General features: G+C 33.0%; 51 protein-coding genes, 1 riboswitch and 2 other annotated features (1 of these 54 cut by a window edge). Of the genes, 41 read left to right on the top strand and 10 right to left on the bottom strand.

The window, feature by feature from the left end; genetic code table 11:
• The 15 genes from BUA82_RS05610 to BUA82_RS05545 all read left to right on the top strand — a co-directional run.
• Nucleotides 1-244: the 3' portion of a hypothetical protein gene (locus tag BUA82_RS05610; protein WP_073005516.1), read on the top strand. It extends 239 nt beyond the left edge of the window; 244 of the gene's 483 nt are visible here — the last part of the coding sequence; the start codon falls outside the window, past its left edge; its stop codon occupies nt 242-244.
• Nucleotides 245-255: 11 nt separating this feature from the next.
• Nucleotides 256-600 (top strand): DUF6673 family protein, encoded by a 345-nt coding sequence (locus BUA82_RS05605; RefSeq protein WP_073005514.1) that lies wholly within the window; start codon nt 256-258, stop codon nt 598-600.
• Nucleotides 600-1,199: a bacteriophage Gp15 family protein gene (locus tag BUA82_RS05600; protein ID WP_073005512.1), complete on the top strand. Its 600-nt coding sequence runs from the start codon at nt 600-602 to the stop codon at nt 1,197-1,199. The genes BUA82_RS05605 and BUA82_RS05600 overlap by 1 nt, the downstream gene beginning before the upstream one ends.
• A gap of 73 nt (nt 1,200-1,272) precedes the next feature.
• Nucleotides 1,273-1,425 carry a Com family DNA-binding transcriptional regulator gene (locus tag BUA82_RS20420; protein WP_143148578.1) on the top strand — a complete coding sequence of 51 codons (153 nt, stop codon included), beginning with the start codon at nt 1,273-1,275 and terminating at the stop codon, nt 1,423-1,425.
• A gap of 49 nt (nt 1,426-1,474) precedes the next feature.
• The gene (locus BUA82_RS05595) at nt 1,475-3,262 is read left to right on the top strand and encodes a phage tail protein (RefSeq protein WP_073005510.1); all 1,788 of its coding nucleotides are present in this window, start codon (nt 1,475-1,477) and stop codon (nt 3,260-3,262) included.
• Nucleotides 3,262-3,945 carry a distal tail protein Dit gene (locus tag BUA82_RS05590; protein WP_073005508.1) on the top strand — a complete coding sequence of 228 codons (684 nt, stop codon included), beginning with the start codon at nt 3,262-3,264 and terminating at the stop codon, nt 3,943-3,945. Before BUA82_RS05595 ends, BUA82_RS05590 begins: the two co-directional genes overlap by 1 nt.
• A gap of 12 nt (nt 3,946-3,957) precedes the next feature.
• The gene (locus tag BUA82_RS05585) at nt 3,958-8,820 is read left to right on the top strand and encodes a phage tail spike protein (protein ID WP_073005505.1); all 4,863 of its coding nucleotides are present in this window, start codon (nt 3,958-3,960) and stop codon (nt 8,818-8,820) included.
• A gap of 16 nt (nt 8,821-8,836) precedes the next feature.
• On the top strand, nt 8,837-9,073 hold the full coding sequence (locus tag BUA82_RS05580) for a hypothetical protein (RefSeq protein ID WP_073005502.1): 237 nt from the start codon (nt 8,837-8,839) through the stop codon (nt 9,071-9,073).
• A gap of 45 nt (nt 9,074-9,118) precedes the next feature.
• The gene (locus BUA82_RS05575) at nt 9,119-9,574 is read left to right on the top strand and encodes a phage holin family protein (RefSeq protein WP_423230443.1); all 456 of its coding nucleotides are present in this window, start codon (nt 9,119-9,121) and stop codon (nt 9,572-9,574) included.
• Between the two features lie 2 nt (nt 9,575-9,576).
• The gene (locus tag BUA82_RS05570; protein ID WP_073005500.1) at nt 9,577-10,458 is read left to right on the top strand and encodes an N-acetylmuramoyl-L-alanine amidase; all 882 of its coding nucleotides are present in this window, start codon (nt 9,577-9,579) and stop codon (nt 10,456-10,458) included.
• 261 nt (nt 10,459-10,719) lie between these two features.
• On the top strand, nt 10,720-11,085 hold the full coding sequence (locus BUA82_RS05565; protein ID WP_073005497.1) for a hypothetical protein: 366 nt from the start codon (nt 10,720-10,722) through the stop codon (nt 11,083-11,085).
• Between the two features lie 556 nt (nt 11,086-11,641).
• Nucleotides 11,642-12,643, top strand: coding sequence for a polysaccharide deacetylase family protein (locus BUA82_RS05560; RefSeq protein WP_073005495.1), 1,002 nt, complete (start codon nt 11,642-11,644; stop codon nt 12,641-12,643).
• Nucleotides 12,644-12,739: 96 nt separating this feature from the next.
• Nucleotides 12,740-13,564, top strand: coding sequence for a MerR family transcriptional regulator (locus tag BUA82_RS05555; protein ID WP_073005494.1), 825 nt, complete (start codon nt 12,740-12,742; stop codon nt 13,562-13,564).
• A 66-nt stretch (nt 13,565-13,630) separates the two neighbouring features.
• Nucleotides 13,631-14,980, top strand: coding sequence for an MATE family efflux transporter (locus BUA82_RS05550; RefSeq protein WP_073005491.1), 1,350 nt, complete (start codon nt 13,631-13,633; stop codon nt 14,978-14,980).
• A 156-nt stretch (nt 14,981-15,136) separates the two neighbouring features.
• Nucleotides 15,137-16,588, top strand: coding sequence for a glycosyltransferase family protein (locus BUA82_RS05545; RefSeq protein ID WP_073005489.1), 1,452 nt, complete (start codon nt 15,137-15,139; stop codon nt 16,586-16,588).
• A gap of 131 nt (nt 16,589-16,719) precedes the next feature.
• Here BUA82_RS05545 and BUA82_RS05540 read toward each other — a convergent pair whose 3' ends face one another.
• A complete protein-coding gene (locus tag BUA82_RS05540) occupies nt 16,720-17,571 on the bottom strand; it encodes an aldo/keto reductase (RefSeq protein WP_073005487.1) in 852 nt (283 codons plus the stop codon).
• A gap of 225 nt (nt 17,572-17,796) precedes the next feature.
• On the opposite strand from BUA82_RS05540, the gene BUA82_RS05535 reads away from it, so the two are divergent.
• Nucleotides 17,797-19,992: a DNA topoisomerase III gene (locus BUA82_RS05535; RefSeq protein WP_073005485.1), complete on the top strand. Its 2,196-nt coding sequence runs from the start codon at nt 17,797-17,799 to the stop codon at nt 19,990-19,992.
• A 69-nt stretch (nt 19,993-20,061) separates the two neighbouring features.
• Here BUA82_RS05535 and BUA82_RS05530 read toward each other — a convergent pair whose 3' ends face one another.
• The 4 genes from BUA82_RS05530 to BUA82_RS05515 form a co-directional block, all read right to left on the bottom strand.
• Nucleotides 20,062-21,492, bottom strand: coding sequence for a spore germination protein (locus BUA82_RS05530; protein WP_073005483.1), 1,431 nt, complete (start codon nt 21,490-21,492; stop codon nt 20,062-20,064).
• 101 nt (nt 21,493-21,593) lie between these two features.
• Nucleotides 21,594-22,724, bottom strand: a complete 1,131-nt coding sequence (locus BUA82_RS05525; RefSeq protein WP_083599802.1) for a Ger(x)C family spore germination protein — start codon at nt 22,722-22,724, stop codon at nt 21,594-21,596.
• Nucleotides 22,708-23,799, bottom strand: a complete 1,092-nt coding sequence (locus BUA82_RS05520; RefSeq protein ID WP_073005479.1) for a GerAB/ArcD/ProY family transporter — start codon at nt 23,797-23,799, stop codon at nt 22,708-22,710. Before BUA82_RS05520 ends, BUA82_RS05525 begins: the two co-directional genes overlap by 17 nt.
• Nucleotides 23,800-23,953: 154 nt before the next feature.
• Nucleotides 23,954-25,447 carry a diguanylate cyclase domain-containing protein gene (locus BUA82_RS05515; RefSeq protein ID WP_073005477.1) on the bottom strand — a complete coding sequence of 498 codons (1,494 nt, stop codon included), beginning with the start codon at nt 25,445-25,447 and terminating at the stop codon, nt 23,954-23,956.
• Between the two features lie 193 nt (nt 25,448-25,640).
• On the opposite strand from BUA82_RS05515, the gene BUA82_RS05510 reads away from it, so the two are divergent.
• The 4 genes from BUA82_RS05510 (at nt 25,641) to ric (ending at nt 29,066) form a co-directional block, all read left to right on the top strand.
• On the top strand, nt 25,641-25,958 hold the full coding sequence (locus BUA82_RS05510; protein ID WP_073005475.1) for a hypothetical protein: 318 nt from the start codon (nt 25,641-25,643) through the stop codon (nt 25,956-25,958).
• A 106-nt stretch (nt 25,959-26,064) separates the two neighbouring features.
• Entirely contained in the window at nt 26,065-26,775 is a 711-nt protein-coding gene (locus tag BUA82_RS05505; protein WP_073005473.1) for a Crp/Fnr family transcriptional regulator, read from the top strand.
• A gap of 247 nt (nt 26,776-27,022) precedes the next feature.
• Nucleotides 27,023-28,255: an FprA family A-type flavoprotein gene (locus tag BUA82_RS05500; protein WP_073005472.1), complete on the top strand. Its 1,233-nt coding sequence runs from the start codon at nt 27,023-27,025 to the stop codon at nt 28,253-28,255.
• 112 nt (nt 28,256-28,367) lie between these two features.
• Nucleotides 28,368-29,066 carry an iron-sulfur cluster repair di-iron protein gene (ric, locus tag BUA82_RS05495; RefSeq protein WP_073005471.1) on the top strand — a complete coding sequence of 233 codons (699 nt, stop codon included), beginning with the start codon at nt 28,368-28,370 and terminating at the stop codon, nt 29,064-29,066.
• A gap of 153 nt (nt 29,067-29,219) precedes the next feature.
• Here the strand turns inward: ric and BUA82_RS05490 are convergent, their stop codons facing one another.
• Nucleotides 29,220-30,215 (bottom strand): YhdH/YhfP family quinone oxidoreductase, encoded by a 996-nt coding sequence (locus BUA82_RS05490; RefSeq protein WP_073005470.1) that lies wholly within the window; start codon nt 30,213-30,215, stop codon nt 29,220-29,222.
• A gap of 437 nt (nt 30,216-30,652) precedes the next feature.
• On the opposite strand from BUA82_RS05490, the gene BUA82_RS05485 reads away from it, so the two are divergent.
• Nucleotides 30,653-33,316, top strand: coding sequence for a cation-translocating P-type ATPase (locus tag BUA82_RS05485; RefSeq protein ID WP_073005467.1), 2,664 nt, complete (start codon nt 30,653-30,655; stop codon nt 33,314-33,316).
• Nucleotides 33,317-33,386: 70 nt separating this feature from the next.
• On the opposite strand, the gene BUA82_RS05480 is transcribed toward BUA82_RS05485, so the two are convergent.
• The 3 genes from BUA82_RS05480 to BUA82_RS05470 form a co-directional block, all read right to left on the bottom strand.
• A complete protein-coding gene (locus tag BUA82_RS05480) occupies nt 33,387-34,259 on the bottom strand; it encodes an MSCRAMM family protein (protein ID WP_073005465.1) in 873 nt (290 codons plus the stop codon).
• Nucleotides 34,259-34,909: a carboxypeptidase-like regulatory domain-containing protein gene (locus BUA82_RS05475; protein ID WP_073005460.1), complete on the bottom strand. Its 651-nt coding sequence runs from the start codon at nt 34,907-34,909 to the stop codon at nt 34,259-34,261. The genes BUA82_RS05480 and BUA82_RS05475 overlap by 1 nt, the downstream gene beginning before the upstream one ends.
• Before the next feature lie 108 nt (nt 34,910-35,017).
• Nucleotides 35,018-35,641: a DsbA family oxidoreductase gene (locus BUA82_RS05470; RefSeq protein ID WP_073005458.1), complete on the bottom strand. Its 624-nt coding sequence runs from the start codon at nt 35,639-35,641 to the stop codon at nt 35,018-35,020.
• 257 nt (nt 35,642-35,898) lie between these two features.
• Here BUA82_RS05470 and BUA82_RS05465 point away from each other — a divergent pair, with 257 nt between their 5' ends.
• The 20 genes from BUA82_RS05465 to BUA82_RS05370 all read left to right on the top strand — a co-directional run bounded on the left by BUA82_RS05465 (nt 35,899) and on the right by BUA82_RS05370 (nt 57,036).
• A complete protein-coding gene (locus BUA82_RS05465; RefSeq protein WP_073005456.1) occupies nt 35,899-36,165 on the top strand; it encodes a hypothetical protein in 267 nt (88 codons plus the stop codon).
• Between the two features lie 190 nt (nt 36,166-36,355).
• Nucleotides 36,356-37,816, top strand: a complete 1,461-nt coding sequence (locus BUA82_RS05460) for an alpha-amylase (protein ID WP_073005454.1) — start codon at nt 36,356-36,358, stop codon at nt 37,814-37,816.
• Nucleotides 37,817-37,845: 29 nt separating this feature from the next.
• On the top strand, nt 37,846-38,424 hold the full coding sequence (gene cobC / locus BUA82_RS05455; RefSeq protein ID WP_073005451.1) for an alpha-ribazole phosphatase: 579 nt from the start codon (nt 37,846-37,848) through the stop codon (nt 38,422-38,424).
• Between the two features lie 16 nt (nt 38,425-38,440).
• Nucleotides 38,441-38,989 carry a bifunctional adenosylcobinamide kinase/adenosylcobinamide-phosphate guanylyltransferase gene (gene cobU / locus BUA82_RS05450; RefSeq protein WP_073005449.1) on the top strand — a complete coding sequence of 183 codons (549 nt, stop codon included), beginning with the start codon at nt 38,441-38,443 and terminating at the stop codon, nt 38,987-38,989.
• An 8-nt stretch (nt 38,990-38,997) separates the two neighbouring features.
• A complete protein-coding gene (gene cobS, locus BUA82_RS05445) occupies nt 38,998-39,747 on the top strand; it encodes an adenosylcobinamide-GDP ribazoletransferase (protein WP_073005445.1) in 750 nt (249 codons plus the stop codon).
• A gap of 79 nt (nt 39,748-39,826) precedes the next feature.
• Nucleotides 39,827-40,007, top strand: a riboswitch (cobalamin riboswitch).
• A gap of 211 nt (nt 40,008-40,218) precedes the next feature.
• The gene (locus tag BUA82_RS05440) at nt 40,219-41,703 is read left to right on the top strand and encodes a cobyric acid synthase (RefSeq protein ID WP_073005443.1); all 1,485 of its coding nucleotides are present in this window, start codon (nt 40,219-40,221) and stop codon (nt 41,701-41,703) included.
• Entirely contained in the window at nt 41,703-42,668 is a 966-nt protein-coding gene (cbiB, locus tag BUA82_RS05435) for an adenosylcobinamide-phosphate synthase CbiB (protein WP_073005441.1), read from the top strand. Before BUA82_RS05440 ends, cbiB begins: the two co-directional genes overlap by 1 nt.
• Before the next feature lie 65 nt (nt 42,669-42,733).
• Nucleotides 42,734-43,810, top strand: coding sequence for a pyridoxal phosphate-dependent aminotransferase (locus tag BUA82_RS05430; protein WP_073005439.1), 1,077 nt, complete (start codon nt 42,734-42,736; stop codon nt 43,808-43,810).
• Nucleotides 43,811-43,830: 20 nt separating this feature from the next.
• Complete coding sequence (gene cobT / locus BUA82_RS05425) at nt 43,831-44,922, top strand: nicotinate-nucleotide--dimethylbenzimidazole phosphoribosyltransferase (protein WP_073005437.1); 1,092 nt, start codon at nt 43,831-43,833, stop codon at nt 44,920-44,922.
• Nucleotides 44,923-45,165: 243 nt separating this feature from the next.
• The gene (locus BUA82_RS05420; RefSeq protein WP_073005435.1) at nt 45,166-46,095 is read left to right on the top strand and encodes an ABC transporter substrate-binding protein; all 930 of its coding nucleotides are present in this window, start codon (nt 45,166-45,168) and stop codon (nt 46,093-46,095) included.
• A gap of 94 nt (nt 46,096-46,189) precedes the next feature.
• The gene (locus BUA82_RS05415; RefSeq protein WP_073005433.1) at nt 46,190-47,236 is read left to right on the top strand and encodes a FecCD family ABC transporter permease; all 1,047 of its coding nucleotides are present in this window, start codon (nt 46,190-46,192) and stop codon (nt 47,234-47,236) included.
• A gap of 2 nt (nt 47,237-47,238) precedes the next feature.
• Nucleotides 47,239-48,012 carry an ABC transporter ATP-binding protein gene (locus BUA82_RS05410; protein WP_073005432.1) on the top strand — a complete coding sequence of 258 codons (774 nt, stop codon included), beginning with the start codon at nt 47,239-47,241 and terminating at the stop codon, nt 48,010-48,012.
• Between the two features lie 74 nt (nt 48,013-48,086).
• Nucleotides 48,087-48,339 (top strand) — a binding site (T-box leader).
• Nucleotides 48,340-48,398: 59 nt separating this feature from the next.
• Nucleotides 48,399-49,415 (top strand): aspartate--ammonia ligase, encoded by a 1,017-nt coding sequence (gene asnA / locus BUA82_RS05405; RefSeq protein ID WP_073005431.1) that lies wholly within the window; start codon nt 48,399-48,401, stop codon nt 49,413-49,415.
• A gap of 80 nt (nt 49,416-49,495) precedes the next feature.
• Nucleotides 49,496-51,190, top strand: coding sequence for a M3 family oligoendopeptidase (locus BUA82_RS05400; protein ID WP_073005430.1), 1,695 nt, complete (start codon nt 49,496-49,498; stop codon nt 51,188-51,190).
• A gap of 13 nt (nt 51,191-51,203) precedes the next feature.
• Nucleotides 51,204-51,974 carry an alpha/beta fold hydrolase gene (locus tag BUA82_RS05395; protein ID WP_073005429.1) on the top strand — a complete coding sequence of 257 codons (771 nt, stop codon included), beginning with the start codon at nt 51,204-51,206 and terminating at the stop codon, nt 51,972-51,974.
• An 85-nt stretch (nt 51,975-52,059) separates the two neighbouring features.
• Nucleotides 52,060-52,458, top strand: coding sequence for a hypothetical protein (locus BUA82_RS05390; RefSeq protein WP_073005428.1), 399 nt, complete (start codon nt 52,060-52,062; stop codon nt 52,456-52,458).
• A 235-nt stretch (nt 52,459-52,693) separates the two neighbouring features.
• Nucleotides 52,694-52,924, top strand: coding sequence for a hypothetical protein (locus BUA82_RS05385; protein WP_073005427.1), 231 nt, complete (start codon nt 52,694-52,696; stop codon nt 52,922-52,924).
• Between the two features lie 320 nt (nt 52,925-53,244).
• On the top strand, nt 53,245-54,648 hold the full coding sequence (locus BUA82_RS05380; protein WP_083599801.1) for an alkaline phosphatase family protein: 1,404 nt from the start codon (nt 53,245-53,247) through the stop codon (nt 54,646-54,648).
• 58 nt (nt 54,649-54,706) lie between these two features.
• Nucleotides 54,707-54,966 (top strand) — a binding site (T-box leader).
• Between the two features lie 93 nt (nt 54,967-55,059).
• Nucleotides 55,060-56,247: a tyrosine--tRNA ligase gene (gene tyrS, locus BUA82_RS05375; RefSeq protein WP_073005426.1), complete on the top strand. Its 1,188-nt coding sequence runs from the start codon at nt 55,060-55,062 to the stop codon at nt 56,245-56,247.
• Nucleotides 56,248-56,346: 99 nt separating this feature from the next.
• The gene (locus BUA82_RS05370) at nt 56,347-57,036 is read left to right on the top strand and encodes a hypothetical protein (protein WP_073005425.1); all 690 of its coding nucleotides are present in this window, start codon (nt 56,347-56,349) and stop codon (nt 57,034-57,036) included.
• 65 nt (nt 57,037-57,101) lie between these two features.
• Here the strand turns inward: BUA82_RS05370 and BUA82_RS05365 are convergent, their stop codons facing one another.
• A complete protein-coding gene (locus BUA82_RS05365; RefSeq protein ID WP_073005424.1) occupies nt 57,102-57,536 on the bottom strand; it encodes an FMN-binding protein in 435 nt (144 codons plus the stop codon).
• Nucleotides 57,537-57,671 lie beyond the last annotated feature (135 nt).

Genomic DNA, 57,671 nt, shown 5'->3' with positions numbered 1-57,671 from the left:
AATGCAAAAAATAGGATATGATACAGAAACAGATTATATAATAGTTGATTTAGATAAGCCAGCAACTACAGCAGGGTTTAGAGCTCGTAAATTTAAAGTTGCAATAGCAGTTGATTCCTTTGAGGCTAATGAGGGAGAACTAGGTATGGCAGGAAGTTTCATAGGAGTTTCAGATCCAATAGAAGGTACTTTTGATACTACTTCAAAAGCATTTACAGAAGGTTTTACAGCAAAATCAGTATAGGAGTGTTATAAATGAAAATTAATGGAGTGGAATTGCCAGATTTAGATTTGCTAGATTTAGAGGTAGCTGAAAAATATGAGAAATCACTGAAAAGTATAGAAAACATAGGCGAAAAAGTAAAAGATATGACTATAGTTGAAAGCATCAAAACTCAATGCAATGCTATATTCAACGTGTTTAACGATCTATTTGGTAAAGGTACCGATAAGAAGATTTTTGGCAATAAGGTTAATCTTTTGACTTGCTTGAAAGCCTTTGAGGAACTTATAACCTGTGTAAATGAACCCAATGAAGAAATTGAAAGATTTACTAAAAAATATTCTCCCAATAGGGCACAAAGACGTGCTAAAAAATAATGAACTTACTTATTGATTTAGTTCCAATAAGTGTAGATATAGAAGGAGAGAAGTACGAAATTAACAGTGATTTTCGTACTTCTATTCTTTTTGAGCTTTTAATGCAGGACAGTGAAGTAAGCGAAGAAGATAAGATTATACATGCTTTAGATCTTTACTATTCTACATTGCCAAATGATTTAAATGAGGCAGTGGAAAAGCTCCTATGGTTCTATAGATGCGGAAAAAATGAAGTTGAAGGTAAAGGATATGGAAAAGGCAAGAGTGAACAAATATATTCTTATGATTATGATGATGACTACATTTATTCCGCTTTTTTAGACCAATACGGAGTAGATTTACAGGATATAGAATATCTACACTGGTGGAAGTTTAAAGCCATGTTTAAGGCCTTAAAGGAGGATAATGAAATAGTAAAGATAATGGGTTATCGTGCTATGGACTTAAGTAAGATAAAAGATAAAGAGGAAAAATCTTATTATAAAAAAATGAAAGAATTATATAAAATTCCTTCAAATATCAGCAAAGATGAAAAAGAAAAACTTAATCAAATAGAAGGAATACTTCTTAATGGTGGAGATGTTAGTAAAGTATTATAATATATTCCTAAACTGATATATAATATAAAAGCACTTACATTGGTAGGTGCTTTTATTTTACCTTTAAAAGTAGGTGGTTGATATTAAAGAAATAAGATGTCCTAATTGTAATCAGTTGTTGTTAAAAGCTGATTATGTAAAAGGAGAAATAAAATGTATTAGGTGTAAGAAGATAACTAAAATATTAATTAAGCAGAGAACAGAGCCAAACCACACCATGGAGTAGTGAGTGGGCCTGTCTTTTTTATTTTATATTAAAGGCAGGTGAGAGATAAATGGCAGGTGTACAAATTATAAATAATAATCAGATAGATAATAATCAGATAGATAGCGAGGGTACTGAAAAAAAAATAGATACACTAAATAAAATAATGAAAAATGGATTGAAGTTTTTCAAAAGTGTCGTAGGCGATATGGGTAATGCATTAGTTAATTTAGGCAGTATTGGAGTAAAATGCAACGCAGAAATAGAACAATCTATGTCTACCTTAAAAGATAGTGCTAAATCATTGGTAGGAGAAGTATTTGCACCTATATCTGATGTTCTAAAAAACACTGTATTGCCAATGGCATTAGGATATATTGAAACTCTTTCTACAGCATTTAGAGAGAAAGGTATTACAGGGCTTATAAGTGCAATGGAAGATATAGCAAATACCATAAATACTTCTACTGCTAGTAATTTGCCTATAATTGATGCCAGTGCTATCGCTATGTTTACTACATTTATAAATGGGATACTTACAATGTTACCTTCGTTACTAGAAGTTGGATTAAGCTTAATTATTAACTTAGCACTTGGTATAACTGAAGCTTTACCACAGTTAATTCCAACTGCTATTAATACAATACAAACTTTAGTTAATATATTAATAGAAAATTTACCTTTAATTATTAATGTTGGAATACAATTAATTACAGAATTAATAAATGGGATACTTCTTATGTTACCTTCGTTGCTAGAACTTGGAGTAAGTTTAATTGTTAACTTAGCACTTGGCATAACTGAAGCTTTGCCACAGTTAGTTCCAACTGTTATTGATACAATACTAACTTTGGTTAATACCTTAATAGAAAATTTACCTTTAATTATTGATGCTGGTGTACAATTAGTTGTTGGATTAATACAGGGAATAATAAATTCTATTCCAGTGTTAGTTGAAAAAGCTCCAATAATAATTGAAAATCTAGTGAATGGATTAATTGAAAGTATTCCAATATTAGTGGGGGCAGCTTTACAAATTATCAATGGATTAATAAATTTTTTAACAAATGAGGATAATTTAAACAAGTTAATAGCTAGTATGTCAAGGTGTATTGACTCTATAGTCGATGGACTTATAATAGCTATCCCAATGTTAGTTGAAGGGGCAATGAAAATAATAACAAAATTGGTAGAATTTATTACTACACCAGGTAATATGGAGAAATTAGTAAGTTGCGCTGTGCAAATAATTCTAAAACTTGCAGAAGGCCTAATAAGAGCATTACCAACTTTAATTTCTAGTGCTGGAGAGCTTGTAACCGCTATAAATGATACATTAACATCTATAAACTGGTTTGAAGTAGGTGCAGATATCTTAGCGGGAATTGGTAAGGGTTTACTAAAGGGATCTTGGGGTCTAGCTAAAACTTTGGGAAAAGAATTGCTTGGCAGAGTACAGTGGGTATTTGGAATAGAGTCACCTAGTAAGTTATTTGCTAAAGAAGTTGGACCATATCTAATTCAAGGTATTGGAGTCGGAGCTGATAAGGAAATTCCAAAATTCCAAAAGGATATGCAGAGAAATATATCTGGCATGGTGTCTAGCTTTAATGTTGATGAAGTTACTGCAAGAATGACTGCTGCTGTATATCAGGAGCAAGCTGCGACATCAAGAGCTATGACTTCTAGTTATGATAGAATCACAGCTAATAACAGCACAATAACTAATAACAACGATAATGGATTGAATTTTAATATAGAAAACTTTAATAATAATAGAAATCAAGATATTAGAGCATTAACAGAAGAGATAGAATTTTATAGAAAGCAAATTGAAATAGGGGGAGGAAAAGCATAATGGAAACAGGATTTGTATGGAAGAATATTCACTCAAGTGAAAAAGGTTTTAAGATTATATCACTTCCTCCAATAACTACCTATGAGAAAAGAGTAGAAAAAATAGTTGTTCCAGGGAGAAATGGATATCTAACTAATACAGATAATAGCTATGAGGGAGAAGTGAAATCAGTAGAGTTTGACTACTTTGGTGATAATTTTAGAGATATAAAAACATGGTTAACTGGTGGTGGAGATGTAATATTTTCTAATGAGCCGGACAGATTTTATAAGGCTAATATAATTAATAAGATAAATCTTCAACAAGTATTACAAAAGTTTCATAGTGGTATAGTTCAATTTGATTGTCAGCCTTTTGGTTACTCACTTACTGAGAAAAAAGTTACTGTAACTACTACCAATTATAAATTAATCTATAATGGAACAATGGAGATAAAGCCAGTAATAAAGGTTTATGGTGTGGGGGACATAACTTTAACAGTAAATAATTCTAATGTAATTTTAAAGGGAATAGATGCTTATATAACCCTTAATGGTGAGTTAGAAGATGCATATAAGGATACAATGTTGCAAAATAGCAAGATGCAGGGAGAATTTCCTATATTGAAGCCAGGGGAAAACATTATAGATTATATTGGGAATGTAAGCAAAATAGAAATAATTTATAGGGAAGCCTATCTATAGGAGGTGTTATAAATGATATCTATATATGATGCAGGTACAGTGGATTTTAATAATAATGGGATAACATCTTTAAACCCTTCTCTATGTGAAGTTGAAGAGCAGAGAAATGGTTTATATGAATTAGTATTAGAACATCCTTTTGATAATAGAAACAAATGGAAAAACCTAGTTGAAGGAAATATAATTAAGGCACCAACTCCAATGGGAAATCAGTTTTTTAGAATATATAAAAAGAATAAAAATATGTCTGGTATAAAAGTTAATGCCAGACATATTTTTTATGATTTGATTGACAACTTTATAGAAGATAGCAGAGCTGCTAATACAGATGGTAAGGGTGTTTTAAATATAGTATTAACTTCTACACAGTATCCTCATAGATTTACAAGTCTGAGTGATTTGCCAGGTTCTAAAACAGCTCATTTTATTGAAAAAAACCCTGTAGAAGCAATATTTAGTGAAGATGGAATAATAGATACATGGGGCGGAGAACTTGAAAGAGATAACTTTTTAATTAAGCTGCTCCAAAACAGAGGAAAGGACAGAGGGGTAACTATAAGGTATGGTAAAAATCTTTTAGGAATAGATGAGGATTTAAGCTTAGATAGTGTAGTTACAAGAATAAAACCACAAGGATATGGTGGATTATCTCTTCCTGAAAAGTATGTAGACAGTGATTTAATAAATAATTACCCACATCCTAAGATAAGAAATATAGAATACTCTGATATTAAGGTAGATGAAAAAAGTGGAATTACAGAAGCCATGGCTATAGCTAAGCTTAGAGAGAGAGCACAGCAGGAGTTTACTATTAATAAGATAGATATTCCACCTGCCAACTATAAGGTGGATTTTTTAGAACTTAGTAAGACTGAAGAATATAAAAATTATGCTGTGCTAGAAAGAGTTTACTTATGTGATACAGTAACTGTAAAACATCTAAAATATGGCTTTGATTTAAAGGCTAAAGTAATCAAATATAAGTATGATTGCTTGTCAAATAGATACAAAGAAATAGAGCTGGGATCTTTTAAAGATAATATATCAAATACTTTAAATTCTATAAGAAACACTGTAAATCAGATATTACAGGATGCTGTTACTGGCACCAAAATGCAAGAAGCAATAGACCATGCCACAAAACTTTTAACTGGAGCTCTAGGTGGCAATGTAGTCTTTAGGCCAAAAGATAAACCACAGGAAATTTTAATAATGGATACTGAAGATATAATGACAGCCAAGAGTGTTTGGAGATGGAATTTAAACGGACTTGGACACTCAAAAAGTGGTATAAATGGTCCATACGAAACAGCCATTACAATGGGTAATTCTACGAATGGCTATGAGGGTCATATTGTAGGAAAGTTTATATCAGCACACTCTATAATGGCTAATCAATTACATGCAGATGTAGGGGAGAAATTAGATTTAAGTTCTAATATAAGCATTAGTGCAAAAGTAAGTGGAGTTAAAAATGATTTATCAAAAAGTATATCTGATGCCGAAAATACTGCAAAAGCTTACTCAGATAATACATTGAGCACTTTTATCAGTGGAACATATTCATCTGCTATAAATGATATACAAAATCGCATAGATGGAAGTATAACAACTTGGTTTTATGAAAACGAACCAACGCTAACAAATGCTCCAACTATAGATTGGTCTACCATAGAGCTAAAAAATCAACATCTTGGAGACTTATATTATGATACGGTAACTGGCTATGCATACAGATTTGCTGTTGATGAAAGTGTTTATAAATGGATTAAAATAACAGATACCGATGTATCCAAGGCATTAGAAGATGCAGCTAGAGCACAAGATACTGCTGATAAAAAGCGTAGAGTTTTTATAGAGGAACCTATTCCCCCATACGATAAAGGAGACCTATGGACTCAAGGTTCTAATGGAGAATTATTCAGGTGTATTATTAGCAAAATAGTAGGTCAAAGTTATTCCTCTACAGATTGGGAGAAGGCAAGTAAATATACAGATGATACCGTAGCTAATGGAGCTGTGAATAGATTAGATGATATGGTTAGTGATAATAAACTAACTGGTGTGGAGAAGCAAACTCTTAAGAAAGATTTAGATGGTATAACGGCAGAAAAAGTAGTGCTTAATAGTCAAGCTGATGTTGCAAAAGTAACTGCAGAAAAAACAGCTTATGACACTAGTTATACTACTTTATACAATTATTTAAATCCTTTATTAGCTGATTTAACTACTACTAGTGATGTAAATGGTAATACTTTAAGAAGTTGCTTTAGTGATTATTATAGTAAAAAAGCAACACTGCTTAGGAAAATTGCTGATAATAGCATAGATAATATAAATATTGGTGGAAGGAATTTATTCTTAAATAGTAATTTTGAGAAAAGAACATCACCACGTGAATATATGTTATTTTCAGATGTACACTACATTCTAAAAGAATATGTTGGGAAAAAGTTAACCTTTAGTTTTGATATAAAGGCGGATATACCAGGTAATGTGCTTTTTTATTCAACTAATAAAGCTAGGTATAGAATACCTTCAACTAACATTGAAGTTACAACGGAGTATCAAAGAAAAAGCTTTAATCTTCTTATTTCAGATACTAATAATGGGTTAACAGAAAGTTGGTTAGAATTTTATGGTACTTATGACACAGAAAGATTTATAACTGTTAAAAATATGAAAATAGAAACTGGTAATAAAGCTTCTGATTGGTCACCAGCACCTGAGGATGTAGATAAAGCGATTAAGGATGCAAAGGATTTAGCAGATGCAGCACAAGGTACTGCAGACGCGGCAAAACAAAATGCAGAAACTGCAAATACGGCATTAACAAATATGTCAAGCGATAACAAAATAACTCCAGTTGAAAAAATAAGTATTAAGAAAGAATTTGACATTATAGTTAGTGAAAAAGTTAAAATAGATAGCTCTGCAACCACCTACGGCATAGATAAAACAACTTATGGAACAGCTTATACTGCTTTATATAATTATGTTGATCTTTTGTTAACAGATATGTCTACAACTCAAGATTTAACCAAAGAAGGAGCAGACTCTACTGGTGGAGTTACATTTAGAAGGAAATTTAAAACTTACTATGATGCTAGACAAGATTTATTAAATGCTATATCAGCAAAAGCTAAATCTATAGCTGATAATGCACAAAGTACAGCTAATAGTAAATCAAGGACATTCATTTCACAACCTATTCCACCATACTCGGTAGGAGACATGTGGATAGATAAGAGCCTAGCACCTAATGGTTTTATTAAAGTATGCATATTAAGCAGAGCTACAGGTTCATATGTAGCTTCGGATTGGGTGGAAGATGGATTAACCCAAAGAGTTAAGAGTGCTGAACAACAAATAACAGCAGATGCTATAACTAGTAAATTTGTAGAGAGCATAAATGGTGGTAAGGTAATAGAAACTGGGATTATAAAGCATAGCAAAGATGGAATAGAAGTAATTCACTCAACTGCCAATACAAAGACAATTATGAATGCACATGGTTTTTCTATAATAAATACAAATACAGAAGAAACAATAGGGCAGTTTACACAATCTGATGGCCAAGCAGGGTTCACTACTGTTCTTTGTAATGAAGTTATAGCAAATAACATAATGACCTATCAAAAGCAGGATGCTACCTATTATGTAAATGGAAGCACAGGTAATGATATTACTGGTGATGGGAGTAATAGTAAACCATTTAAAACATTATTCACAGCATTATCTAAAATCAATAAGATTTTTGATGAATATTACAGAACAGTAAAAATATATGTTTATGGTAATTGTACTGAAGATGTTACCATAGAGAATTTTACAGGAACTCCAGGACTTGTTACAACAAGCTGGTCAGGGAATCCTGGCATATATATTAGCATGGATAGAAATGTTATATTTAATGGAACAATACGTATAAATAACTGTTCAATTCCTATTTTAATTAGTGGGAACAGGACTCATTACACTGATTCTGGTGGAGCGCTCATAAAACAGAATAGGAACGGAACAAATATAATTCAAATATTAAATAGTAAATCTGTAGTAGTAGTAAATATACGAATTCAAGGGCTTAGGAAAGGAGATAACAATTGCGGTTTTTACGTAGGTAACTCTAATGCAATAATTAGAACTATAGATGCGTGTGATTTAGGCTTTGGGATTTTGGCTGCTAACTTCTCACAAGTTATGGTTTATGATTTAGTCGGCTCGCGTATTGCATATGGAATATATTCAATGGATCATGCAAATATTAGAATTATGAATAGTGCAAGTTTGTTTAGAGCTGATACGGGAACATACATATCTGATGGTGCTATAATAGTTCCTGCAAGCTATAATTTTTTAGAAAGCTATTTTAATCCTTCAGCAGCTCCACCACCACCAACTACTCAAAACCATACTACTAGATGGGATACTAACCAAACGAAGTCATGGAGAGACAACTGGGGATGGCGATCAGATAACAGGTATATTTACCAAGGACAGTATGGCAGTAATGGTGTTCATAGAGGTTTCATGTACTTTGATAGTGCAAGTATAAGAGGTGCTTTAAGTGGTGCTACTATAAATAACGTATATTTATATTTAGCAAGAAGGTCTAGTGGTGGTTCCAGTGCTGCAACTAGAATAAGATTATATGGACATCAATATGATTCCCCGAGTGGAGGAACTGGCCTGTATGTAGATTATGGCTATATCGGATCCTGGGCTTGGGGTGAAAGTAAATGGATATCACTGCCTAGTAATGTAGGAGAAGGACTTAAAAATGGTTCTATAAAAGGGTTAGCCCTATATGATGGTTCTTCTAACTATGCAATATTTGAAGCTTACGCAAAACTAGAAATAAACTATACTAAGTAAGAAGGGAGAATTATATATGGAAGAAATAATTGACTTAAAAGATCAGGTTATATTAAAGGATTTAGGTGGCCAAGAATATGTAGTTGTAAGAATGTACTGCACTATAAACATAGGAAAAAGCTATAACATGATAATAGACATACAAGATAAAGAGAAGTTTGAAAATAACAAAGCTGTATGTCTGGAAAAAATAAGGTCATTTAAAGCTACAGCTGAACAAAGAGCATATGATAATGGAATAGAGATAATATAAATAACTATAGAAGGCAAAGTATAGCACCTATATGGTGCTTTTATTTTGCCTTATTATTATAAGAAAGAAGGTACTAGAGTGGAAAAAGAAAACATTATAAAAACAATTATTGCAGCAATAGGGACAGTTATTACATGGTTATTTGGAACATGGGATACAGCCTTAATAGTGTTAATAGCTCTCATGGTTCTGGACTATTCTGTAGGTTTAACAAAAGCTTATGTAAATAAAGTAGTATCTTCTGATGTGGGACTTAAGGGCATAACTAGAAAAAGCTTAATACTTATAGTACTAATAGTAGCTGTAATGTTAGATAGGCTTTTAAATACTGGCACTTGGTTATTTAGGACACTAGTATGCTATTTTTACATTGCAAATGAAGGCATAAGTCTTTTGGAAAATTGTGCTCAATTAGGTTTGCCCATACCAGACAAACTTAAAGAGGCTCTAATACAACTTAAAGAGGGAAATAAAAAAGAAATTATTAAGAAGGAAAGATAGTTATGGTCAAAATATGTGTAGATGCAGGACATGGCGGTAAAGATCCAGGAGCTTGTGGAAATGGTAGACAGGAAAAAGACTATACTCTTAAGTTAGCTTTAGGACTAGGAAGTCAATTACAGCAACACGGAATAAATGTTATATATACTAGAACTGATGATAGATTCCTAGAATTATACGAAAGAGCGGATATAAGCAATAATAATAGTTGTGATTATTTTATATCACAGCATGTTAATAGTGGTGGAGGGTATGGATTAGAAACTTTTGCTTACCTTACTTCTAATAAAGGTAAAGAATTCGCAAAGGCAATTCAAAATTCTATGGTAGCCAATAGAGTAGCTACTAGAGACAGGGGAGTAAAAACTGCTAATTTTGCAGTACTAAGAAAAACTAAATGCCCAGCAATATTGATAGAAAATCACTTTATAGATAATGCTGCAGATATGGAATTCTTAGATGCTAACTTAAAGAAAATTATAGAGTTACAAGCAAAGGCTATATTAGACTTTATAGGTATTTCTAGTTCAATAAGAGTGCATGAATCTCAATCTACTCCAGTTCCACAACCTAAACTATATTGTGATTTCGCTTCTCTACAAAGGGAATTTGTAAACCAGGACTTTGGCAATATTTCAGTAGACAATATACCAGGACCTAGAACCGTAGCTGCAGCTCCTACGGTAAGACAAGGCGCCAGAGGAAATATAACAAAATGGATTCAGGAAAGGTTAATATATTTAGGTTATAATGTAGCTTATGGAGCAGATGGAATATTTGGAGAGGGCACTAGACAGGCTGTAATGGAATTTCAGAGAAATAATGGATTAGTGACAGATGGAATAGTGGGAAAGAACACTTGGAGAAAGCTTTTAGGTTTATAATATTATTGGGTAGTCTGAATGGACTACCCTTTATTTTTTTGCTCTAAAATGGATCAAACTCCTATATCAAGGAACTAATTCAAACCGATGCCAAGAAGGTTAATATTAATATAATTACAAGATGAATCAATATCGATTCTAGCAAAACTCTTTTTTATTTTATTCATGTAACATTACACATAGTTTTGTCGAAACTATTGAATTAATTAACAAATGATTTACAATTATAACTGTAAATATACACACAGGGGAGGTAAAAATATGAAAAAAGTAATAGGTATCATCAGTATTGTATTATTCGCAATAATTACATTTCAATCATGCGCTGCAGGAGTTGCAAATGCGCTTGAAAATTCAAATTCTGTAAGCGGTACTGCTGGTTTTATGCTTGCACTATGTATGCTTATCGGGGGAATAATTGCTCTAGTTTCAAAATTAAACAAAGGAATTACAATAACATCCTTGGTATTTTATGCCTTGGGTGGAGTAGTAGGTATTGCAAATATAGGAAAGTTTGCTGATCTAAAAATATGGTCAATATTAAGTTTTATATTTGCAGCATTGTTATTACTTGACCTAATTAAAAATAAAGCAAAGTATAATAATAAAGAAGTTAAAGCAAAATAATTTAAAACAAATAAAAAGCAGCCTTGGATTAATCCAGGGCTTTCTTATAATCAATATATTTATATTCCCATATTTTTAACATAAGTTTTATATAGATATAATTTGTGGTAGAATTTTATAGGGATTAAATGGTTTAATGTAAACAGTTATAGAAGGTTTTGGCTTTTTATAGTTAGCGTTGATTCGAAAAAGGAGTTCTATTCTCCTAGGTGTCACCAAATATATTGATTTTATTATTTTAAGTTAAAAAAAAGATTCAATAATTTATATAATTATTACTAAATAATAAAGAGTTTGTGCTATAATTATATAAGAAATATCACAAAAAGCTTCGACAACCGAGGCTTTTTTATAATGATGTTAAAAAATATAATCTTATGATTATTTATAGTTACTTTTGTAGAAATAAAACGTAGTAAATATTATAGTAGTAAAATAAACATAAAATGCTGTAGAAAATAAATAGGTTATGCTAAGACATAAATAATCTACTTAAAACAATGGACAAGCATCTATGCATAGAATATATAAGTATTAATAACAAAGGATTGATGATATGGCAAATAAATTAAATTTATCTAGGAGAAGAAAAAAATTAAGAAGAAGAAGGATAACAGTAATCACTTTATCCATAATACTATTATTAGGTATAGGAGTAGGAGCTGCCTATTTGACTGATCATTTCTTGAACAAGCCTTCCGGAGATTCAAAAAATATATTTGGAAACATTCAAGAAAAAATTGCTTCAGGGAAAAATAGGAGTGAAGGAAAAGAAGATAACAAAGTTACTGCTAAGCCTGAGAAACCTGTGGTTAAAGAGCCTTTGCCAACAGATGTTAATAAAGGTTCTAATACCTCTATAGAAGGGGACAAATATACATTTAGTGCCTTTGATTCTCAAAAGGCAAATGAGCATAAGCTTCCAGCAGACGGAAAGAAGATAGTGTTTTTAACCTTTGATGATGGTCCTTCAGTAAACAATACCCCTGTTATATTGGATACTTTAAAGAAGCATGATGTAAAGGCTACCTTCTTTGTGTGGACTAAAAATTTAGATGGAACTCAAGAAGTTAGAGAAATTTTAAAAAGAGAATTAGAAGAAGGACATGCCATTGGTAACCATAGCTACTCTCATGATTATAAAAAGCTTTATCCAGGAAGAACTGCAAATTTAAATAGCATTATGTCAGATTTTGACCTTTCCAATAATAAGCTTAAAGAAACTTTAGGGCCGGACTTTGAAACTAAAGTAATTAGGTTCCCAGGTGGGGCTATGTCATGGAAAAACATGCAGCCTGCCAAGGATGCTTTTGCGGCTAAGGGCATTGCTTTTGCAGATTGGAATATAGATTCTACAGATGCTAAGTCTAACAACAGAACTAAGGAACAGTTAATAAATGAAATTAAGAAGGAACTAGATGGTTTGGAAGGGGCTAAAGTGGAAAAAATAACTCTATTAATGCACGATGCACCTTCAAAAAAATCTACTGTAGAAGCATTACCTGAAATAATTACTCATTTTAAAACCAAAGGCTATGAATTTAGAACATTAAAGTAAACCCATACTACAGGAATTATATCCTGTAGTATTTTCTTTTTGTGCATTTTACAATAATATTATTATAAGTTCTATATTTAAGTAGGTGAATAAGCATTGAAGACTAAAGTTACTGTAGGAGAAATGGCAAAAATACATAATATATCTGCTCAAACCTTAAGGTATTATGATAAGATAGGGCTTTTTAAACCTTTATATGTGGATAAGGATAATGGATATAGATATTACGGTATAGATCAATTTGCATTATTAGATGCAATTTTGTTCTTAAGAGGGCTGGGGTTATCTATTGAGGACATAAAAGCTTATTTGAAGGATAGAAAGCTTAATAAATTTTTAAACGTGTTAGAACTTCAAAAGGAAAGTATAAGTAAAGAAATTAAGAAATTACAGCTTTTAGAAAAAAATATAAATATTAAATTAAAAAATATAAAAAATAAAGCAATTAAAGCGAAGGAACCTAAGGTTTATAAAGAATATTATAAAGAAAGGTATATGCTATATGTTAACCTTGGTAAGCCTTTAAGCAAAGTTGAATTTGAATACAGTTTAATAGAATTAAGCGGGCTTATTAAAGATGATGAAATTATGCTTCAAGGTGTTATTACATTGGTTATGGAAAGGGAAAAAATAAAACAGGAGAAGTATAATAATTGGAGTTTTATGGCTCTTCTATTTGAGAGCAATCCTAAGGTTAGTGGAAAGGGAGCTTTGCTTCCAGAGGGAGAATATGCATGCATAACTTACTATGGAAGTTATGAGATGGGAGAAGAGTACTTTAATAATATAATGTGTTGGATAGAAGAAAATAATTATGAAATATCAGGGGATGCGTTAGTGTTAAACATTGCAGAAGCCGCATTTTCTGAAAAGGAGCTAGAGTTTATTACAGAGATTCAGGTTCCAATAAAAAAGAAATAAAATAGTATTGACCTTATAGTTACTATAACCTTTAAAATAGGAAAGGTGTTATAAGGAGTGATGAACATGCAGAAGAAATTAAATTTATTAGAAGATGATATTAAGAAGTTATTTGTTAAATATGTATCCACTAGTGTGCTAGGAATGATAACAGTATCTTTATATATACTATTCGATACTATTTTCATAGGAAGAGGTATAGGAAAAGAAGGACTAACGGCACTGAATATATCCTTGCCAATTTATAATGTAATATATGGTACAGGCATGCTTATAGGGGTAGGAGGGGCTACAGCTATGTCTATAAGTCGTGGTGCAGGAGAGGAAAAGAAGGCACAGAAGTTTTTCAAAAGTGCTCTTACCTTGGGCGTTATAATGGGTATATCCTATAGCTTGCTTGGAATAATATTTTTAGAAAGAATATCCTTAGCCTTAGGAGCCAGCAGGGAGAGCCTTCCTTTAGTGAAAGAATATTTAGGAGTAATAATACTCTTTACTCCTTTTTTTCTTATGGTACAAAATCTTTCTGCTTTAGTAAGAAATGATAAAGGTTATAAGAGAGCAATGTTTGCAGCCATTGCAGGTGGACTTACCAACCTTGTTTTTGATTATTTATTTATATATCCTCTTAATATGGGCATGAGAGGTGCTGCCATAGCAACAGCTATGTCTGCTATGGTTTCAGTAACCGTACTTTTAGCTCATTTTAAGAAAGATAATTTGCTTAAGCTTGGCTTTATAACCTTAGATTTGTCCACTGTGAAAAGGATACTATCCATAGGGCTTTCAGGGTTTATAATTGAAATTAGCGCAGGACTAGCAATATATCTATTTAATAAAGAGTTATTAAGTACCATTGGTGAGTTAGGGGTAGCTTCCTATAGCATAATCGCTAACTGCTCAATAATGTGTGTAGCTATCATTAGTGGTATAGCTCAAGGGGTACAACCTATTATAAGTATTAATTATGGTGCTGAAAAAAAACACAGGGTCAGTGTTTCAAAAAACCTAGGAATGGTATCAGGAATTTTAGTAGGAGGGCTTTTTTTAGTGCTAGGACTTTTAATTCCAGAGACTATAGCATCAGCCTTTACTAAAGAAAAAGGCGAAATGCTTAGCATGACAGTTCAAGGAATAAAGCTGTATTTTACAGCATTCCCTTTTATGGGTATAAGCATAATGGTAGGAGCCTATTTTCAAGCTATAGAAAAAAGCAAGTATTCTACATTTCTTTCTTTATTTAGAGGAATAATTTTTATAGCAATATTATTAAAGGTTCTTCCTTTATTGTTTGGAGCTAATGGAATATGGCTTACAGTACCTTTTTCAGAGGTCTTAGCTTTAGGGTTAATAGCTTTGATATTAATCATAGAAAAGAAAAACTCTCATAACAAGGCTTTAAGCACGGCTCTTTAAAAATAGATTAATTATATAAATAAACACAACAAATAAACACAACATACAAATAACTTTTTATGTATGTTGTGTTTATTTACTGTTAAAGCATATTGATATTATTGTATTGTAGTATAATAAGGTAAATAATAAATTTGCAAAGGAAAATATAATTATATGATATTTAGTAGCGTATCTAATAAGTTATTTCTTTCAATTAAATATATTTGCGCAATCATAGTTTTAGTTATGATAGTTTCGTTCTTAAAGTTGAATAGATATGAATTAAAGTTAATAAATCTATTATTTATAATATTTATAACATTATTATTATCTTTTATAGCAGTGAAAATTAACAGACATAGTACTAAGTTCTTCTTAATCACATTAGCATTAATGTCTATGTTAACATATTTAATATGGAACATATATGCAAGGACATATCCCATTAGTGATTATAAGGTTCTTTTAGAGGGAGCGAATAATATAGTTGAAGGAACATTTCATAAAGAAAGCTTTGACAAAACAAGTTATTTTTACTTTTATAATTATCAAATTGGATATACAGTATATCTTTCATATATAATGAGAATTTTTGGTAATAACCTGATATGGTTTAAGCTTTTAGAAGGTATATACCTAACGCTAACCTCTATGACAATTTACAAAATTACTGAAAAAATATCTACAAAAGATGCAGCTGCCATTGCTTCGGTGATTTATGTTTTCTATATTCCTAATATCGTGGGGGTTTCCATTATAAATAATCAACATATTAGCTCTTTATTATTGTGTTTAGCCCTATACTTTATACTTAAATCCACAAAGGCATCTTTGGTTATTGCAGGTGTGTTATTGGGTTTTACTCAAATATTAAGACCAATTACTTCTATAGCTATTATTGCATTATTTATTAACTATTTCTATAAAGCCATAGATGAAAGAAAATATAAAGAATATGTGAGGTCATTTGTTATTATTATCATCTCTTTTATGTTTGTAATAAAAGCTTTTGATATAGCAGTGGTAAAAACAGATATTTCCCCTAGTCCTATTAGCAAGAGTAATGCTAAGTATTTTAAATTTGTTTTAGGGTTAAAAGATAGAGGGGTTTATAATATTCCCACGGAAAATGCTAGAAAAACTCAAGTGTACTTTGATTTAAAGACTTTAGATTTTGATTATGATAAGTATAATGATAAATGTTTAGAAGTAATAAAAGACTCAATAAAGAACTATAAAGATACAATTCCCCTTATTAAAAAGAAAATGCATGATTTTATGGGGGAGAAGGACAATCGGTATTATTTTGCTCTTTCAGAAGATAAAATGAATAACGGTATTGAATATTTTTTAAAGTTAGGAAATATTCAATATTTATTTATGTTGTTAGGAACCTTTATCTTACTTATGAACAAAAGTAATGGGGATAATTCTAATAATTTTATATTTTATGTTTTAATTGTTGGTTTTGTTTCAGCGCATATATTTATAGAAGCTCAAACTAGATATAGGTACGAAATATATATATTTACAGCAATCCTTTCCGGTGAATGTGTAGAAATATTTAAGCTAAGGTACAACTTGTTTAAAAATAAATTAAGTTTACATAAGTTCTTAAAAAATTAATTAGCTTAAAAACTGTTTTTAAAGATAGCTATTAAACTGTACATAAAGGGCCTTGAAGGGAAATAATAAATATGAAAAACCACAGCATATAAAATATATCTTTATGCTGTGGTTTTATATTACTATAGCAATTAGAAATCTATATTATCAGGGTCAGTTCCTGAGCCCTCACAAGTAGTTATGTTGTCTATTAGCTGCATATCTTTTGGAGAGATTTCAAAGTCAAATATATCAGCGTTTTCTTTTATTCTGCCGGCAGTTATAGACTTAGGAAGAGGAAGTATCCCTTTTTGCAATATCCAGCGAAGACAAACTTGAGATATAGTTTTTCCGTGTTTATCAGCCATTTCTTTCATTTCAACAACTTGGAAAATTTTTCCCGAAGCAAGAGGACTCCAAGCTTCCACTAAAATGTTATGTTTTTTGCAGAAAGCAACGGTTTCTTCTTGGTTTAGGCTTGGGTGGAGTTCTATTTGGTTCACCATAGGTTGAATTTCTGCCTTTGCCATAAGGGGCTCTAAGTGATGTGGAAGGAAGTTACTTACTCCTATGGCTCTGATTTTACCTTCCTTATAAAGTTTTTCAAAGGCTCTCCAAGTGGCAAGATTAGCTTCCTGCCAATCTTCCTTATGTCCTTTTACTACAGGCCAGTGGATAAGATATAAGTCTAGATATTCTAAGCCTAGGTCTTCCAATGTTTTTTCAAAGGCTTTAAGGGTGCTTTCATAACCTTGCTCTGAGTTCCAGAGTTTGCTGGTAATAAACAGCTTTTCACGAGGTACTCCAGAAGCTTTAATAGCTTTGCCCACGCTTTTTTCATTGCCGTATATGGCTGCGGTGTCAATGTGGCGGTAACCTTGTTTAATAGCCTCTACTACAGCAGAAACTGCCACCTCTCCATCAGGAGTTCTCCAAGTTCCAAAGCCTACACAGGGAATTTTTACACCGTTATTTAAGGTATAGCTATCTTGTAAACTTTTCATTTCATCCATCCCTTTCCTTTTAGATTTATTAAAATAATAATACCATTGAAAGGTATTATATTCCATAATCTTTAAAGAAAATTATTAAGATAATCGTTTATTGGTTAAATGACATTAACATGGTTATATACTATAATGACTATAGATATAATTGTTATTTTGCAATGGTAAGATATTCAAAAAAATTAGAATATGAATCTAAAATCGAAGGAGACTTACTTGATTATGAGTAAAACACTAGTTTTAGCAGAGAAACCTTCCGTAGGCAGAGAAATTGCCAGGGTTTTAAAATGCGGTAAGAAAGGTAATGGATATATAGAAGGAGATAAATATATTGTAACTTGGGCTTTAGGACATTTAGTGACCTTAGCAGATCCTGAGGCTTATGACAATAAGTATAAGGAATGGAAGCTTGGGGACCTACCCATGCTGCCTAAACCTCTGAAGCTTGTGGTTATAAAGCAAAGTGGAAAGCAGTTTAATGCGGTGAAAGAACAGCTCATTAGGAAGGATGTAAGCGACATCGTTATAGCTACAGATGCAGGGCGAGAGGGAGAATTGGTGGCTAGGTGGATTATTGAAAAAGCTAGGGTAAATAAGCCTTTGAAAAGACTTTGGATTTCTTCACAGACGGATAAGGCCATAAATGAAGGCTTTAGAAATTTAAAACCTGCAGCTCAATATGATAACTTGTATAAAGCAGCTCAATGTAGATCAGAAGCAGATTGGGTGGTGGGATTAAACATCACAAGAGCTCTTACCTGTAAGCATAATGCTCAGTTAACCGCAGGAAGGGTGCAATCAGCCACCTTAGCTATGATAGTTAACCGTGAAGAGGAAATAAGAAACTTTAAGCCTAAGGCTTATTATGTGATTAATGCTAAGGCTAAAGGCTTTAATCTTCAGTGGAGAGATAAAAATAATAATAGCAATATTTTTGAAGAGGATAGGGCAAATAAAATTTTATCCCACCTTAAGGGAAAAGAAGGAACAGTAGTGGAGGTTACAGAAAGTGCTAAAAAGCAGTTTGCGCCTGCTCTTTATGACTTAACAGAGCTTCAAAGAGATGCTAACAGAATATTTGGATATTCAGCAAAGCAAACCTTGTCCATAATGCAAAGACTGTATGAAAACTATAAGGTATTAACTTACCCCAGAACAGATTCTAGATATATTTCTACTGACATTGTGGCTACACTTCCAGAACGTTTAAAAGCTATTTCAGTAGGATCCTATAGAAATATTGCTGCAGAAATATTAAAGGGTAAAATAAATGCTCATAAGGGGTTTGTGGATAACAGTAAGGTAAGTGATCACCACGCTATTATTCCTACAGAGGAAAGAGGGAATATAGCCCTTTTAAGCAGTGAAGAAAGGCATATTTATGATTTAGTGGTTAAGAGATTCTTATCTGTAATGTTACCTCCTTATGAGTATCTACAAACTACTATAACTGCAGATATTAATGGAGAAAGCTTTATAGCCAAGGGTAATGTTATAAAGTCAAAGGGCTGGAAAAAGGTTTATGATAGACAAGAGGACTTAGCAGAAGACGAGGATGAAAAAGACAGCCAGGAATTACCCGTGGTTAAAAAAGGTGACAAATTAAGTATCTCAACAGTGGAAAGTAAAAAGTTAATGACAAAGCCACCGGCCAGGTTTAATGAAGGGACCTTGCTATCAGCTATGGAAAAGCCACATAAGTACGTCAACGTAGATAAGCTTGCGGCTAAAACCTTGGGGGAAACCGGGGGCATAGGAACTGTTGCCACCAGAGCGGATATAATAGAAAAGCTGTATAATATGTTCTATATAGAGAAAAATGGCAAAGAAATAGTTCCCACAGGTAAAGGAAAACAGTTAATAGAGCTAGTTCCTGAAGAATTAAAGTCACCTTTAATGACAGCTAAATGGGAATTGGAGTTAGAGCTTATAAGTAAGGGAAAGAAAGACCCAAGAGCCTTCACTGAAGAAATGAGAAAATATGCAGAGGAGCTAGTTCAAGAAGTTAAGGGAAGCAGCGATAAGTTTAAGCATGATAACCTTACAGGCAAGAAATGCCCTGAGTGTGGAAAATACATGCTAGAAGTAAAAGGTAAACATGGAGTAATGAATGTATGCCAAGACAGAGCTTGTGGTCATAGAGAAAATGTAAGCAAATTCACCAATGCCAGATGTCCTCAGTGTCACAAGAGATTAGAGCTTAGGGGAGAAGGGGAAGGTCAGATTTATGTTTGTGCAAATAGTAATTGTACCTTCCGTGAAAAGGCTTCTTCCTTTAACAAAAGGTTTGATAATAAGGGAGACAAGGTAAATAAGAGAGAAGTAGCAAATATAATGAAAAAGATGAAACAGGAAAGTAAAGAGCCTTTAAATAATCCTTTTGCAGATCTTATGTCCATGTTCAAGGATAAAGAATAATTATTTATGTTAAGAAGGGGCTGTTGCACAATGAACTAAGTAATTCATGTGTTACAGCTCCTTATACTTTTATTTTTGCCTTTTCTTATCTTTGGTATGTAAATGCTCTGGTCTTTCTTTATCAAGGACTACATTGTTTAGTACGAAGTTTTTTATTTCTTTGAAGTTAAAAGGGGAAATTGGTGCGGTATAAGGCACTCCAAAGCTTGTAATGGAGCATATCTTTACTAAAACTATGGTAAGGCCCATAATGAAGCCAAATAAGCCAAAGATTCCAGCTAAGGTAAGCATAAGAAATTTAAGCAGTCTTATAGGATACATTAAAGTGATATCCGAAGTTATAAAGGAGGAAATAGAGGACAAGGATACTATTATAACCATAAGAGGACTTACAAGCCCTGCAGCTACGGCTGCCTGACCAATTATAATGGTACCTACTATACTTACTGATGGACCTATCTGCCTAGGTAGCCTTATACTAGCTTCTCTTATTAATTCCACTGCAATTTCCATGAGGATGGCTTCTATAACCGCATTAACTGGTGCTGCTATTCTAGAAGCTGCCAAAGCGAAAATATACTGGGAGGGAAGTACATCTGGATCAAAAGCAACAATGGTAACATACATGGAAGAAAGAGTTAAGCTTATAACAATGGACATTATTCGAATGTCCTTTATAAAAATTCCCCAGTACATGCTTTCATAGTGATCGTCACCAGCATCTAAGAAATCTATAAAGTTTTGAGGAAGAGTAAGGGCTATGTTACTACCCTCTACCAGTATGCAAAGTTTTCCTTCCAAGATATGTGCACAACTAGAATCAGACCTTTCACTAATGCCTATTTGAGAAAAAAGTGTAGCATTTTTGTTGGAAAGATATTTTTGAACATATCCTGATTCTAAAATTCCATCTACATCAATTTCAGACAATATCTTTTTTACTTCTTCAACAAATTTATTATTAGTTACGTCCTTTAAATATAATACAGCTACTGAAGTCTTTGTTCTTCTTCCAACTTTGCACATATCTATTTTTAAAGTGGAATCCTTTATTCTATATCTTATAAGGGATAAATTTGTGTCTAAACTTTCATTAAAGGCATCTCTAGGAGCTCTTAAGGAAGATTCTACCTCAGGGGATTGAATGTTTCTTCTATCTACCTTGAAGGTGTTTATAATCAGATACTCTGGGAAATTAGGAACCATTATGATAGAGTTACCTTCTAATAGGTAATCTGTTAATTTATTTAATTGGTTTTCATATTTAACTTCCTCTGCATAGATTACAGATTCCATTATAATCTTAGGGGAAATAGGATCGTTTTTTGAGTATTGAAGGATAGGTGTAATTAAGGCATCTCTAATTTTAACTCCATCACAAATGTGAGGTATGTATAATATATAAACCTCTGAATTTTCTACCTTTAGTACCCTTGTGTTTAAACCTGAAATATTTTCTTGAAGTTGTTTTATGCCATTTAATAAGGCTGAATTATCCATAGTCATTCTCCTCTCGTAGGTGCCAGGCACGTGACATGTGATAAAGTGCAATTAATTTATTTCTCTATGTTATTATTAACCAATAACTTATATGATTGATATTATTTTTTACCAACCACATCTAAGAGTTTTGTATTGATAAGAGTAGTTTTTACGTTAACATTGAAAACTGCTTGATCATAGGCCTCTTCCCAGGTAAGCTCTTTATATATATTAGGATATTTACCTTTAAAATATCTTGCAAAACCAAAAACATCACACTTAAATTCCTTTTGAGATTTCTCTAAGGCATACATCACATCTTTCTTTATTTTATTGGAAACTTCTTTCTCTATATTTGCTAGATCTTCTTTATTTAAATTTTCAAGGAAGTATTCGTATTGTAATTGAGTGCTAAATTTTAAATCTATATCTATGTTAACCTTACCATCCTTATAATAAGTGCGGATTTTTCTTTTCTTTAAGATATTGGTTAGTGAGAAAATATTGTTACTTTCCCCAGGAATTTGTATAACCATATTCATAGTAGGCTTTTTTGCAAGAATATATAAGAAACCCTTACTATTTTCACTTTTTATAACCCCTACGAGTTTTGAGTTTTTCATAGCGGCAAGGCCTAGGTATTTTATAGTTCCGTCTTCTCTAGTGATGTAGGGAACAAGATATCCAATAGATTTAAATTGAATGTCTGATTGAATCTCTTGAACTGTTTTATAGATAGCAGCTCCGCTTTCATTTAATTTTTTTATAGTGTCTTCTATGGCATATCCTACTGATATATCATTTATAATTTCAGTATTGAATAAATTTTCGGTATTTCCATCAAACACTGTAATTAAAATAGAGCTTCTATATTGTGATAAGAAATAAATTCTATTTAGATATTGTTCAATACCATTTTCAGCAAAACTTTTTGAAAATGTAATGGTTCTTACGGCACCAGAAAAATCTGTTAAAGGGGTTTTATTTTCAAAGTCTTGTCTGGCACCTTCAAAATATCTTCCGGAAGATTTAAAGGTATATACATCCGTTACATGGGTAGAGGTTTGTTGTTCTTTGGTAGGAGAAAAGAGCTTTGCTACTTCTCCGGTAAATTGAATTTCACCTTTTATCTCATCTACTCCAACTGACAAAAGTATGCCTCTTCGGTTTATATCTTTATAATCCCAGCATCCATTGAATAGTATGGACATGGATAAAATGCATATTATAAGATTAAGCTTTTTTATCATTATTTTTCACCTTCATTGCTATTAGAAGTATTAGAGGTATTACTAAAAAAGTTATGTAACCAAGCTTACCATTATATTCTAAAATGTCTTGTACTCTATCCTTAGTTTTAGGAAGTTGAGATACTATAAAGGATATTAGTATTGTTATTACTAATAAGGGAGTATGTTTTATTCTAGGAATAATTTTTTTGGTAAACACTATTGTTCCAGTCCCCCAGATACAAATAGAACAAAATGCATTCATGGTCCAAAAAATTATATATATGCCATCTAGTCTTCTTAAAAATTCTAAATAATATAAATCCAGTCCTCTTATCACATTAAATACAGTAGCCTTATAGTATACTAGTGATTCTATGCCTACTACTGAGATACATACTTCTGTAAGAAATATGTATAATGTTCCTATAAAAATCATAGTTAGTAAGGTATATTTATATATTTTTTTGTTTTTATCTTTACTTAATGGAATAAACAGAAGTACCTCTATTCCAGCAAAAGAAATTATGGCTTTTTTTGAAGTATTAATATATATAAGCACATCATTAAAGTTAAATAACGGCATTATGTTTACTAATTTCCCTTTAGAAAGAAGTGAAAAATTTATTAGAATAAATCCAATTATATTAATAGATCCATATATGGTGCATAGTCTCACTAAGGTCCCTAGGTCTTTTTTTAGAGTATAAAATACCACTAAATAAAGCAAAAAGCATATTGCGATGGTAGGTGTTTTTAAAAGGAATATTAACTTTAATATCTCTGCATAAATTCTCGCTATCATAGTAAAATTTATAAAAAAGTATACAATGTATATTATTGTAATAATGTAAGTGATAGGTTTTCCCAATAAATCACTGCTATATTCGAAGAGGGTTTGTTCACTATGATTGTATTGAAGATAAGTTATTATATAGGCTATAAATAAAAAAATAACAGTAGTTAAAATTAAGGAAATCCATCCTCCAGTACCAGCGTTTTCTGCTATAATCCTTGGAAGATTTATTGTTCCATAACTTACGGTAACACAATATATAACAAAGATTAATTGGTTATTTTTAAAAAACTTATCCATATATTTTCCTCCAGCAGAAGATTATTGTATTAGTGTTTCCATAATACTTCATGCTAATGCATTTTAATCGTTATTTTATGGTAATGCCATCTGGAGGATAAACTAGCAAAATAAAAAAGCCAGTTTCCTGACTTTATTTAATAATATTTAAATTCTAATATTTATTAATTTCTTCTTCAAAAACCATTACCTTATTTCTACCGCTGCTTTTTGATTTATAGAGGGCTAAATCAGACTCATGAATGAGTTTATCAGGGGCAGTACTATTTATTGGTAAGGCAGAGGATATTCCTATGCTAATGGTAAGGAAAGGTTTTATTAAGGAATCCTTATGGGGTATTCCTAGGGACTCTACCTTTTGGCGGAGTCTCTCACCAATAGCTAAGGCTTCTTTTTGTGAAACTTTAGGTAAAACTAAAGCAAATTCCTCTCCGCCATATCTAGCTGCAAGGTAATTAGTGTTAATTGTAACTTCTTTTAATGTTTTCGCAACTTTCTTTAGGCATTCATCACCTTGAAGGTGTCCATAGGCATCGTTATACTTTTTAAAATAATCAATATCTAATATAAGAAGTGATATGGTATAAGTATTGTTAATGGCTTCATTCCAGTGAGTAGTTAAGAATTCATCAAAATATCTTCTATTAGCTATTTCTGTAAGTCCGTCAATATAAGAAAGCTTGCTTAATTTATCGTTTGCCTCTAAAAGCATTTGTTCTGTAGTTTTTCTTTCGCTTATATCCCTAGAAACGCAAACAAGCTCCTTTATGGAACCATCTTTGTTTAGAACATTTCTTGTAGTAGTTTCAAACCATACATAATTGTTATCTCTCTTTTGAATTCTGTAGGTTATTAATACAGGTATTCTAGAAGTAATAACTGTATTATGAAACTTTTCTATTTCAGGCAAATCTGATGGATGAAATAACCTATAAGGAGTAGTGCCTACTAGCTCTTTAGGATCATAACCTAAAAGATTTTCACAAGAGGAAGATAAATATAAAAATGTACCGTCAGGCAAATGCGTAGAAACTAAATCAGAAAGATTATCAGCCATAAATTTAAAATAGGACATTTCTCTATAGGTTCTATTTGTATAGTTTGTATAAGTGGTTACTAAATAAACTGCAACTATTGCTAAAAAGCATATTACAAAATAATTTCCCATAACTATATTTAAATTTCTTTCCTTCTTTAATAATGTATAAATGCTGAAAGAAGAACTAGCAACATTAAAAATATTCATTAAAATATATTTTTTATATCTTGATAATTTTGTGAAGGAAATAATTCCACAAAAAGTTGCCATTAAAAAGGACATAAATACAGCTATAGCAGAAGTTGTATTTATACCTGTTAATACAACTCTAAATATAGATATACATGTAGCACATATAAAAGAGGAAACAATTCCACCATATAATGCGGATATCATAATTGATATATGCCTTAAATCAATAAAGATGTTATCAGCAGGTTCTATGGAGTAATTTATAAGCAACATACCTAAGATTCCAGCACCCATACCAATTAACATTCTTAAAGATAATGGTGACTTATATGTTATAGGCTTATCTCTCAAAACTTGCCCTGAAAAAGAAATAACAGCTACAGTGATAAATAGATTAATTATTAATTCAGAAAACATAGTAATACTCCTTAAAAGTCAATATTGTGCCAATACTTATATAAAAACCTTAGCATATTTTGTAGAAAAGAGATTGTAAATAATAAAAAAATATTTTATTATTATAATTTTAAACTAAATTCATATTAAAAACAATTTTTGTATTATTTAAGAATATAAACAATATATTTATACTAGAAGGGAGATGTTCAGTATGGAGCTATTTAAAATATTTGTACTGGCTTTACTTTGTGAAGCTATATGGGAAACTATAAAGATGGCTTGGGATAATGGCAAACTATCCTTGGACAGGATTGGTGCATTGTTACTAGGGATTTTATTATCCGTAGCCACTAAAATGGATGTTTTATCCTTAGCAGGTCTTAATTCTATTCACCCTATTATTGGCATAGTATGTACTGGTGTTATAGTATCTAGGGGAGCAAACTTTACCCATGATTTATTAAATTTAATGAGCAATACTCAAGTAAATCAAAGACTTAAAAAAGAGGAATTCCTTAATAGACAGTAAAAAAACGTTATAAAAGCATAGTAGTATAATTAGATAATTTCTTGATGGATAGTAGAGTTAATAGTACTATAGGTATATAATACAAATTTTAAAGCAGGTGATACCTTTGATAGAAATAGGTTGTGATAGATGTAGGCATAATCTTTGTGCTGCTAAAGTCCCTATATTTTCTTTCCTATCTGACTCAGAACTTAGAAAGATTATTGCTATGACGGGGCATAAAGCTTATAAAAAAGGTGAGATAATATGTAGTGAGGGGCATAGCTCAGATACTTTATTTATTTTAAATGAAGGGCAAGTTAAGCTGTCCAAAATTACTAAGGAAGGAAAGGAACAAATTGTTCATATACTCACTAGCGGAGATTTTTTTGGAGAGATGAATCTCTTTGGTGGCAGCAAAAGTTATAATTTCAGCGCTTATGCCATATCTGATGTTAAAATATGTACTTTAACTAAAAAAGACATGGATAAGATACTTTTAGATAATCCTGAAATATCTCTTAAGCTTCTTAGAGAGGTAACAAGAAGGCTGGCAGAAACAGAAAATTTAGCCCAAAATCTAGCTACCAACGATGCTGAGGTGAGAGTGGCCTATATATTACTGGAGTTTAGTGAAAAGTATGGTATAAAAAACTCTCAAGGTATTGAGATAAAGCTTCCTGTAAATAGGGAAGAAATGGCTAATTATTCTGGAGTCACTAGGGAAACCATAAGCAGAAAGCTAGCTGGCTTTGAACAAGAAGGCTTTATTGAACTAATAGGTAATAAGGTTATTATTATTAAAGATGAAGAGGCTTTAAGAACCTTTGTAGAATAAAATATTTATCTGATGATGTAAAAAAGCTCCTTAGAAGGTTTGGTTTATACCATCCTTCTAAGGAGCTTTTTGTATTATTGAATATATAAAATAGCTTTCAACCTTATATTTTTTTACTCTTAATATTTGTATAAAACTTTTATAAAGTGTGATTTGAATCATATTTAAAAAAGCATAGTGATTATACAATAAGGGTGTAGCAAAGAGAAGTAATGTGATTAAATATAAATTTCAAGGAGGAATAACCATGAGAGATAAAATAATGTTAGCAGAGAATATTTACTGGGTAGGAAAGATAGATGATAGGGATGTGCCTTTTCATAGACTCACATTAACTAAAGGTACAACCTATAATAGTTACCTTTTAAAAACCGAAAAACCTACAATTATTGATACCGTAGATATAAGCTTTGGAAGAGAATTTGTGGATAATTTAAAAGAATTAATAGACCTACAAGAAATAAAGTATATAGTTATAAACCATACAGAGCCTGATCACTCAGGTGGCTTAGGAAGTCTGGCTGCCAAAGCAAAGAATGCAGTAATTGTGTGTACAGAACCCGCAGTAGAAGAACTTAAGGAAATGTATAAGCTTCATAATAGAGAGTTCCACATTGTTAAAGATGGAGATGCTCTAGACATTGGTGGAAAGACTTTAAGGTTTTTAGAAACTCCTTATCTTCATACAGAAGAAACTATGGTTACCTATTGTGAAGAAGATAAAATACTATTCCCATGCGATATTTTCAGCACTCATGTAGCAAATTATGAATATTTCAATGATATGGCGAAAGAGGATATAACTGAAGATTTTAAAGTTTATTACACTTTAATAATGCATCCTCATAGAAAATATGTTCAAGATATGATAGAAAAAATTAAGGAATTGCAAATTGAAATTATTGCGCCTTCCCATGGATTTATATTAAGAAAAGATGTTAAAAAATTTATTGATATATATGACAATATGAGTAAGAATACTGTAAATGATAAGAAAGCTACCATAATATACTCTTCCATGACAGGTAATACTAAAAAAATTGGAAATTTAATAAAAGAAAATTTAGAAATGAGCAATATTTCTGTAGAAGTGGTGGACGTGAATAAGCGTGCAAAAGAAGAGGTTATAAGCACCATAATAAACTCTGATGCGATATTCTTTGGAACTTCCACAAAATATGCGGATATCATTGGAAATTTAGAAGATATACTTAAAGAATTAAAAGATATTAAGCTTGAAGGTAAGATAGCAGGAACATTTGGATCTTATGGATGGAGCGGTGAAGCTATAGAAGTGGTACAAGATTATTTAAAGAATACAGATATGAAGGTATTAAATACAGCAGATATTATTAAATCCACAGGTATGACAGATGTTTTATTCCCTATAAGAGTAAGGTTCTCTCCAAAGGAAGAAAATTTGAAACAAATTGAAAGAGCCTCTATATATGTGGCAGAATTGCTTTTAAACGCTTTATAAAACTTCATGTTAATAAGTTGATACACTATATAGACAATTCTAGAGAGTAATAAATAGATTGGAGCTTATAGCTCATAAAAATATAGTTTTTATTAAAAGGAGAAGAAGATATATGACAAATTTAATAGAAAGTAAACAGAAGCTAGGAGAGATAGTTTCTATATTCCCAGCATCTAGTGAGATATTTAATAAATATAAAATTGATTATTGCTGTGGTGGACATGATACCCTAGGAGAAGCCTTAACAGAGAAGAATTTATCTGAGGATGATATAATTTTAGAGTTAAATGAAGCTTATGGTAAATTTATAGATTCAAACAGTGAATATAAGGACTGGAGAAAAGAAAATCCTTTAGATATTATGGATCACATTATATTTACCCATCATGATTATACAAAAAAAGAGCTGAAGGAAATTGATAGCTTGCTTTTTAAAATATTAAAAGTACACTTTAGCCATCATGGAGAAGAACTTCTTAAATTACACAGATTATTTGGAACTCTAAAAATGGAACTAGAAGAGCATTTGATTAAGGAAGAAGAAAACTTATTTCCTCTTATGGAGAAATACTTTACTTCAAAGGATGCTGCTGCTTTAGAAGAAATAAATCAATTTATACTAGATACTGAAGATGAACATGATGTAGCTGGGGATATATTAAAAGAAATTGAAAAAGTAACTAATGATTTTAAAGCACCTGAAGATGCTTGCAATACCTATAGACTTGTATATTCTAAGCTTAATGCATTAGAAAAAGATCTATTCACTCATATATATTTAGAAAACACAGTATTATTTGAGATGATATAAATTTACATTGGTAAATTCATAACATTGAACAACAGAATCAAAAGGAATCATATTCACCATATGGTTTATATTGTTAATCTTATAGGATTCTAAAAAAACCCCTTAAAACGCAAAACACATGGACAACATGTAGAAGGTTTTAAGGGGTTTTTATTAACTTAGATTTACAATAACTCTTCCTGCTAGTTTACCTTGAAGGATAACATCAATTTTTTCGTTTAATCCTTCTAAAGATACCTCTTCAGTGGAAGAGGATAAATCTATTTTCCAGTCTGAAGAAAGAAGTTTCCATATCTTAAGTCTTAAATCCATAGGGCACTGAACGGAGTCTACTCCTAAAAGGGAAACCCCTCTTAGTATAAAAGGAAATACGCTGGTAGGAAGCTCAGGAGAAGCTGCATTACCGCAGCAAGTGACTACTCCGCCATATTCAGTGGATTTAATAGCTGTAGCTAGTATATTTCCACCAACGGTATCTATCACTCCCGACCACTTACCTTTTAAAAGAGCTCTTCCAGAGTTATCATCAGCTTCTTCTCTTAAGATAATATCCTTAGCTCCTAACTTTAAAAGCATATCCTTTTTATCTGGTTTTCCTGTAACCCCTACCACTTCATATCCGAGCTTAGAGAGGATAGCTACGGCTATACTGCCCACACCGCCAGTAGAACCAGTAACCAGTACTTTTCCTTGTTCAGGTTTAATACCTGCAGACACTAGCTTGTATACGGATAAGGCTGCGGTAAAACCAGCTGTACCATACATCATAGCTTCTTTAAGGTCTAGGTTTTCAGGAAGCTTAACGACCCAATGGGCAGGAACTCTAATATACTGCTGAAAACCTCCAGAAGTATTCATGCCTAAATCATAGCCTGTTACTAAAACCTTTTCACCTACGGCAAAATTTCCATCACTGCTTTCTCTTACTATTCCAGCTGCATCAATACCAGGAGTATGAGGATAGTTTCTTGTAACCCCTTTATTTCCAGAAGCAGAAAGAGCATCTTTATAATTCAAAGAAGAATATTTAACTTCAATAAGTACCTCGCCTTCAGGAAGTTCTGATATGTTTTTTTCAACTATTTCCCTTTGAAATTTTTTATCCTCCACCTCTTTTACCACTAATGCCTTATATTTTTCCATAATCATTTAAGATCTCCTTTCAAATATAAATTTTGCTTACTTATTTAAGTGAATCAACTAAATAATATTCCTTATCATTTAATATAGATTATAATAAATCTTCATATAAATCAATACCAAATAATGTTACTACCCCAGGGGTGGCTCCATAAAATGGAACTGCCCCTGGGGTCATGGTAGAAATAGACAATAGTGCTTAAAAATTTTCTATTTGTTAATGAAGTACTATTGACTTAGTCTACAAATACTGTAAAATAAACCTATAAGGGGAGTAGCATACGCTCACTGCGTTAATCGTTCGTCAATACGGATTAATCCCGGATGATTACTAAGATGCAAGACCTTTGCGCTGGGGGAAATTCTGGTGCAAAGGTTTTTTTTATTGCCATTATTGATTTTTATTTAAGGTATGCTGAAAATAAGACTTAAAAGGAGATGAGCTCATGTATTATAATCAAGAAACAGAAAAAGTCCTTAAAGATTTTGATGTGGATCCAGTGAGAGGACTTTCTTCTGAAGAAGTTTCTGCAAGATTAGAGAAGTATGGTGAAAACCAACTAACTACTCAAAAGAAAAAGACATTGCTTCAATTATTCTTTGCCCAATTAAATGACCCTTTAATTTACATACTTATTGTTGCCGCTTTGATTTCAGGCTTTACTGGAGAAATTAACGAAGCGGTTATTATTACAATAGTAATTGTATTAAATGCAGTTATAGGGGTAGCTCAGGAATCAAAGGCTGAAAAAGCAATGGAAGCATTGCAAAAAATGTCTACACCTAAAGCTTATGTAAGAAGAAATGGTGAGATAGTGGAAGTGAATTCAAAAAATATAGTTCCTGGGGATATTATAGTATTAGATGCAGGAAGGTTTATACCCTGTGATTTAAGGCTTATTAACTCAGCCAACCTTAAAGTTGAGGAATCAGCTTTAACAGGTGAATCTGTACCGGTAGATAAAGATTCTACTTTAGTATTAAATGAGACAGATATAGCTCTAGGTGATCAAAAGAATATGGCTTTCATGTCTACTTTAGTAACTTATGGACGTGGAGAAGGAGTAGCCATAGGTACAGGTATGGAAACTCAAATTGGTAAGATAGCAAAAATGCTGGAACAAAACGTAGACGAACAAACTCCTCTTCAAAAGAAATTAGGGGAAATAGGAAAGTTACTTGGTATTGCTGCTTTAGTAATATGTGTATTAATGTTTGGTATCGCTGTAATTCAAAAAAGAGATCTTTTTGAAATGTTCCTTACAGCTATATCCCTTGCTGTTGCTGCCATTCCGGAAGGACTTCCTGCTATAGTGGCTATAGTACTCGCTATTGGCGTGCAAAAGATGGTTAAGCATAATGCTATAGTTAGAAAGCTGCCTGCTGTTGAAACTTTAGGATCAGTGAATGTAGTTTGTTCAGATAAAACAGGAACATTAACACAAAACAAAATGACAGTTACAAAGTTTTATGCTAATAATAGTGTTAAAAATAGTAACGAGGTTAACATAGAGGATCCTGTAGAAAGATTACTCTTAGAGAATATGATCCTTTGTAATGATGCAACTTCAAATAAGGAATCTAAAACCGGTGATCCTACAGAAATAGCACTTTTAGATTTAGCATTAAATTATGGAATCACTAAAGAAGGATTAAACAAAGAACATATAAGAAATAATGAACTTCCTTTCGACTCAGATAGAAAGCTTATGAGTACCATAAATCAATATGGTGATAAGCATCTTATAATGACTAAAGGAGCTATAGATAATATAATACAGATCTCAAATAATATATATATAAACGGCGAAATAAAACCTCTTACAGAAGATATGAAAATGAATATCATGAATGCTTCTAATGCTATGTCAGAGGATGCATTAAGAGTTTTGGGCTTTGCTTATAGAGAAGTTTCCACCCATGAAATAGAGCCAGAAGATATTGAAAAAGACCTTATAGTAATCGGACTTGTAGGAATGATAGATCCACCTAGAGAAGAGGTTAAAGATTCTATTGAAACCTGTAAAAAGGCAGGTATAACTACCATAATGATTACTGGAGACCACAAGAAGACAGCCTTGGCCATAGCTAAAGAATTAGGTATTGCTAAAGACGAAAGTCAGAGTGTTTCTGGAGTAGAGCTTGACGCTATCTCTGATGAAGCCTTAGTTGAGAAAGTTAAAGATTTAAGAGTATTTGCTAGGGTATCTCCAGAGCATAAGGTAAGAATAGTTAAAGCCTTTAAGGCTAATGGTAATATAGTTTCCATGACCGGTGACGGAGTTAATGATGCTCCTTCACTTAAGGCAGCAGATATTGGAGTTGCCATGGGTATTACAGGTACTGACGTGGCAAAAGGTGCTGCAGACATGGTGCTTACAGATGATAACTTCTCTACTATAATAAAAGCAGTAGAAGAAGGAAGAAATATATTTGCAAACATTAAAAAGTCAATTTTATTCCTTTTATCTTGTAATATAGGAGAAATTGTAGCATTATTCTTTGCCATATTACTTGGTTGGGCTGCACCTTTAGAGCCAATTCATATCCTATGGGTAAATCTTATTACAGATACACTCCCTGCCCTATCTTTAGGCATGGACCCAGGCGACCCTGACGTTATGAAGAATAAGCCAAGAGATGCAAAAGAGAGCTTATTTAAAGGCTCCTTATCCTTTATGATCTTTAATGGTGTACTTATTGGATTACTTACTTTAGCTGCTTTCTATATAGGAGCTGTGGAAGAAACTGGAATACATGGAATAGGAGCATTAGCGCCAGGTGTGTTAAAGGGAGATGGACTAAGACACGCTCAGACCATGGCATTTATAGTATTAAGTGTTTCACAGCTTGTACATTCACTTAACCTTAGAAGTGAAACCAAGAGTATATTCACAGTAGGATTATTTACTAACAAGTATCTTCTAGGAGCTATAGCTGCTGGAATATTCCTACAAGATATAGTAATTACAGTTCCTTTCTTAGCTAAAGTGTTTAATGTAAATGACCTTATAATGAATGACTGGCTTATAGTATCTGCTCTTGCTATAGTACCATTAATAGCTAATGAGATAATAAAGATATTTAAAAGAGCTAAAGCAAAAGCATAATAAAATAAAAAGTATAGAGAAGTAAAAAAAGCATAATAAAGTGAAGCGGCTTAAATAAGCCTCTTCACTTTTATATTACGGTAGAAAGTTTTTCATATTCTCCTTTATCTAATAGATTTGCCTTAACTCTATAAACGCCGGGAGTAAGATTTGAAAATGCATAGAATCCATCACTATTAGTGGTTTGAACTTCTTTTAATATTTCATTATCTTTTTTTAGTTCGTATAAAAACACGGGGATACTGCTTTGAGTAAGAGAACCTATCTTAATTACATCGCTTATACTTCCCAGTACGGGAGGATTGGTATTTAAGGCTATATCCACTGGAATTCTACTATTTTCTTCTATTTTTATATTTATGGGAAAAGACGGGTTATAATTTTGTGCTTCTGCTTGTAGCACATATTCTCCTGGAAGAATATTGTGAATTATATATTCTCCCTTTGAATTAGATATACTATCAGAAACTTTTATATTCCTGTTTTTATAATTAAGATAAATCCTACTGTTTTCAATGGGGTTATTTTCTAAAGAATCCTTAATTACTCCATATATAATGCCTCTGGCAAAAGCAGGGTCTTCAGTTAAATTAAAATAAATCTTTACAGGAACACTTTCTGAAACCGTGATATTTTGTGCTTCTGTAGTTTTGAAACCGCAACAAGAAGCAGCTATTTTGTATTCCCCTGAGGGAACTGTTTCTTTAAAGATAAATATTCCGTTTATGTCGGTAAAGGTTGTGTGCAATATATTGTATTGAAAATTTGTAATAGCTACAAAAGCATTCTCTATGGGATTTACCCCCTTTAAAACTCTGCCTGCAATTATAGTATTACATTTTCCATTGCAGGGTTTCAGCTTTACATCCATGCTAATATTTTGCCCGGCTTTTAAAGAAAAGTTCTGGCTGCTTTCAACATAATATGCTCTATTTGTAGCCATTAAGCATCCTCCTTTCTAAAGGAGGATGCTTTTATTTTATACTCCCCTGGTGGAAGCATGTAAAAAGCATATCTTCCTTCATTATTTGTTACTGTAGATTTTATTAATACTTCTATATCATTTACCCTAGAGTATAATCCAACTATGATATCCTCCAGAAGCTTTCCTGTAATATCATCTGTGATTATACCTTGTACAGATGACATGTTAACCATAGGATCCACACTTAAAACTAAACTTTGTCCCAAATACTGGTGATTTTGTAATGCGATATTAGAGGTGTTTTTAGTAATATATCCTTCCTTGCTTACACTAATAGAGTATATACCACTATCTAATGATGAAAATAAGTATTCTCCTTGTAGATTAGTTAAGGTAGATGCTATGAACTTTGAGTCATCCTTTAAACTTTTTAATTCTACCAAGGCATCCTCTATTGCTTTGCCATTTTCTTCTGTGATGAAACCATAAATAAAGTTTGAAGGTTCGCTTTTATTTATAGGAGTTTTTATGTCAATTTTTAAAGTTTCTTCACTAGTAGCTTCTACCATAGTGCTTGGAGAGACAGCTTTATCTGGCAAAGCTTCTTGCTTTGGCGCTTTTTGCTTTAAATTATTAATTTCCAATACGTACTCATCAAAGCTAGGCATTTTATCCTCTCCTTTCTTACTAATGTATAATATTCAAGATATGATAAAATGGGTAATAAAAAACTGTGAGAATAGGAACATTCTCACAGTTTAATTTTTTCTTTGTGTTTACTCTCTATTATGGAAGACTTTATTGTTGTAGATTTCTAGTAAGAAGCCTTCAAAGACTTCCAGAGGTTGTGCACCGCTTATTTTGTATTCATCATTGATAATGAAGGTGGGTACAGTTGTTACATTGTGTAAAGAGGCTATTTGCGCATTTAGCTGAAGATTGGGCTTATAAACATCAGATTTAATGTTATTAATCATCTCTTCTGAGTTTAAGTCAACTTTATCCGCTATTTTTCTAATGACATCTTCTTTTGCAATATTAGTATTGTCTGAAAAATAAGCTTTAAAAACCTCAAAGGAAAATTCATCATATTTTTTATTTTCTTTAGCATATTCAGCGGCTTCTAATGCCAAAGAAGTATTGTAAATATAATCTACTTCTTTAAAAGGTAATTTAAAATTTTTAGCTCTTTTTCTTAAAGGAGTTAGTAAATCTTTAGCATCTAATCCTTTAAAGTATTGGGATAATAACATTCCTTCTTCAGGAACATCAGGATGAGTTTCAAAGCCAAGCCATTCATCTTCTATAATAAAGTTTTTCTTAAGTTCACGGATAATACCTTTTCCTAAATAACAGAAAGGACAAGAAAAATCTGAAAATATCTTAATTTTATATTTCATAATATCCCCTCTTTTCTAATAATTAATGTTATTATATGAGAAATAATATAAAGGGACAAGGGCTAATAGGTAACAAAATGCAAAATTAAAGAAATATTAATGATTATATAGTTTTGCAGTAAAATAAATAGAATAATTAAGTGTAGTTTATACAAATTATAAATAAAATTAAAGATAAGTAGGAAGTTAAAGTGATATATGTAACTTTATCCATTTCGAAAAGTATAATAAACTAAGTAATTAAATTGAGAGATTTTATGATAGATTTTAAATGTATTCCACCCAATGACTTTGTTTTATTAGCTGTGCTTATAGGAATAGTTTTAGCTCAAGAATTATCTTCTCAAGACCAAGGAGCTTTAGGTAGCTTTATAGAATTGATAGGAGAGACCATATCTACTATCAGCCAACAAACTGAGTTCATTGACGATGCTAATAATAATGGAGATGAAGCATCAGAAGATGATATTAAAAGTCTTAGAAAAGAATTAGAAGAACTGAAGAAAAAGATAGAAAAGTTATAAGAAATAAAAATGTACTTTAAAGATTAACAATTTAGAATTAATTGTTACAATTTTAATACTTATGTTAATTTTTCTTGTGAATGGGGTTTTTAAAATTGTTTTGTTATAGAATAGGAGTATTAACTGTTTACCACTATATTAATTAGTGGTAATTATTTTATATATTTTTATGTATTGAGGAGATGAAATTATGACTAATCATACATTATTTCAATTTTTTGAATGGAATGTACCCAATGATGGAGCACATTGGAGGAGGCTTAAAGAGCAAGCTGAACATCTTGCAAAGATGGGGATATCTGCAGTTTGGATACCACCTGCCACAAAGGCTATAGGACAGAATGATGTAGGTTATGGCATATATGATCTCTATGATTTCGGAGAGTTCCAGCAAAAAGGAAGCCTTAGGACTAAATATGGAACTAAGAAAGAACTTATGAAAGCTATATCACAGCTTCATGATAAAGGCATACAAGTATATTTGGACATAGTGTTAAATCATAAAGCTGGTGCTGATGAAACGGAAAGATTTATGGCACAGGAAGTTTCTATGGATAATAGAGAAGAAATTTTAACAGAACCCTATGAGATAGAAGCATGGACTAAGTTTAATTTTCCAGGTAGAGGAGATATGTACTCTGATTTTAAATGGAATTGGACGCATTTTACTGGAACGGATTATAATGTGGAAAAGGACAAAGCCTCTATTTATAAAATTATAGGAGAAAACAAAGATTGGGGAGATGAGGTGGATGATGAGTTTGGAAATTATGATTATTTGATGTTTACGGATATAGATTATAAGCATCCAGATGTATATAATGAAGTTATTAAGTGGGGTATTTGGGTAGTAAATGAGCTTAACATTGATGGTTTTAGATTAGACGCAATAAAGCATATAAATCACTGGTTTGTAAGAGATTTTTTAAAGTATGTTAGGGAAGGTACTAAAAAGCAGGAGCTATATGCAGTAGGAGAATATTGGAAAAGCAATATAGAAGTATTGCAGGAACAGTTAGAAAATGTAGATTATGAACTGGATTTATTTGATGTACCCCTTCATTACAACTTCTATGAGGCCTCTAAAGCAGGTAAAGATTATGATTTAAGAAAGATTTTTCAGGGAACCTTAGTAGAGCTTAATCCCATACACTCAGTAACCTTTGTAGATAATCATGATTCGCAGCCAGGCCAGTCTTTAGAATCCTGGGTGGAAGATTGGTTTAAGCCCTTAGCCTATGGATTAATACTCCTTAGAAAAGATGGGTACCCCTGTGTATTTTATGGAGATTATTATGGTATATCTGGAGAAGATGCAATGGAAGGTAAAAAAGAGTTGCTGGACAAGCTACTGTATTTAAGAAAATGTTATACTTATGGAGAGCAGGTAGACTATTTAGACCATCCTAATACCATTGGTTGGGTTAGATTGGGAGAAGAGGAATTTTCAAACTCTGGAGCTGCCATTATAATTACTAATGGTGAGGAGGGAGAAAAGCTAATGAGTGTGGGAGCACATAGAGCTGGGGAAAAATGGATAGACTTTTTAGGACACAGAGAAGAAACTGTAATCATAGATGAAGAAGGAAATGGTTGTTTTACTGTAAATGGAGGATCCATATCCGTTTGGGTGAAAGCCGATGCTAACTAAAGTTACATTTCTAATCATTGGGGGTTTTTATGAATTTATATATAGTGAGACACGGGGAAACAAAAAGCAATATTGAAAAAAGATATTGCGGCTTGTACCAATCAGAACTTACAGAGGTTGGACAAGCTCAAGGACTAGCATTAAATGAAAGGCTTAGTAATATAGGTTTTGATAAGATATACACAAGCTGCAGCAAAAGGGCGGAGATTACCGCAGATATTATCACAGAGGGCGCCTATAGTTATAAAGATCCTAGGCTTAATGAGTTAAACTTTGGTATCTTTGATAACAAGACTTATAAGGAAATAGAAAAGCATTACCCACTGCAGTGCACAGCCTGGCAAGAGGATTGGAAGGGCTATGTAATACCTCAAGGAGAAAGTACCTTCCAAGCCTTTCAAAGGGTAAAGAGTTTTATGAAAGATATAGAAAAATTACCAGAGGAAAATATACTCATAGTAACCCATGGTGGTATAATTAGACTAGTGTACTGCTACGTACTAAATGAAAACCTAGATTTGTATTGGAAATTTCACTCCTCCAACGGAGGACTAAGCATCTTAAGCTACGAATACGAGAATTGGAGCATAAAGACAATTGAGAATTGAGAAAGAAGGTTTTTAAGTGAGTAAGACTATTTTAATTACTGGTGGTACCCGCAGTGGTAAGAGTTCCTTTGGGGAGAAACTTTTGAAGGACAGCGATGATGTGCTTTATATTGCTACTTCTAAGGTTTTTGATAGTGAAATGGCAGAGAGGGTTAGGTTACATAAGGAGAGAAGAAACCCTAAATGGGAAACCTATGAGGGATATAAAGATATTAGTAAAGTTATAGAGAGTACTGAGAAAAACAAGATAATGTTAGAATGTGTAGGCACCATGGTGACCAATTTGATGTTTGACACCTATGAGGATTTTGAAGGGGTAAGCAAGGAAGATGTAAGAGTTATGGAAAATGAAATACTTAAGGAGTTTACCAATATTATTGAAGCGGTTAAAAATTATAATAAAGAACTAATTTTAATAACCAATGAAGTGGGTTTAGGTTTAGTATCTGAGTATAAGCTGGGGAGAATATTTACAGATATTCTAGGAAGAATAAATCAAAGGCTAGGAGAGGTAAGCGACCAGGTATATCTTACAGCTTGTGGTATCCCTTTAAAGCTTAAATAAGGTGTGTTATGAAGAGATATTATGAAAATTTTTTGCTTATAGTTCAGATGATTACAAGGATTCCTGTAAAAAGATCCTTACCTTGCAGCGGTGAAGATTTTAGAAGAGGCTCAGCCTTCTTCTTTATTATAGGATTAATAATAGGCGGACTTCAGTATGCAGTATATTTTTTATTAAGAAATATATTACCTGCTTTCACTATTGCCATAGTAATTATTTTAATAGATATTTTTATCACTGGAGGCTTTCACATAGATGGATTTGGAGACACCTGTGACGGTTTTTTTGCCGCAAAAGGCAAGGACAAGATAATTGACATTATGAAAGATAGCCGCATAGGTACCTTTGCCTGCATAGGAATAATAATGAACTTGTTAATAAAGTTTCAAGGATATATGTTTATTTCAGCTAATAGCTCTTTAGCCTTGTTAATCATAGCTATACCCATGATTAGCAGAGCTTCCATGCTGCTTCTTTGCTATATAGGTAAACCTGCCAAGTCTGGAGGCTTAGGAAACCTCTTCATCAATAATGTAACTATTTTTACTGTTATTATAAATTTTTTAATATGTTTTTTAGCGGCGTTTTTAGCAGTGGGTACAGGGAAAGCGCTTATATTGCTGGCATCTACCATAGTGGTTACCTATGCATTCAATGCTCTATGCAATAATAAAATAAATGGAATTACAGGGGACTCTTTAGGAGCTGTAAATGAAATTTCAGTACTTGTATCCCTTGTCATAGCCACTGCATTTTAATGAAAATTTTTATAAGGTGTTTATTTGAAGGTAGATTTAATATATAATAAAGGTGCCAGTCACGTGACTGGCACGCACAACTAAATAGAAAAATTCAGGTGCCTTTTAAGTAAGGTGAAAAGGGAATGCGGTTATATTCCGCAGCAGCCCCCGCTACTGTAATTGAGGACGGACTCCTAATAGGCCACTCTATATATGAGGAAGGTTAGGAGAAAGGATGAATCATAAGCCAGGAGACCTGCCTGTTATTGTTTCTTAATATGCTTTCGGTGGGAAAGCTATTAGAAGAAAGCAGAAACTTTCTGCTTTTATCTAGATATTTATATTTTATAAAAGTATTTAGAATTCTAATGGCATCATGCAAAAGCATGATGCTTTTATTTTTGAGGGTGCCAGGCACGTGACAAGTGACAAGTTGCGTGCAACTTGTCACTTGTCACGTGCCTGGCACCACTCCGAAGGAGAATGAATATGGCTAAAATAATGATTCAAGGTACTGCTTCTTCTGTAGGTAAAAGTCTTGTTACCGCAGCCCTATGCAGGATTTTTAAACAGGACGGATATAGTGTATGCCCTTATAAATCCCAGAACATGTCTTTAAATTCTTACATAACCTTAGATGGCAAGGAAATGGGCAGAGCTCAAGTGCTTCAAGCTTATGCTGCAGGTTTAGAACCAGAGGCTTTTATGAATCCTATTTTATTAAAACCTTCATCTGATACCAAGTGCCAAGTGATAGTTAATGGTAAGGTTTATGGAAACAGCAATGCCAAGGAATATCACAACCTTAAGGCTGAATTTAAGGATATGCTTAAGGAACAGTTTTTGGAGCTAGAAAAGAAATTTGACATCATAGTTATGGAAGGCGCGGGAAGTCCGGCGGAAATTAATTTAAGAGATAATGACATAGTAAATATGGGTATGGCGGAGCTTGTAGATGCTCCAGTGCTATTAGTGGGAGATATTGATAAAGGAGGGGTCTTTGCTTCCTTAGCAGGCACTATGTTACTTTTAACCCCAGAGGAAAAGAAGAGGGTAAAAGGTACTATTATTAATAAGTTTAGAGGAGATATCGCCTTACTACAGCCTGGCATAGATATGATAACAGATATAATTGAAATACCTTGTTTAGGGGTAGTACCCTATTTTCATCACATCTTAGAAGATGAAGATGGCTCTAGGATGGAGATAAATAAAACAGTAAATGCACCCATAGATATAGCTGTGCTTATGCTTCCTCATATATCTAACTTTACCGATGTGGATGCCTTAAGGACTGAAGAAGATGTAAGTGTTAGATTTATTATGAGTAAAGAGGAATTTGGCAACCCAGATATTTTAATAATCCCTGGAAGCAAGAACACCATAGAAGATTTGTTGACTTTAAGGAAGGCTGGTATAGAACAAAAGGTTAAGGAATATGCCTCTCATGGATTTGTTGTAGGAATATGTGGTGGTTATCAAATGCTAGGGAAAATCATCAGTGATCCTCTTAAAGTAGAAAGTCAAGCCCTATGCACTGAGGGTATGGCACTATTAGATATTGAAACCTCATTAGAAGCAGAAAAAGTAATGACCAGGGTAAAGGGAAGCTTCCAACATAAGGGGAATCAAGGAGGTATTTATGGGTATGAAATCCATATGGGAACTACCAAGAAAGGGGCTGCCTGCCAAGATTTCATAGCTTTAGAAGAAGTTAATGGAGTTAAAGTGGAAAACTTTGATGGAACCTTTAATGAAAAAGGCAATGTAATAGGAACCTATATCCATGGCATATTTGACAGCGTAGATTTTAGGCAATATATCCTTAATATCATAAGGGAAAATAAAGGAATTCCTGTTAAAGTATCTAAAACCTACGAAGGAATAAGAGATAATGAAATAAATAAATTAGCAGATATAGTTAGGGAAAACTTGGATATGAGAAAAATATATGAAGTCTTGGGGATGAAGTAATGCTTTACCTTCTAAAAATTAACTCTATAGATATCTTAATAGCGGTTATTATAGATTTTATTATAGGAGATCCTTATGGCTTTCCTCATCCGGTAATATACATGGGAAAGCTTATAAAGAAGCTGGAAAACTATTCAAGAAGCAAGGCTAAGAGCGCTAAGGAGCTTAAAGCTTCAGGGGCTGTTATAGTTTTAATTATGATTACTTTGAGTTTTTTAATCCCTTTTATTATCCTCTATCTATTGTGGCCCTATAAGCTCTTATTTCATATAGCTAACATAGTTTTCCTATGGACCACTTTAGCGGCAAAATCCTTATACAAAGAAAGCATGAAGGTGTACGACTCATTAAAGAAAGATGACCTAATGGATTCAAGGCTAAAGCTTTCTTATATAGTAGGCAGGGACACAAGCTCTTTAAGCCCTAAAGATATTACTAGGGCTGCAGTGGAAACAGTGGCAGAAAATGCTTCCGATGGGGTTATTGCTCCATTAGTTTATGGACTTTTAGGGGGAGCTCCCCTAGCTATGCTTTATAAAGCTGTGAACACAATGGATTCTATGCTGGGTTATATGAATGATAAATATCTTCATATAGGTTTTTTCCCTGCAAAGACAGATGATGTTTTCAATCTTATACCAGCTAGGTTGACAGGGGTATTAATATGCCTTTCAGCTCCAGTGGTAAAAGGAAATATGGGTAAAAGCTTTAAGATACTGATAAGAGATAGAAAAAATCATAAAAGTCCTAATTGCGCTTATCCTGAAGCTGCTGCTGCAGGAGCTTTAAAGGTACAGCTGGGAGGTACTAATATTTATTTTGGAATACCGGTAGAAAAGCCTACCATAGGAGACCCACAGAATTCTCTGGAGTACGGTCACATTAAAGACTGCAATGTTTTAATGTTTTCTTCGGAAATAATTCTATTGCTAGTCGCTGAAATAATAATAAATGTGATTTTGTAATGAAAGAAAAATGTCATTTAGAAGCAATCAAAAATAATAAAAGTTGGTATAAGTGAGGAAGAAACATGGATAAGACCATAAGAGACCATGGAGGAGATATATATACAGAAGGTCAACTAAGAGGAAGGGAACTTTTAGACTTTAGTGCTAATATAAACCCCTTAGGAATTCCTAAATCCTTCAAAGAAAATATAAAAAGCATCTTAGAAAGCGCAGTGAATTACCCAGATCTTAAATATAGAGAGGCAAAGGAAAATATTAAAGCTTATTTAGCTCTAGAAAGTTCAAAGTATGAAATTATTTTAGGAAATGGAGCAGCAGAGATAATAGACCTTTCCCTAAGCCTCTTAAAAAAAGTTTGTATAGCGGTTCCCTCCTTTGGAGAGTATAGGACTTCTGCTTTAAAGTATGATATAGACATAGAGTATAGCTATTTAAAGGAAGAAGAGGAGTTTCACTATGATTATGAAGATATATTAAGAAAGTTGCACCATTGTGATGGCTTAATCCTAGGAAATCCAAATAATCCTAACGGAGGAATTATAGATAAGAAGGCCTTCCAGCCTATTTTAGATTTTTGCGAAGAAAACTCTAAACTAATAATAATAGACGAAGCCTTTATAGAATTTACAGGAGAGCCTAATAGAAGCTTTTTACAGGAGAGCCTTCAATATCAATGTTTGATTGTAATACGAGCAGTAACAAAATTTTTTGCTCTGCCAGGTATAAGATTTGGCTATGGAATAACCACTAATAGTAAAGTTGCAGAAAGCATAAGATCTAAGCAGCTTCCATGGAATATAAATACCTTTGCTGAAGTTTCTCTAAAATATATATTTAAGGATAAAGAATACATTGAAAGCACCATAAGATATGTGAATAAACAGAAAAGTCTCCTCACAGAGGGGCTTAGAAAAATTCCTTTTATAGAGAAAGTATATGAAAGTAGTGGAAATTTCTTGTTATTAAAATTAAAAGATATTACTGATGAAGAGATTTTCGAGAGCTGTTTACAAAGAGGTATATTAGTAAGAAGATGCGGCAATTATGAAGGATTAAATCATAGCTTTATAAGGGTAGCGGTAAAGGATAGGAAAAGCAATGATACACTAATTAGTTTATTAAAAGATATTCACATATAAATTTTAAGGGAGATGGAGAAATGACTCTTTTACAAGAAACAATTAAAGAAATCAGACCTTCAGACAAAAAAGCTCTAGAAGAGGCAAAGCTACATATTGATAACCTGGCAAAACCTATAGGAAGCCTAGGAAAGCTGGAAACCATAGGAGCAAAATTTGCAGGTATTACCGGAAAGATTATTAACAAAGTAAACAAAAAAACCGTGGTGATAATGTGTGCAGATAACGGTGTTTGTGAAGAAGGAGTAAGTGCAGCACCACAAAATATCACCACCCTTATGACTTATTGCTTTCCTAAAATGACCACAGGGGTAGGAGTACTGGCGGAGTTTACTAATTCCACTCTTACTATTGTAGATGTGGGTGTTAAGGATGAAATAAATCATCCTAAAATACTGTCAAAAAATGTTATGCATGGAACAAATAACATGAGTAAAGGACCTGCCATGACCAGAGAACAAGCTATTAAGGCTATAGAAGTAGGTATAGAAGTGGTGGATGATCTAGCTAAGCAAGGTTATGACCTTATAGGTACAGGAGAAATGGGAATTGGAAATACTTCCACCAGCACCGCTGTTATGGCTGCACTGCTTTCATTAAATATAGATGAAGTAGTAGGTATGGGAGCCGGACTTACCCCGGAACAATTTGAAAACAAAAAGTCTGTATTAAAAAGAGCCTTAGATATTAATAAACCAGACAATGAAGATGTTATAGATGTACTCTGTAAGGTGGGTGGATTAGATATTGCAGGTATGTGTGGATGCTTTTTAGGAGCAGCAAAGAACAGGCTTCCAATAGTTATAGACGGCTTAATATCCGGAGTGGCTGCCTTATGCGCCTACAAGCTAAAACCTGAAACCCTAGACTATATGTTTGCTTCTCATAAATCGGAAGAAAAAGCTGTGGAGCATTTGTTTAGGGAGCTAAAAATAAATCCTATGCTAGATTTAAATATGAGATTAGGAGAAGGAAGTGGATGTCCACTAGCTTTCAACATAATTGAAGCTTCTTTATACATGGTTAGCCACATGGCTTCTTTCAACCAAGTGGGCATACAGGAAGAAGAATCAAAGAAGTTAGTAGATATAAGAGATAAAAATAATATATAAACCTTAGCAACATTCTGCGAAACCATATGAATTCTGCCATGACAAAGGGCTTTATACTTAAGCAGATGCTCCAAATCTTCGATTTGGCGCAGTCGCTTACTTCTTCGTAACATCTAAAGCATCATTCTCTCATTTTTAAAAGCTTTAGGTGAGGAGAAGAAGTTTCATTGAAACCATATGAATTCTGCCATGACAAAGGGCTTTATACTTTGTTAATAACAGCAATAAGGAGAAAATAATATTATGAAAAATTTCAATAAAAAGCTAATTATAATTGTTACACTTCTTTTCACGGTTATGCTTTCTGCTTGTGGAGTTAAGCCAGCAGAAGCACCAAAAAATGATAATAAGCAAGCTGTTTCCTTTCCCCTTACCATAAAAGATTCTAAAGGAACAGAAATAAAAATAGAAAAAGAACCACAAAAAGTAGTTTCCTTAGCACCAAACATAACAGAAATGATATTTGCTTTAGGAAAAGGTGATAAGCTAGTGGGAAGAACTACTTACTGCGATTACCCAGAAGAAGCTAAGAAGGTTCAAGATGTAGGAACTCTTCAAAAGCCTAATATAGAAAAGATTGTAGAGCTTAAGCCAGATGTAGTTATAGCTTCTACACATTTTAAAGATGAAGTGGGAAAGAAATTTCAAGAGCTAGGAATAAAGGTAGTTGCCCTATACAGCGATGACAAATTTGAGGGAGTATATGATTCCATTAATACTTTAGGAAAGATGTTAAATGCTTCTGCTAAGGCTGAGGAAGTGGTTAGCGGAATGAAAAAGAAAATTGAAGCTGTAGAAGGTAAAGTAAAAGGTAAAAAAGCTGCTTCTGTATATTATGTAGTAGGCTTTGGCAAAGGTGGAGATTTTACAAGCACTGGGGAAACTTTTATTCATCAAATGATTACTATGGCTGGTGGAGATAATGTAGCTAAAGATACTAAAGGATGGAAATACAGTAAAGAGAAGCTTATTGAGAAAAATCCTGAAATAATAATACTTCCTGAGTACTTTAAGGCTGAATTTTTAACAACTGAAGGTTACAAGGATTTAGATGCTGTAAAGAATAATAAAGTATTTGTTATAGATAATAATCTTCTTGATAGACAAGGACCAAGAGCAGCTCAAGGAGTAGAAGAAATTGCAAAGATATTGCATCCAGAAGCTTTTAAATAAGTAAGGAGAAATAACGTTCTCATAAGTTCTATGGCATTATTAGATACATGGCCATGGATAGAAGGCAATTTATATTAGAAAATGAGGAATTTGTATGATTAAGTTAATTCAGAGTAACAAAAAGAAATTTTTTATTATGCTTTTACTCATATATTTCATAATGATAATAACATCTATAGCCTTAGGAACTGCAAATATAAGCTTTAAGCAAGCCTTTTTTGCCCTTATCAAACCTCTGTCTTTTGTAAGTGATGGGGTAAAAGCACAGGTTTCTTCTGCTCATTCCTTAATCATATATAGAATAAGACTTCCAAGAATAATCATGGCTAGTATCGTGGGTATGGGACTGGCAGTGGTAGGAGTAGCATTTCAAGGAGTATTTAAAAATCCTATGGCTGACCCCTACGTCCTAGGGATATCCTCAGGGGCAGCCTTGGGTGCGGCTATAGCCATAGTTTTCAAAATAGGGGAAAGCATATTTTCCTTTAGTATGGTAACCACATTTGCCTTTATAGGGGCTATGGTTACAGCATTTTTTGTATATAACATAGCCAGGGTGGGCAATAGAATACCTACAGTAAACCTTTTGTTAGCAGGTATTGCGGTAAGCTTTTTACTATCATCTTGCTTGTCCATAATTATGGTGTTTAATCATAATAAAATAGATAAAATAGTGTTTTGGACTTTGGGAGACTTCAACTCTGCCAACTGGACTCAAATAGCTGTGGTGGTACCTTTTGTATTTATAGGGGTGCTGGTGATATATTTCTTTTCTAGAGATTTAAACCTTATGCTAACTGGGGATGAAGCTGCAAAAACCATGGGTGTAGAGGTGGAAAAGGTTAAAAAGATAATAGTTACGGTATCCTCTTTAGTGGTGGCAGCCTGTGTTTCTTTTTCTGGAATAATAGGCTTTGTGGGACTTCTTATACCTCATATGATGAGAATAATATTAGGACCTAATCATAAGCAACTGATTCCCTTTTCAGCTTTAGGAGGAGCCATGTTCCTGCTTTTTTCAGATACCTTAGCAAGGAGTATTCTCCCTTCAGCAGAGCTGCCCGTAGGAGCAGTTACAGCTTTGTTTGGCTCCCCATACTTTATAATACTATTTTTAAAATATAAAAAGAGAGTGATGTAGTTATGGATTTCCCAGTTCAAGTAAACAATTTAAGCTTTAGCTATGGAAAAGATTCAGTAATTAAGGATCTAAGCCTTAGCTTCCAAAAAGGTAAATTTTATTCTATCATAGGCCCTAATGGTTCAGGGAAGACTACATTGCTTAAAAACCTAAGCAAGCTTTTAGATGTTTCAAAGGAAACGATTTTTATCAATGACCAAGATGCGGTTAAGCTTAGTAACAAGGAAATATCGAAAAACTTAGCTTTAGTGCCTCAAAATATCAATATAGAATATGAATTTACTGCCTATGACATAGTAATTATGGGAAGGACGCCTTTCAAAAAAAGATTTGAGGACTATAATGAAAAAGATAAAAAAATGGTGGAAAAGAGTATGAAGCTCACCTCTACTTGGGAGTTAAAGAATAAGCTTATAACTACTTTAAGTGGCGGAGAACAGCAAAGGGTTATCGCTGCAAGAGCTCTCTGCCAAGATACGGATATAATCCTACTAGATGAACCAACTTCTCATCTAGACATCCAGCACCAGCTGGGATTTCTAAATATCTTCAAAAAGCTCAAAAAAGACATAACCGTCATAGCGGTAATGCACGACTTAAATCTAGCCTCTCTTTATAGCGATGAGATAATACTATTAGAAAAAGGAAAGATTATAGATAAAGGGGAGCCGGCAAGAGTAATAACTAGAGAAAATATAAAGAAGGTTTACAATATAGAAGTGGACATAATAAGAAACACTTCCAACGGAGCACCCTACGTGATGCCGGTAGTTTAATTGAGAATTGGCAATTATTTCACTTGACTTCGTTAAAGTGATGAAATATAATTGTAACAAGAATTTTATTTAACTTAAATACAGTGAAGAGAAGAGTAGCTAAGGAGTAAGTTTAAGCGAGCCGGTGGTGGTGAGAGTCCGGTAATGGAGGCCTGAGTGAAGAACATCTCTGAGTATCTAACCGAAACCCTTAGGGAGAGTAGACTTAGACGGAGTGGCACCGTTAAAAGCACAGCAGTATCGAATATAATTCCGTACTGTTTTAAGTGAGCTCTTTATGCTAATTTGGGTGGTACCGCGGAAAGATAACAACCTTTCGTCCCTTTGTAGGATGAAGGGTTTTTTTTATTAATTTAATTATATACAGTAAATAGGAGGAGAAAACTATGGAACACCACATGATGCCAATAATTAAAGGATACAAGCCTACGTTGAACTTAGTAGAAACAGAAATTGCTATTAAAGCAATAAAAGATTTTTTTGAAGATAAGCTAGCGCAAGAATTAAACCTTACTAGGGTGTCTGCACCTATATTTGTAAGAAGTGGTAGAGGGCTTAACGATAACCTAAATGGAATAGAAAGACCAGTAGCTTTTGATGCAAAGTCTATCGATGACAGCATCATCGAGGTGGTTCAGTCCCTAGCTAAATGGAAGAGGATGGCCCTAGCAAGATATAGGTTTAAAGCAGGGGAAGGGCTCTATACAGATATGAATGCCATAAGAAGGGATGAGGATTTAGATAACACCCATTCTATGTACGTAGACCAGTGGGATTGGGAAAAGATAATAACTAAGGAAGAAAGAAAAGAAGCAACATTAGTAGATACCGTTAAGAAAATATATGAGGTTTTTAAAGCTACAGAAAGGTACTTATCCTTGAGATATTCTCAATTTGAAGAAAAGCTTCCTGATGATATACATTTTATCACATCACAACAGCTGGAAGATAAATATCCTAACCTTACTTCAAAGGAAAGGGAAGATAGCATAGCAAAGGAATATGGAGCGGTGTTTATAATGAAAATAGGGGGGGCGCTAAAATCCGGAGAAAAGCACGATGGACGTTCTCCAGACTATGATGATTGGGAACTCAATGGGGATATAATATTTTGGAACCCAGTATTAAAAAGAGCTTTTGAGGTTTCTTCCATGGGAATAAGGGTAGATGAAGAAGTGCTTCTAAAGCAATTAAAGCTTGCTCATTGTGAAGATAGAACCTCCCTTCAATACCATAGTGCGGTATTAGATAGAAAACTACCTTATACCATTGGAGGAGGTATAGGACAATCTAGAATATGCATGTTCTTCTTAAGAAAAGCCCATATAGGAGAAGTGCAAGCAGGGATTTGGCCTGAGGATATTATTGAAAGATGTGAGGAAAGAGGAATAATGCTTTTATAATATATATTATTTCTTCTTATTGATATATTTTGGAAGTAACTCTATAATTTATAGTATAAGCAAAAACAGGGGGCGATACTATGAAATTTAATGAGTTTAATTATGAAAGACCTGATATTAAAAAGGCAGAAGGGGTTTTTAAAGAGCTTCTAGTTAATTTTAATAATGCAGAGTCTTTTGAAGAGCAAAACACTCTCATGGAAGAAATAAATGCTTTAAGAAGTAATATTGAAACCATGGCTCAATTAGTAGAGATAAGACACACCATAGACACCACAGATAAGTTTTATGAAGAAGAACAAAACTATCTTGATGAAGTTATGCCATCTTATGAGGGTATAATTTCAGAATACTATAAGAGCATAGTGAAATCTAAGTTCAGAAAAGAGTTAGAAGAAAGATGGGGAAAGCAGCTCTTCAATATTGCAGAGCTTACTATTAACACTTTTAAACCAGAAATCATAGAAGATTTGCAAATGGAAAATAAGCTTTCCAGCGAGTACACCAAGCTCATTGCTTCTGCAAAGATAGATTTTGAAGGAGAAGAGAGAAACCTTTCAGGACTTACCCCTTTCATACAATCTAAAGATAGGGATATGAGAAAGAAAGCTATAGATGCAAAGTACAAATTCTTTGCAGATAATGAAGCGGACTTTGATAGGATTTATGATGAGCTTGTAAAGGTTAGAACTAAGATAGCCAAGAAGCTTGGATATAATAATTTTGTAGAATTAGCTTATGATCGTATGCTAAGAGCTGATTACAATGCTGAAATGGTAAAAGGCTTTAGAAAACAAGTTTTAGACTATATAGTGCCTGAAGCAACTGCTTTAAGGGATAGACAGAGAAAAAGACTTGGCCTTGATAAACTAAAATTCTATGATGAAGCTCTTGCTTTTAATAGTGGAAATGCTACTCCAAAGGGAAACCCAGAGTGGATAGTAGACAATGGAAGCAAGATGTACTCAGAATTATCCCCTGAAACTAAGGAATTCTTTGATTTCATGGTGGAAAATCAGCTTATGGACTTAGTTAATAAAAAAGGAAAAGCTGGTGGAGGTTATTGCACATATATATCCGATTACAAAGCACCATTTATTTTCTCAAACTTTAATGGTACTTCAGGAGATATAGATGTACTTACCCATGAAGCAGGTCATGCGTTCCAGGTGTACTCTAGCAGAAATTATGAACTTCCAGAATATCATTTCCCAACCTATGAGGCTTGTGAAATACATTCTATGAGTATGGAATTCTTTACTTGGCCATGGATGGAGTTATTCTTTGAAGAAGATACAGCTAAATATAAGTTTCATCATTTAGAAGGTAGTTTACTATTTATACCTTACGGTGTTACAGTAGATGAATTCCAGCATGAAGTGTATGAGCATCCAGAAATGACTCCAGCAGAAAGAAAGAGTAAATGGAGAGAAATAGAAAAGAAATATCTTCCTCATAGAGATTATGACGGTAATGATTATCTAGAAAGAGGTGGCTTCTGGTACCAGCAAGGACATATATTTGGCACACCTTTCTACTATATAGATTATACTCTAGCTCAAATATGTGCTTTCCAATTCTGGAAGAGGTCTAGGGAAAATAGAGAAGCAGCTTGGGAAGACTATTTGAATCTATGCAAAGCAGGGGGAAGCAAATCTTTCCTTAAATTAGTTGAACTGGCAAACCTAACATCTCCATTTAAAGATGGATGTATCCATAGTGTAATGGGCAGCATACAGGAATATTTAGATTCCGTAGAAGACTCAAAGCTCTAAGGAGGAAAATAACTTGCTAAAGAACGAAAGCTTAAGCGTTAATAGAATTGAAGTTTTAGGAATACCCTGCATTGTCATAAAGGAAAAGAAGGCTAAAGGAAAGCTCCCTACGGTGTTTCTGTATCATGGATGGTCCTCCCAAAAGGAGAACCATACCATGTTTGGAGAAACCTTAGCTTTATATGGTTACATGGTAATAATACCTGATGCCCTTTATCATGGGGAAAGAGGAAGCTTAAACTATGATGATGCAACCATGGCAGCAAAGCATTTTTGGGAAATTGTTTTTAATAATATAGAAGAATCTGAAAAGCTAATAAAGATGGCAGTGGAAGAGCTAGGTGCAGATGAAAAGAATATGGCGTTGCTTGGACACTCTATGGGAGGCTTTAGTGCTGCAGGAATATTCACTAAGCATCCAGAAATTAAAACCGTAATAAATATAAACGGGTCCTTTGCCTATGAAAAGGCAGAAAAATTATTTCTTAAGGCAGCGGAAGGCTTTACAGTGCCTAAGGAGCATTTAGAAGAGCTTAGAAGCTATGACCCCACATCACATAAGGAAAGCTTTAACTTAAGACCTATACTCATGCTTCATGGTGAAGCCGACGCTATAGTTCCCATAGAAAGTCAGGAGTATTTTTATAATGAAATCTTAGAGTATTATAAAGAAGCACCTGAAAAACTAGAATTTACTAAAGTGCCTAGGCTTAATCATTATATAACCATTGGAATGGTAGAAGACACTATTAACTGGTTTAATAATCATCTTATGCATAAGTAAATACTACATTATTTTACATCTTGAGAATTAAATAGTATATGCCCGAATATATAATTAGTATTAACATTAATTAATAGGAGGGCATATGTCTTTAGGGGTTTTAAAAGCATTGGGAGCAGCATCTTTCTTATTTGCTATGATATCAGTTTCTTATTTTGTGTTTAATATATTAGGAAATGTAAAACTAGTTAAAGCTATGAAAGAAGCTCATAAGATATTTGGAGTACTAGCACTGATTACTGGTTTTATACATGGCTATTATCTTGCAGGTACCCAAAATATATCCGGCTACTTTTCCTGGCTGAGCATGGCAGCCTTGGCCTTCTCCTGCTTATTCTTAAGGCCGGAAAATGGAGGGGGTAAGTGGAAGGCCTTTCACACTGCTTTAATAGTAATGCTAATACTATTTGCATGCTTCCATATATACGGAGTACTTATAGGCTATCCTACATTTAAAATAATGGATTCAGTATTGTCTGCATAAAGTTCTGCTATGGGCAGAACTTTATAATTTATAATTTAGAATCGAGAAATTAGAATGGAGGAGGAAACTCACGGAATTTCTTTGAATTTTAATAAGAAAAGGCTTCTTAGGAAGCTTTTCTTATATTAACTTAAATCCTTTAAGGATTTAAGTTCCATAGATTCTACGAAACTCTTCGAGTTTCTTCCTTCATTTTCAATTCTAAATTCTCAATTACAAAGAGGGGGAGAATAGAATGACTAAAAGAAAGCTATCAATATTGGTATTTGTTTTGAGTTTTTCTTCACTTATTATTTCACTGAAATTATTTTGGAACTTAGGGATATTTGTGGATGAATATAATTTAAGTCCTGACATTGTTAATGGAGGCGAATTTTGGGGTTACATGGACTGGCTAAGGTTGCTGTTATTGTTTGTATTATGCATGTTGTCCTTTATAAGTATATTCAAAAACCATAAAAATTAAAAATATCACTCTATATTAAAATACATATTAATAATATATTATTAACATTGCTTAAGATGTATTGAATTAAAAATCCAATTAAATGCTATAATGTAGTTAATAAATTTAGAATTGACAATTTAGAATTTAGAATGGAGGAGGAAACTCACGGAGTTTCTTTGAATTTTAAATAAGAAAAGGCTTCTTAGGAAGCTTTTCTTATATTAACTTAAATCCTTTAAGGATTTAAGTTTTATAGATTCTACGAAACTCTTCGAGTTTCTTCCTTCATTTTCAATTCTAAATTCTAAATTCTCAATTACAGAGAGGGGTGTTTTTTTATGAATAAGAAGAATAAAGCTCTTACAGGGCTTGCGGCGGCAGCTGTGGCAGCAGGTACTTTATATAAAATTAACAGCATGAAGAAGCATAAGGATGCTTTGAAGGAGGCGCTAACTGAGCATCTTATAGTAATCTCATTAGATGGATTTCACAGCAGGGATTTAGATATGATTCAGGAGCTTCCTAATATAAAGATGCTTATGGAAGAAGGTTCATATTGCTCTAATGTGAAAAGTATATATCCTTCCGTTACCTATGCTTGTCATGCCAGCATAATAACTGGGAATTATCCAGACAAGCATGGTGTTTATAACAATGAAAAATTTCAGCCAGGAGTTAAGGAATCACAATGGAACTGGTATGATAGTGACAATAAAAGTACCAAATTATATGACTTGGCAGTAGAAAAAGGCCTTAAGGTAGGTGCATTATTCTGGCCGGTAATGGCAGGGGCAAAAATTCAATATAACATACCGGAAATTTGGCCTGTAAAGGAAGGGGAAAGCCAGGTACCCCTCATATTAAAATACGGTACTCCAAAATTTGCATTAGAAGCAGCAGCCTTGTATGGAAAAGTTCTTAAAGGTAAGAAACAACCTTATTTGAATATTTTCACAAGCAAAACAGCAAAATATATGATAAAAAATAAAAAACCTAACCTAATGCTTGTACATTTTACTGACGTGGATCATTGGAGACATAAGTATGGAGTATTTAGTAACATGGCCAAAGAAGCATTAAAGAAAACAGATAAGGCTATTGGGGATATTATAGAAGCTACAAAGAAAGCTGGTATATATGATAATTCTACTTTTATAGTAATTGGAGATCATGCCTTTATAGATGTAGATCATAGGATATGCTTAAATACAGCTTTTAGACGAGCGGGACTTATTGATGTGAATTCAAATAATGAGGTTATAGCTTGGAGAGCATATGCTAATCACTGCGATGGCTCTTGTCAAATATTCTTAAAGGATACTGAAGACCATGAAGCTAGAGAAAAAGTAATAGAAATAGTAGAAAAGCTAAAGATGGATGGAATAGAAAAGCTATATACCAAAGAAGAGCTTAGTCAAAAGAGAGTGACTGGAGACTTTGAATTCATGGTAGAAGCAAAAAGAGGCTATTATTTCAGCAATCATTGGGATGCTCCTTCTGTGGTAAGCAAAGTAAAATATGAAGATTTTGATCCTTACGATTCAGAGTACTATGCAGGAATGCATGGCTTTGATCCTGAAAAGGAAGACTATAGGACTGTATTCATAGCCGCTGGTAAAGGGGTAAAAAAGGGTGTAATTATAGAAGATATGACTATAGTAGATGAAGCCCCCACCTTTGCAAAACTTTTAGGGCTAAACCTTGGTGAGGTTGATGGAAGGGTATTGGATATATTTCAATAACTAGCAGCTTGACATATTTAAATTGTCGTTCTATAATCATACTTAAATGTTAATATATATAAACACTATGAAGAGAAAGAGTAGAAATATAATTCTTTTAAAGAGAGCTTCCGGTGGGTGCAAGGAAGAAAAGATTTTATTTTGAATACAGCTCTGAGTGAAGCACCAAACACCTTTTAGGTTAGTAGGCTGCCTTGGGAACCCTGCATCCCTTATAATGCTAGAGTATCATGCGTTGCATCGTACTTGAAGAGGTGGGTGTTGTGAAACATCCATAAATTGAGGTGGTAACACGGGAATTATGCTCTCGTCCTCTGGTTTTTTTAAGCCGGAGGATGGGAGTTTTTTGTTTTACAAATAATTTGCTGCAGCAATTTAATAATAATATTTAATTTTAAGGAGGATTTTTAAATGAAATCAGTAGAAGAACAAATTAAGATAATAGGCAAAGGAGCAGATGAGATAATAAACTTAGAGGACCTTAAGAAAAAACTACAAAAGGCTATAGATAATAATAAGCCCTTGACAGTTAAACTAGGTTTAGATCCTTCAGCACCAGATATACATTTGGGCCACGCTGTGGTGCTTAGAAAGATAAAGCAGTTACAGGATCTAGGTCATAGAGCTGTGATAATCATAGGTGACTTCACAGGAATGATAGGTGACCCCACAGGTAAATCAAAGGCTAGAAAGCAACTTACTAAAGAGCAGGTAATGGTAAATGCTAAAACCTACGAAGAGCAGATTTTTAAAATTTTAGATTTAGAAAAAACAGAGGTTAAATTTAACAGTGAGTGGCTGGAGAAGCTGAACTTCAGGGATATTATAGAGCTTACATCAAAATACACAGTAGCTAGGATGTTAGAAAGAGAAGACTTCAAAAATAGATTTGAAAATAATCATAGTATAGGAATACATGAATTCTTTTACCCACTTATGCAAGCTTACGACTCTATAGCTATCAATGCAGATATAGAGTTAGGAGGTACCGACCAAAGATTTAATGTTCTAATGGGCAGAACTATGCAAAAGGACTTTGAAAAAGAACCACAGGTAGCAATATTTATGCCTCTTTTAGAAGGAACCGATGGTAAAGAAAAGATGAGTAAGAGCCTTGGAAACTACATAGGTATCAATGAAAGTGCATCAGATATTTATGGAAAATCTATGTCTATACCAGATGAACTTATGATAAAATACTTTGAATTAGCCACAGATATACATCCAGATGAGGTAGACAAGATAAAGGAAAGATTAAATCAAGGAGAAAATCCAAGAAATATAAAAATGATGTTAGCAAAGGAACTAGTTACTTTATACCACGGAAAAGAAGAAGCAGAAAATGCAGAAGAAAATTTTAAAAAGGTATTTCAAAAGAAAGCTATACCTGAAGACATTGAAGAAATAAATATAGATACTACTCAAGATTTAATATCAATAATCACTGAAATAGGCTTTGCCCCAAGCAGGAGCGAAGCTAAAAGACTTATTAAACAGGGAGCTGTAAAAATAAATGGAGAAAAGGTCTCAGAGACAGCTAAAATAAAATCCCAAGATGTACTGCAGGTTGGAAAGCTGAAGTTTGCAAGAATAAGTTAGGTAATTCTAAATTGTCGCTGTATAATTATTTTAATTATACAAAAAATAAACTCACCACTTTGAGTATTTATATAATTATCTGAAAGGAGTGGTGGGAGTTTGTTTAAAAATATACCTATTCCATTATTAAATACTTTTATATCTGCAGGTGCTATAATAATAGGCTCGCTTTTGGGAGCTTATTGTACTTATGTTATTACTATGAAAAATACCCGCATAACCTTAAAAGAGCAAAAAAGAATACTTTATGAGAATATAAAGCAGGATGAAAAATTTCACCATAAGAGGCTTTGCCAGTATGCAAACATAGTAAGATTAGACATATGTACAGCTCTATATCAAAGTATTAGGGTGCTGAAAATGTATGAAAAGAATTATACCCTTTATAGAAGCTTAATTCCACTAAATAGGAACTATGCTTCAGTAATAGCTGCCCTTAGCCATAAATATGAGCTAGAAGAATTAAGTTACATTTATCAGATTTATGGTCTTATGGAGACTATTAATGATTATACCATGGCTAGGGTTTGGGACATTAAGGAATATGAAAAAAATTTAATAGAAGGATATAAACATTTTCTTCAGAAATTATATGGGAAAAATTTTATAGAGATACTTCATTGTGACATTGACAATATTACATATAAAGAACTATATGATAATGATAGCACTGATGATAAATATAGAAACATATTGATTAAGCTGGATGAAATATGTGAGATCAAAGTGCATAAATCAAGGGATGAAACCATGGTTAGCGAAGAAAAAAGAAACAAGAGTAAATATTGAGGGGCAGAGAAAAAGTATTAGGCTGGGCAAAGTTGCCCAGCCTAGTATTTTACACCCTTTCAATCTTATTTTTTAGCTTGATCTAAAGCCCTCTGTACAGCTACTTTCCAGTTTTTTGTGCTCACTGTGGCTCCTGTTATGGTATCTACATCTGCACTTTGCTTTTCTAGCATTTTTTTGGACATATCCATTCTATATTGCTTAAGGTTAGGATAAACTTTTCCGCCCACTTCTTGTCCTCGCCAGTCTTCATAATTAACTTCCTTACCTTCTTTATCTAATCTTTTAAGGATTATAGAGGTAATTTTACTATCCTTGATTTCTACTATTGCTTCTTCTGAACCATATTGCCAAGGGTCACCTTTTCCAGTATAAGTTCCATCCTTATATTTTCCAGTGGTGGTGCCTTTGTTCTCATCACTTTTTTTAGCAGTTTTTGTACAAGCACTTAAGCTAAAGGTTAAGAAAATTGCCAACGCTGCTGATAGTATTTTTTTCATATAAAAGCCTCCTTAGATATTAGGTTTAAAATTATTTATAGTATTAGTAATGGATAAAAATCTTAAAAATATACATTACTATAATTAATCTTGTAAGGTTGAGAGATATACTATAAAGTGATATATTAAATATGG

It is taken from the genome of Clostridium amylolyticum (genome assembly GCF_900142075.1).
Lineage (GTDB): Bacteria > Bacillota > Clostridia > Clostridiales > Clostridiaceae > Clostridium_AA > Clostridium_AA amylolyticum.
The sequence above is the reverse complement of the archived record's forward strand: the minus strand, read 5'-3'. Positions and strand labels throughout refer to the sequence as shown.

Excerpts from the sequence above, each read along its gene's own strand:
- BUA82_RS05480 (WP_073005465.1), bottom strand. The coding sequence starts at position 34,259 with ATGGCTACAAATAGAGCATATTATGTTGAAAGCAGCCAGAACTTTTCT.
- BUA82_RS05460 (WP_073005454.1), top strand. The coding sequence starts at position 36,356 with ATGACTAATCATACATTATTTCAATTTTTTGAATGGAATGTACCCAAT.
- cobC (WP_073005451.1), top strand. The coding sequence starts at position 37,846 with ATGAATTTATATATAGTGAGACACGGGGAAACAAAAAGCAATATTGAA.
- BUA82_RS05605 (WP_073005514.1), top strand. The coding sequence starts at position 256 with ATGAAAATTAATGGAGTGGAATTGCCAGATTTAGATTTGCTAGATTTA.
- BUA82_RS05565 (WP_073005497.1), top strand. The coding sequence starts at position 10,720 with ATGAAAAAAGTAATAGGTATCATCAGTATTGTATTATTCGCAATAATT.
- BUA82_RS05400 (WP_073005430.1), top strand. The coding sequence starts at position 49,496 with ATGAAATTTAATGAGTTTAATTATGAAAGACCTGATATTAAAAAGGCA.
- BUA82_RS05500 (WP_073005472.1), top strand. The coding sequence starts at position 27,023 with ATGAGAGATAAAATAATGTTAGCAGAGAATATTTACTGGGTAGGAAAG.
- BUA82_RS05380 (WP_083599801.1), top strand. The coding sequence starts at position 53,245 with ATGAATAAGAAGAATAAAGCTCTTACAGGGCTTGCGGCGGCAGCTGTG.
- BUA82_RS05600 (WP_073005512.1), top strand. The coding sequence starts at position 600 with ATGAACTTACTTATTGATTTAGTTCCAATAAGTGTAGATATAGAAGGA.
- BUA82_RS05490 (WP_073005470.1), bottom strand. The coding sequence starts at position 30,215 with ATGATTATGGAAAAATATAAGGCATTAGTGGTAAAAGAGGTGGAGGAT.
- BUA82_RS05470 (WP_073005458.1), bottom strand. The coding sequence starts at position 35,641 with ATGAAATATAAAATTAAGATATTTTCAGATTTTTCTTGTCCTTTCTGT.
- BUA82_RS05465 (WP_073005456.1), top strand. The coding sequence starts at position 35,899 with ATGATAGATTTTAAATGTATTCCACCCAATGACTTTGTTTTATTAGCT.
- BUA82_RS05595 (WP_073005510.1), top strand. The coding sequence starts at position 1,475 with ATGGCAGGTGTACAAATTATAAATAATAATCAGATAGATAATAATCAG.
- BUA82_RS05520 (WP_073005479.1), bottom strand. The coding sequence starts at position 23,799 with ATGGATAAGTTTTTTAAAAATAACCAATTAATCTTTGTTATATATTGT.
- BUA82_RS05390 (WP_073005428.1), top strand. The coding sequence starts at position 52,060 with ATGTCTTTAGGGGTTTTAAAAGCATTGGGAGCAGCATCTTTCTTATTT.
- cobT (WP_073005437.1), top strand. The coding sequence starts at position 43,831 with ATGACTCTTTTACAAGAAACAATTAAAGAAATCAGACCTTCAGACAAA.
- BUA82_RS05580 (WP_073005502.1), top strand. The coding sequence starts at position 8,837 with ATGGAAGAAATAATTGACTTAAAAGATCAGGTTATATTAAAGGATTTA.
- BUA82_RS05590 (WP_073005508.1), top strand. The coding sequence starts at position 3,262 with ATGGAAACAGGATTTGTATGGAAGAATATTCACTCAAGTGAAAAAGGT.
- BUA82_RS05525 (WP_083599802.1), bottom strand. The coding sequence starts at position 22,724 with ATGATAAAAAAGCTTAATCTTATAATATGCATTTTATCCATGTCCATA.
- BUA82_RS05475 (WP_073005460.1), bottom strand. The coding sequence starts at position 34,909 with ATGCCTAGCTTTGATGAGTACGTATTGGAAATTAATAATTTAAAGCAA.
- BUA82_RS05545 (WP_073005489.1), top strand. The coding sequence starts at position 15,137 with ATGATATTTAGTAGCGTATCTAATAAGTTATTTCTTTCAATTAAATAT.
- BUA82_RS05535 (WP_073005485.1), top strand. The coding sequence starts at position 17,797 with ATGAGTAAAACACTAGTTTTAGCAGAGAAACCTTCCGTAGGCAGAGAA.
- BUA82_RS05560 (WP_073005495.1), top strand. The coding sequence starts at position 11,642 with ATGGCAAATAAATTAAATTTATCTAGGAGAAGAAAAAAATTAAGAAGA.
- cobS (WP_073005445.1), top strand. The coding sequence starts at position 38,998 with ATGAAGAGATATTATGAAAATTTTTTGCTTATAGTTCAGATGATTACA.
- BUA82_RS05410 (WP_073005432.1), top strand. The coding sequence starts at position 47,239 with ATGGATTTCCCAGTTCAAGTAAACAATTTAAGCTTTAGCTATGGAAAA.
- BUA82_RS05385 (WP_073005427.1), top strand. The coding sequence starts at position 52,694 with ATGACTAAAAGAAAGCTATCAATATTGGTATTTGTTTTGAGTTTTTCT.
- BUA82_RS05440 (WP_073005443.1), top strand. The coding sequence starts at position 40,219 with ATGGCTAAAATAATGATTCAAGGTACTGCTTCTTCTGTAGGTAAAAGT.
- BUA82_RS05365 (WP_073005424.1), bottom strand. The coding sequence starts at position 57,536 with ATGAAAAAAATACTATCAGCAGCGTTGGCAATTTTCTTAACCTTTAGC.
- BUA82_RS05510 (WP_073005475.1), top strand. The coding sequence starts at position 25,641 with ATGGAGCTATTTAAAATATTTGTACTGGCTTTACTTTGTGAAGCTATA.
- BUA82_RS05585 (WP_073005505.1), top strand. The coding sequence starts at position 3,958 with ATGATATCTATATATGATGCAGGTACAGTGGATTTTAATAATAATGGG.
- BUA82_RS05530 (WP_073005483.1), bottom strand. The coding sequence starts at position 21,492 with ATGGATAATTCAGCCTTATTAAATGGCATAAAACAACTTCAAGAAAAT.
- tyrS (WP_073005426.1), top strand. The coding sequence starts at position 55,060 with ATGAAATCAGTAGAAGAACAAATTAAGATAATAGGCAAAGGAGCAGAT.
- BUA82_RS05515 (WP_073005477.1), bottom strand. The coding sequence starts at position 25,447 with ATGTTTTCTGAATTAATAATTAATCTATTTATCACTGTAGCTGTTATT.
- asnA (WP_073005431.1), top strand. The coding sequence starts at position 48,399 with ATGGAACACCACATGATGCCAATAATTAAAGGATACAAGCCTACGTTG.
- BUA82_RS05420 (WP_073005435.1), top strand. The coding sequence starts at position 45,166 with ATGAAAAATTTCAATAAAAAGCTAATTATAATTGTTACACTTCTTTTC.
- BUA82_RS05570 (WP_073005500.1), top strand. The coding sequence starts at position 9,577 with ATGGTCAAAATATGTGTAGATGCAGGACATGGCGGTAAAGATCCAGGA.
- BUA82_RS05430 (WP_073005439.1), top strand. The coding sequence starts at position 42,734 with ATGGATAAGACCATAAGAGACCATGGAGGAGATATATATACAGAAGGT.
- cbiB (WP_073005441.1), top strand. The coding sequence starts at position 41,703 with ATGCTTTACCTTCTAAAAATTAACTCTATAGATATCTTAATAGCGGTT.
- BUA82_RS05415 (WP_073005433.1), top strand. The coding sequence starts at position 46,190 with ATGATTAAGTTAATTCAGAGTAACAAAAAGAAATTTTTTATTATGCTT.
- BUA82_RS05550 (WP_073005491.1), top strand. The coding sequence starts at position 13,631 with ATGCAGAAGAAATTAAATTTATTAGAAGATGATATTAAGAAGTTATTT.
- ric (WP_073005471.1), top strand. The coding sequence starts at position 28,368 with ATGACAAATTTAATAGAAAGTAAACAGAAGCTAGGAGAGATAGTTTCT.
- BUA82_RS05540 (WP_073005487.1), bottom strand. The coding sequence starts at position 17,571 with ATGAAAAGTTTACAAGATAGCTATACCTTAAATAACGGTGTAAAAATT.
- BUA82_RS05485 (WP_073005467.1), top strand. The coding sequence starts at position 30,653 with ATGTATTATAATCAAGAAACAGAAAAAGTCCTTAAAGATTTTGATGTG.